The 41,426-nt window shown below is 62.9% G+C and carries 36 protein-coding genes, 2 tRNA genes and 2 pseudogenes (1 of these 40 cut by a window edge); 21 read left to right on the top strand and 19 right to left on the bottom strand.

The features are described 5' to 3' along the window. Positions 1 to 105: 105 nt before the first annotated feature. Both FJ492_RS14465 and FJ492_RS14460 read right to left on the bottom strand, forming a co-directional pair. Positions 106 to 181 (bottom strand) — tRNA-Phe (locus tag FJ492_RS14465). 173 nt (positions 182 to 354) lie between these two features. Beyond that, a complete protein-coding gene (locus tag FJ492_RS14460; protein WP_140713384.1) occupies positions 355 to 1,227 on the bottom strand; it encodes a helix-turn-helix domain-containing protein in 873 nt (290 codons plus the stop codon). Positions 1,228 to 1,331: 104 nt separating this feature from the next. On the opposite strand from FJ492_RS14460, the gene FJ492_RS14455 reads away from it, so the two are divergent. From FJ492_RS14455 to FJ492_RS14435, 5 genes are all read left to right on the top strand, one after another. After that, positions 1,332 to 2,603, top strand: coding sequence for an ABC transporter substrate-binding protein (locus FJ492_RS14455; RefSeq protein ID WP_140504757.1), 1,272 nt, complete (start codon positions 1,332 to 1,334; stop codon positions 2,601 to 2,603). Between the two features lie 94 nt (positions 2,604 to 2,697). Continuing rightward, complete coding sequence (locus FJ492_RS14450; RefSeq protein ID WP_140770528.1) at positions 2,698 to 3,558, top strand: sugar ABC transporter permease; 861 nt, start codon at positions 2,698 to 2,700, stop codon at positions 3,556 to 3,558. Further along, the gene (locus FJ492_RS14445) at positions 3,555 to 4,391 is read left to right on the top strand and encodes a carbohydrate ABC transporter permease (protein WP_027146569.1); all 837 of its coding nucleotides are present in this window, start codon (positions 3,555 to 3,557) and stop codon (positions 4,389 to 4,391) included. The genes FJ492_RS14450 and FJ492_RS14445 overlap by 4 nt, the downstream gene beginning before the upstream one ends. 8 nt (positions 4,392 to 4,399) lie before the next feature. After that, positions 4,400 to 5,479: a sn-glycerol-3-phosphate ABC transporter ATP-binding protein UgpC gene (ugpC, locus tag FJ492_RS14440; RefSeq protein ID WP_140770526.1), complete on the top strand. Its 1,080-nt coding sequence runs from the start codon at positions 4,400 to 4,402 to the stop codon at positions 5,477 to 5,479. A gap of 36 nt (positions 5,480 to 5,515) precedes the next feature. Next, positions 5,516 to 7,543, top strand: a complete 2,028-nt coding sequence (locus FJ492_RS14435; protein ID WP_140504753.1) for an aldo/keto reductase — start codon at positions 5,516 to 5,518, stop codon at positions 7,541 to 7,543. 22 nt (positions 7,544 to 7,565) lie between these two features. Here the strand turns inward: FJ492_RS14435 and FJ492_RS14430 are convergent, their stop codons facing one another. Continuing rightward, positions 7,566 to 8,621 carry an AraC family transcriptional regulator gene (locus FJ492_RS14430; protein ID WP_348640972.1) on the bottom strand — a complete coding sequence of 352 codons (1,056 nt, stop codon included), beginning with the start codon at positions 8,619 to 8,621 and terminating at the stop codon, positions 7,566 to 7,568. Positions 8,622 to 8,687: 66 nt separating this feature from the next. Here FJ492_RS14430 and FJ492_RS14425 point away from each other — a divergent pair, with 66 nt between their 5' ends. From FJ492_RS14425 to FJ492_RS14400, 6 genes are all read left to right on the top strand, one after another. After that, complete coding sequence (locus tag FJ492_RS14425; protein WP_140504749.1) at positions 8,688 to 10,154, top strand: alpha-glucosidase/alpha-galactosidase; 1,467 nt, start codon at positions 8,688 to 8,690, stop codon at positions 10,152 to 10,154. Positions 10,155 to 10,313: 159 nt separating this feature from the next. Then, positions 10,314 to 12,395: an ABC transporter substrate-binding protein gene (locus tag FJ492_RS14420; protein ID WP_140748183.1), complete on the top strand. Its 2,082-nt coding sequence runs from the start codon at positions 10,314 to 10,316 to the stop codon at positions 12,393 to 12,395. A gap of 113 nt (positions 12,396 to 12,508) precedes the next feature. Beyond that, positions 12,509 to 13,516: an ABC transporter permease gene (locus FJ492_RS14415; protein ID WP_140713390.1), complete on the top strand. Its 1,008-nt coding sequence runs from the start codon at positions 12,509 to 12,511 to the stop codon at positions 13,514 to 13,516. Next, entirely contained in the window at positions 13,517 to 14,653 is a 1,137-nt protein-coding gene (locus tag FJ492_RS14410) for an ABC transporter permease (protein WP_027146562.1), read from the top strand. Between the two features lie 10 nt (positions 14,654 to 14,663). Then, complete coding sequence (locus FJ492_RS14405; RefSeq protein ID WP_140713392.1) at positions 14,664 to 16,331, top strand: ABC transporter ATP-binding protein; 1,668 nt, start codon at positions 14,664 to 14,666, stop codon at positions 16,329 to 16,331. A 19-nt stretch (positions 16,332 to 16,350) separates the two neighbouring features. Further along, positions 16,351 to 17,721, top strand: a complete 1,371-nt coding sequence (locus FJ492_RS14400) for an alpha-glucosidase/alpha-galactosidase (protein ID WP_140770524.1) — start codon at positions 16,351 to 16,353, stop codon at positions 17,719 to 17,721. A 32-nt stretch (positions 17,722 to 17,753) separates the two neighbouring features. Here the strand turns inward: FJ492_RS14400 and yacG are convergent, their stop codons facing one another. The 9 genes from yacG to FJ492_RS14350 all read right to left on the bottom strand — a co-directional run bounded on the left by yacG (position 17,754) and on the right by FJ492_RS14350 (position 23,490). Further along, on the bottom strand, positions 17,754 to 17,951 hold the full coding sequence (yacG, locus tag FJ492_RS14395) for a DNA gyrase inhibitor YacG (RefSeq protein WP_140504739.1): 198 nt from the start codon (positions 17,949 to 17,951) through the stop codon (positions 17,754 to 17,756). Next, positions 17,948 to 18,574, bottom strand: a complete 627-nt coding sequence (locus FJ492_RS14390) for a Maf-like protein (protein WP_140504737.1) — start codon at positions 18,572 to 18,574, stop codon at positions 17,948 to 17,950. Before FJ492_RS14390 ends, yacG begins: the two co-directional genes overlap by 4 nt. Positions 18,575 to 18,592: 18 nt before the next feature. After that, positions 18,593 to 18,811 carry a translation initiation factor IF-1 gene (infA, locus tag FJ492_RS14385; RefSeq protein WP_006329283.1) on the bottom strand — a complete coding sequence of 73 codons (219 nt, stop codon included), beginning with the start codon at positions 18,809 to 18,811 and terminating at the stop codon, positions 18,593 to 18,595. Between the two features lie 197 nt (positions 18,812 to 19,008). Continuing rightward, a complete protein-coding gene (locus FJ492_RS14375; RefSeq protein WP_140770519.1) occupies positions 19,009 to 19,479 on the bottom strand; it encodes a low molecular weight phosphatase family protein in 471 nt (156 codons plus the stop codon). After that, positions 19,467 to 19,952 carry a UPF0262 family protein gene (locus FJ492_RS14370; RefSeq protein ID WP_140504731.1) on the bottom strand — a complete coding sequence of 162 codons (486 nt, stop codon included), beginning with the start codon at positions 19,950 to 19,952 and terminating at the stop codon, positions 19,467 to 19,469. Before FJ492_RS14370 ends, FJ492_RS14375 begins: the two co-directional genes overlap by 13 nt. Before the next feature lie 6 nt (positions 19,953 to 19,958). Continuing rightward, on the bottom strand, positions 19,959 to 21,251 hold the full coding sequence (hisD, locus tag FJ492_RS14365; protein WP_140770517.1) for a histidinol dehydrogenase: 1,293 nt from the start codon (positions 21,249 to 21,251) through the stop codon (positions 19,959 to 19,961). A 7-nt stretch (positions 21,252 to 21,258) separates the two neighbouring features. After that, positions 21,259 to 21,690: a DUF2948 family protein gene (locus FJ492_RS14360; protein ID WP_140504728.1), complete on the bottom strand. Its 432-nt coding sequence runs from the start codon at positions 21,688 to 21,690 to the stop codon at positions 21,259 to 21,261. A gap of 200 nt (positions 21,691 to 21,890) precedes the next feature. Next, entirely contained in the window at positions 21,891 to 23,183 is a 1,293-nt protein-coding gene (murA, locus tag FJ492_RS14355; RefSeq protein ID WP_027146553.1) for a UDP-N-acetylglucosamine 1-carboxyvinyltransferase, read from the bottom strand. Between the two features lie 130 nt (positions 23,184 to 23,313). Beyond that, on the bottom strand, positions 23,314 to 23,490 hold the full coding sequence (locus FJ492_RS14350; protein WP_140504726.1) for a hypothetical protein: 177 nt from the start codon (positions 23,488 to 23,490) through the stop codon (positions 23,314 to 23,316). 160 nt (positions 23,491 to 23,650) lie between these two features. On the opposite strand from FJ492_RS14350, the gene FJ492_RS14345 reads away from it, so the two are divergent. The 5 genes and pseudogenes from FJ492_RS14345 to FJ492_RS14325 form a co-directional block, all read left to right on the top strand. Then, a tRNA-Thr gene (locus FJ492_RS14345) sits at positions 23,651 to 23,725 on the top strand. A gap of 297 nt (positions 23,726 to 24,022) precedes the next feature. Further along, positions 24,023 to 25,417 (top strand): multicopper oxidase family protein, encoded by a 1,395-nt coding sequence (locus FJ492_RS14340; protein WP_140770515.1) that lies wholly within the window; start codon positions 24,023 to 24,025, stop codon positions 25,415 to 25,417. 168 nt (positions 25,418 to 25,585) lie between these two features. Next, a complete protein-coding gene (locus FJ492_RS14335) occupies positions 25,586 to 26,899 on the top strand; it encodes an NAD(P)H-dependent oxidoreductase (protein ID WP_140748204.1) in 1,314 nt (437 codons plus the stop codon). A gap of 170 nt (positions 26,900 to 27,069) precedes the next feature. Next, positions 27,070 to 27,204, top strand: coding sequence for a hypothetical protein (locus FJ492_RS29230; protein ID WP_246676026.1), 135 nt, complete (start codon positions 27,070 to 27,072; stop codon positions 27,202 to 27,204). Then, positions 27,204 to 27,479: pseudogene (locus tag FJ492_RS14325) on the top strand (type II toxin-antitoxin system VapC family toxin); the annotation flags it as partial. The gene FJ492_RS29230 and the pseudogene FJ492_RS14325, both read left to right, overlap by 1 nt. 131 nt (positions 27,480 to 27,610) lie before the next feature. Here the strand turns inward: FJ492_RS14325 and proC are convergent. Together proC and FJ492_RS29225 are read right to left on the bottom strand one after the other, a co-directional pair. Continuing rightward, positions 27,611 to 28,426: a pyrroline-5-carboxylate reductase gene (gene proC, locus FJ492_RS14320; protein ID WP_140770512.1), complete on the bottom strand. Its 816-nt coding sequence runs from the start codon at positions 28,424 to 28,426 to the stop codon at positions 27,611 to 27,613. A 94-nt stretch (positions 28,427 to 28,520) separates the two neighbouring features. Then, positions 28,521 to 28,658: pseudogene (locus FJ492_RS29225) on the bottom strand (O-antigen ligase family protein); the annotation flags it as partial. Positions 28,659 to 28,820: 162 nt separating this feature from the next. On the opposite strand from FJ492_RS29225, the gene FJ492_RS14310 reads away from it, so the two are divergent. The 4 genes from FJ492_RS14310 to FJ492_RS14295 all read left to right on the top strand — a co-directional run bounded on the left by FJ492_RS14310 (position 28,821) and on the right by FJ492_RS14295 (position 33,700). Further along, a complete protein-coding gene (locus tag FJ492_RS14310; RefSeq protein WP_140770509.1) occupies positions 28,821 to 29,831 on the top strand; it encodes a hypothetical protein in 1,011 nt (336 codons plus the stop codon). A gap of 182 nt (positions 29,832 to 30,013) precedes the next feature. Then, entirely contained in the window at positions 30,014 to 30,913 is a 900-nt protein-coding gene (gene folD / locus FJ492_RS14305; RefSeq protein ID WP_140770506.1) for a bifunctional methylenetetrahydrofolate dehydrogenase/methenyltetrahydrofolate cyclohydrolase FolD, read from the top strand. Between the two features lie 28 nt (positions 30,914 to 30,941). Beyond that, positions 30,942 to 31,940 (top strand): GlxA family transcriptional regulator, encoded by a 999-nt coding sequence (locus FJ492_RS14300; protein ID WP_140770554.1) that lies wholly within the window; start codon positions 30,942 to 30,944, stop codon positions 31,938 to 31,940. A gap of 107 nt (positions 31,941 to 32,047) precedes the next feature. Then, positions 32,048 to 33,700, top strand: coding sequence for a VWA domain-containing protein (locus tag FJ492_RS14295; RefSeq protein WP_140713408.1), 1,653 nt, complete (start codon positions 32,048 to 32,050; stop codon positions 33,698 to 33,700). Positions 33,701 to 33,769: 69 nt separating this feature from the next. Here the strand turns inward: FJ492_RS14295 and edd are convergent, their stop codons facing one another. The 3 genes from edd to zwf all read right to left on the bottom strand — a co-directional run bounded on the left by edd (position 33,770) and on the right by zwf (position 37,837). Then, positions 33,770 to 35,593 carry a phosphogluconate dehydratase gene (gene edd / locus FJ492_RS14290; RefSeq protein ID WP_140770503.1) on the bottom strand — a complete coding sequence of 608 codons (1,824 nt, stop codon included), beginning with the start codon at positions 35,591 to 35,593 and terminating at the stop codon, positions 33,770 to 33,772. Between the two features lie 73 nt (positions 35,594 to 35,666). Next, positions 35,667 to 36,383 carry a 6-phosphogluconolactonase gene (gene pgl, locus FJ492_RS14285; protein ID WP_140770500.1) on the bottom strand — a complete coding sequence of 239 codons (717 nt, stop codon included), beginning with the start codon at positions 36,381 to 36,383 and terminating at the stop codon, positions 35,667 to 35,669. Continuing rightward, on the bottom strand, positions 36,365 to 37,837 hold the full coding sequence (zwf, locus tag FJ492_RS14280; RefSeq protein ID WP_140713412.1) for a glucose-6-phosphate dehydrogenase: 1,473 nt from the start codon (positions 37,835 to 37,837) through the stop codon (positions 36,365 to 36,367). Before zwf ends, pgl begins: the two co-directional genes overlap by 19 nt. A gap of 411 nt (positions 37,838 to 38,248) precedes the next feature. Between zwf and FJ492_RS14275 the strand changes: the two genes are divergently transcribed. Next, positions 38,249 to 38,995: an SDR family oxidoreductase gene (locus FJ492_RS14275; protein ID WP_140504706.1), complete on the top strand. Its 747-nt coding sequence runs from the start codon at positions 38,249 to 38,251 to the stop codon at positions 38,993 to 38,995. A gap of 19 nt (positions 38,996 to 39,014) precedes the next feature. On the opposite strand, the gene FJ492_RS14270 is transcribed toward FJ492_RS14275, so the two are convergent. Together FJ492_RS14270 and FJ492_RS14265 are read right to left on the bottom strand one after the other, a co-directional pair. Further along, positions 39,015 to 39,899, bottom strand: a complete 885-nt coding sequence (locus FJ492_RS14270) for an SH3 domain-containing protein (RefSeq protein ID WP_140770498.1) — start codon at positions 39,897 to 39,899, stop codon at positions 39,015 to 39,017. Between the two features lie 384 nt (positions 39,900 to 40,283). Next, positions 40,284 to 41,426, bottom strand: partial view of an FAD-binding oxidoreductase gene (locus FJ492_RS14265; protein ID WP_140770495.1) — the 3' portion only. The gene runs 144 nt beyond the window's last position; only the last 1,143 of its 1,287 coding nucleotides appear in the window; its start codon lies off the right edge, out of view; its stop codon occupies positions 40,284 to 40,286.

Here is a 41,426-nt window from a genome sequence, read left to right as displayed (position 1 = left end):
AGACATGCAGGCTCGAACCACTCCAAAACCCCTTCGGGCCAAAAGTGTTACCCATGTCTCCGGTATAAACCGTAACCCATGTGTCCGGAACGGACCAAGAGGGGATGGTGCCCAGAGGCGGATTCGAACCACCGACACGCGGATTTTCAGTCCGCTGCTCTACCAACTGAGCTATCTGGGCCTGTTCCGGCTAACGAAAACTCGTGCTCCGGATTTTCATAAAGGCACCGTAGGCACCCCTTGAAAGCGCGTGGGTTATAGCATGGGAATCCGGCCTGTCCAGCGCCCAGATGTGGATTTCCTGTAGGAAAAGAAATGCCGCCCGATGGGCTGGTTTCCATGCCGTGCGCCCGCCTATCTGGCGCTTGCCAGTCCCTTGCGGAAGTCGGATGGCGTCATGCCGGCGAGCTTGCGGAAGGATTTGTTGAAGGCGCTGAGCGAGCCGAAGCCACTATCCATGGCCACGCGCAGCACATTGGCGTCCTGATGCATCAACAGCGCCTGCGCGTAGCTCAGCCGCAGAAGGTTGACATATTCGTTGAGCGTCATGCCGGTCGATTTCTTGAACAGGCTCATGGCGTATTTGGGGTGGATGTCGGCGGCCGCCGCTATGTTCACGCAATCGATGTCGTAGAGGAAATTCTCGGCGATGAAATCGCACATGCGCCCGACATTGCGCGACGACTGCTGATCGAAGGGGCTGCCCGCTTCCTGCCCGGCGGCGTTTCCCGGCACCAGCCGGTAGGGCTCGAACCGCACCCGCTCCAGCCGCAGCAGAAGTTCGTTGACGGCGTGCTCGGCCTTGGCCGGATCGCCTGAGCGGGCATAGCGGTTCCAGCGGGCGAAATTGTCGTTGTCGGATTGATCGGTGGCGCTGGTCACCAGCGTCGCGCCGGTCATCAGCCGATGGCGTATGTCCGCCGGTAGGTGCAGCCGAAAGAAATGCACCAGCGGCAGATGCGCGCCGGCATAGATGGCGTCGTCGCTCAAATCGTCCATCTGATGCGGCAGGCCGCCCCAGAACAGGCACATCTCGCCGGCCGAAAGCGATATTTCGTGCTCGTTCATGCGGTAGTGGACGGAGCCGCGGACGATGAAATTCACCTCGACCTGGGCATGCCAATGCGGTTTCAGCATCACCAGCGGGTTGGTGTGGAACATCTGCAGCGCCAGCGGAAAACCCTCAACGCTGCTGGCGCCGGGCTGGTAAAACGGCCTATCGGGCATCTTACTTTCCGCCAATTCCATATTCCCTCTGTCAGGGACAGGCCCTTACCGGTGCCTAGTCTAGCCACGCTCACAGAGAGAGCAAATGAAATGGGAGGATTTCAATGCGCATCACACTGTCCTGCGCCGCGCTAGCGCTTGCCCTGGGCTCCGCCCCGGCCTTCGCGCAATCCGGCGAAATCACGATCTGGAGCTGGAACATTGCCGCTTCATCCCTGAAGGCAACGGTTGCCGGCTTCAACAAGCTGCATCCCGACATCAAGGTCACGGTCCAGGATCTCGGCAACCAGCCGACCTATGACAAGTCGATCGCCGGATGCGCGGCCGGCGGCGTCGGGCTGCCCGATATCGTCACCATCGAGAATGGCGAGGCCGAGAATTACTGGAGCCAGTTCCCCGACTGTTTCGTCGACCTGCATACGCTGGGCTATACGGCGGAAGACCAGAAGAAATTCCCCGATTTCAAGCGCACCGAACTCGAAGTCGGCGACAAGGCCTATGCGATGCCGTGGGATTCCGGCCCGGTCGCTGCCTTCTATCGTCGCGACTTCTATGAGAAGGCCGGCGTCGATCCGGCATCGATCAAGACCTGGGACGATTTCATCGCCGCCGGCAAGAAGATCCAGGCCGCCAATCCGGGGGTCTCGATGACCAATGCCGATTTCAACGGCGACAGTGAATTCTTCCGCATGATCTCCAACGAACAGGGCTGCGCCTATTTCGCCGAGGACGGCCAGTCGATCACGGTCAATCAGCCCAAATGCGTCGACGCCATGACCAAGGTCAAGGAGATGAAGGACGCTGGCATCGTCTCGTCCGCCGACTGGGGCACCAAGATCACCAACAACACCGCCGGAGCCGTCGCCACCCAGGTCTATGGCGGCTGGTACGAGGGCACTATCCGCACCGAATCGGCGGGCGAAAATGGCAAATGGGGCGTCTACCTGATGCCGAGCCTGACCGCGGACGGCCCGCGCGCCGCCAATCTCGGCGGCTCCTCGCTCGCCATCACTTCGGCGTCGAAGAACAAGGAAGCGGCCTACGAGTATTTGAAATACACGCTCGGCACCAATGAAGGCCAGATCACCATGCTGAAGGAGTTCGGTCTTGTCCCCTCGCTGGTCTCGGCCCTGAACGATCCCTATGTCAGCCAGGGCCTGCCCTACTGGGGTGGCCAGGCGGTGTGGAAGGATATTCTGGGCACCTTGCCCAAGGTTGTTCCGAGCCGCGGCACGCAGTTCCAGAGCGATGCCGAGATCATCGTCCGCGCGGTGCAGACCAAATATCTCGCCGGCGGCTACCCCGACGCCAAGGCGGCACTCGACGACGCCGCTAGCCAGATCGCCTCGGCGACTGGGCTGCCTGTCAAGTCCTGACCTCCCAGGACGGGGTCCGGGATGGCAAAAGTGCCGTCCTGGACCCGCCACTTGCTCGCTTGTCTTCAACACCAGGGATGAAGGAGGAGAAAAGATGCGCAACCGCAATGCCACGGCCTATCGCTTCCTCACGCCCTATCTCCTGATCTTCGCCATCTTCTGGGTGTGGCCGATCATCTCCTCGTTCCTGATCTCGTTCCAGGCGACGCGTACCGTGCCGTGGCGCTTCGCACCGGGCTTCAACTGGGGCCGGCTGATCGGCGACCCTGCCTTCTTCAACGCGCTGAAGAACACGCTGCTCATCCTCGTCATCCAGGTTCCGGTGATGATCGCCCTGGCCATGGTGATGGCGGTGTTGCTGAATTCGCCGCTGCTCAAGGCGCGCGGCCTCTACCGCTTTGCCTTCTTCGCCCCGGTCGTCGTCGGCGAGGTCGCCTATTCCGCGGTGTTCCGGCTGATGTTCAGCCTCGATTTCGGCATCGTCAACAAGCTCTTGAACAGCATCGGCCTGCCGAAGGTCGACTGGTTCTCCAATGTCACGCCGGCCATGGCGCTGATCATGATCGCGGTCACCTGGCGCTGGGCCGGGTACAACGCCATTATCCTGCTGGCAGGCATGCAATCCATTCCCGATGATGTCTACGAGGCGGCGACGCTCGACCGGGTGAGCAAGCTCAAGCAATTCTTCTACATCACCCTGCCGCTGTTGAAGCCGGTCATCGTCTTCTGCGCCGTGCTGTCGATCATCGGCACCATGCAATTGTTCACCGAGCCGTTCCTGATCACCGAGCGCGGCGGGCCGGGCGGCGGCACAGAGACGCTCGGCCTGCTGCTTTACCGCCAGGGTTTCCGCTCGCTCAACTTCGGCTATGCCTCGGCCGTCGCCTACACCATGGCGGGGCTCGCCATCACGATCACGCTGGTGCAGCTTTGGCTGACGAGGGAACCGAAATGAGTTCGCTCTCGTCGGCAAGACTGAAACGAAGCATCGCACTGCACCTCTTCCTGACGCCGCTGGCGCTGATCTGGCTGTTTCCGCTGTGGATGATGGTGGTGTTCTCGACCATGCCCGACAACGGCATCTTCAGCCCCGGCATCGAACTGTTGCCGCACGGCAACTTCATCGACAATTTCAACAATCTGCAGCGCGACACCGACTTCGTCGGCGCCATCATCATCTCCGTTTGCGTGGCGGTGACCTACACCGTCCTGTCGGTGCTTTTGACCTCGATGGCCGGATGGGCGCTGGCCCGCTACCAGTTCTTCGGCAAAAGCGTCGTCGTCGCCATCATCCTGGGCACCATCACGCTGCCCTATGCGGTGGTGCTGATCCCGCAATTCATCATGGTGGCGCGCGATTTCAAGCTCGCCAACACGTGGGTGGCGCTGATCGTGCCGCCGCTGTTCAATTCGCTTGGCGTGCTGTTCATGCGCCAGAGCTTTTCCATGATGCCGGACGATCTGTTCGATGCCGCCCGCGTCGAGGGCGTCAAGGAGTGGCGCATCTTCGTCTTCATCGCCTTGCCGTTGGCGCGGCCGATGCTGGCCGCACTCTGCATCATCCTGTTTCTCGCCTCCTGGAACAATTATCTCTGGCCGCTTTTGATCAACAGCCAGCCGGGTTCGATGACGGCACCCGTGGCGCTCGGCACGCTGATCGGCCTGACCAAAGTGTCGTGGGGCGGCATCATGGCGGGTGCGGTGATGCTGACCGTGCCGATGCTCATCGTCTTCGTGCTCCTGCAGCGTCATTTCATCGCCGGCATCGCCGCCGGCGCGGTCAAATAAGGAGCAGAATGGCAACCGTCACTCTCACCAATGTCGCCAAGCGCTTCGGCGCGTTCGAGGTCGTCCACGGTGCCAACATCGACATCGCCGATGGCGAGTTCGTCGTCTTCGTCGGCCCGTCGGGCTGCGGCAAGTCCACGCTGCTCAGAATGATCGCCGGGCTGGAGGACATCAGCGGCGGCGAGATCGCGATCGGTGGCAAGGTGGTCAATGATGTCGAGCCCGCCGACCGCGGCATCGCCATGGTGTTCCAGTCCTACGCGCTTTATCCGCATATGAGTGTCGAACAGAACCTCTCCTTCGGGTTGCGCATGACCGGCAACCCCAAGGCCGACACCGAGCGGCGGGTGAAGCGCGCGGCCGAGATCCTGCGCATCAGCGAATTGATGGAGCGCCGCCCGAAGAAACTTTCCGGTGGCCAGCGCCAGCGTGTCGCCATCGGCCGCGCCATCGTGCGCGAGCCGCAAGTGTTCCTGTTCGACGAGCCGCTTTCCAATCTCGATGCCGAACTGCGCGTCCAGATGCGGGTCGAGATCTCAAGGCTGCATAAGGAACTCGGCGCCACCATGGTCTATGTCACCCATGACCAGACCGAGGCAATGACGCTCGCCGACCGGATCGTCGTGCTGCGCGCCGGCCATATCGAGCAGATCGGCAGGCCGCTCGAACTCTATGACAATCCCGACAATATTTTCGTGGCCGGCTTTGTCGGTTCACCGAAGATGAACTTCATCAAGGCCCACATTGTCGGCCGTGATGCAAAAGGCGTTGTGGTCGAATTGGCGGGCGAGGAGAAGGCCCGTGTCGTCCAGCCGTTGACAGGCGTCGCGCCCGAGCCGGGCAGCAAGGTCATCGTCGGCGTGCGGCCCGAACATTTCGGCATTGCCGGTGAAGGCGACGCTGACCTTACGGTCGCCATCGACGTGGTCGAGCACCTGGGCGGCACGAGTTTTCTCTACGCCAGGACGGCCCATGGCGACGACGTGGTGATCCAGCGCGACGCGGCAAAGGCCCCCGAGACATCAAATGTCACCGTTTCCATCCGCAAATCCTACCTGTTCGACGAAAAAGGGATGCGGCTGCGCTGACCGGCCGCCCCTTTCCCAGCCCGCAAGGAGAATGACATGACTGCATCAACGCCCATTCGCTGGGGCATTCTTGGGCCGGGCGGCATCGCCAAGGCCTTTGCCGGCGGCGTCGCCGGTTCGCGCACCGGTAAACTGGTTGCCATCGGCGCGCGCAATCCCGGCAAGCCGGGACTGGCCGAGAGCTTTCCCGGCGCCCGCATCCTCGACGGTTACGACGCTCTTCTTGCCGATCCGGAGATCGACGCGATCTATATCGCGGTCCCGCATCCAGGCCATGCGCAATGGGCGATCAGGGCGGCGGAAGCCGGAAAGCATGTGCTCTGCGAAAAGCCGCTCGGGCTGACGGCCTTCGAGGCCGACGCCATGATGCATGCGGCGCGCAAGGCCGGCACCTTCCTCGGCGAAGCCTTCATGTACCGGCTGCATCCGCAGATGCTGCAACTGGTGGACCTGATCAAGTCGGGCGTCATCGGCGAGATCAGGATGATCAAGTCGAGCTTTGGCTTCGCCATGCCTGATTTCATGCCGCGGCACCGGCTCTACGCCAACGATCTCGCCGGCGGCGGCATCCTCGATGTCGGCGGTTATCCCGTTTCGATGGTGCGGCTGATTGCTGGTACCGCCATCGGAGCGCCCTTCGCCGAACCAGACAAGGTCGCCGGCACCGCCCATCTTGGTCAATCCGGTGTCGACGAATGGGCCTCCGCTGTCCTGCATTTTCCCGGCGCTATCGTTGCCGAGGTTTCCTGCAGCATCTCGCTCAACCAGGACAATGTCCTGCGCATCTTCGGCACCAAGGGGCGTGTCGAGGTGCCCGACTTCTGGTTCGCCGGCGGCGACCGCGATGTCGGCCCAGGCCGGATCGACGTGATCGGTGCCGACGGCGCGCAAGAGACCATCAGCGTCAACGAGAAGCGCCATGTCTATTCCTTCGAGGTCGATGCCGCCGGCGAGGCGATCCGCGCCGGGCGTCAGGAATTCGCCTGGCCGGGCATGGGTTGGGCCGACAGCCTCGGCACCTTGCGCGTGCTTGACAGATGGCGCGCGGCGGTCGGGCTGGAATATGAGATCGAGAAGGCCTCGCTGCGCACCAACACCATCTCCGGGCGACCCCTGCGCCCGGGCGGCACCGCGATCGGCAAGCGCACCATTCCGGGCCTGGCGAAGCCGGCCTCCGTGGTGGCGCTCGGCTTCGAGGATTTCCGCACCTTCTCCTCCGGGTCGATCCTGCTCGACGCCTTTTTCGAGGCCGGCGGCAATCTCTTCGACACTGGCTATGTCTATGGCGGTGGCTACACCGAGACGCTGCTCGGCCAATGGCTGAGGAACCGTAGCGTGCGCGAGCAATCGGTTGTTATCGCCAAGGGAGCGCATTCGCCGCTCTGCTATCCCGACGTGATCGGCAAGCAGCTTGCCCAGTCGCTCGACCGCCTGCAGACTGACCATGTCGATATCTATTTCATGCATCGCGACAATCCGGACGTGCCGGTCGGCGAATTCGTCGATGCCATGGACCGCGAGGTCAAAGCCGGGCGCATTCGCGGCCCCTTCGGCGGCTCGAACTGGACGATGCAGCGCATGGACGAGGCGATTGCCTATGCCGAGCGAACCGGCAAGCAGAAGCCCGGTGTGCTCTCCAACAATTTTTCGCTGGCCGAAATGCTGGAGCCGATCTGGGCTGGTTGTGTCACCTCCTCCACCGATGACTGGAAGGCCTGGCTGACATCCAGGCAGATGCCGAACTTTGCCTGGTCGAGCCAGGGACGCGGCTTCTTCACCGACCGCGCCGGGCGCGACAGGCTGGACAGCGAGGAACTGGTGCGGGTCTGGTACTCGGAGCGCAATTTCGGTCGTCGCGACCGCGCGATCGAGCTCGCCGCCCGGCTGCGCAAAAGCCCGATCCACATTGCGCTGGCCTATGTGCTCAACCAGCCTTTCCCATCGATCCCCTTGATCGGGCCGCGTACGCTTGGTGAACTGGACGACAGTCTGCGGGCGCTGGACATCGCGCTCTCGCCCGCCGAACTCGAGTGGCTGGACGGCGGCAGCCTGCACGCGGCCTGACAAAACACGGCCCCAAGCGGCGTCAGGTCTCGTCGTCCGACAGTCTGACGCCGCGCCTGGCCGGGGTTCGCAAGCTGGCATACATGCCGGTCGTGCGGAATTGGCTGGGCGTCGTGCCGTAGAGTCGGCGGAAGACCTTCGAAAAATAATTCGCGTCCTCGAAACCGCACAGGATGGCGACCTCCTTTACCGGCAGGAAGTCCGCTTTCGTCAAAAGCTTCGCGGCCCGTTGCAGCCGCTGCTGCAGTACGAACTCGGCGGGCGGCAGGCCCTCGCTCTCGGCGAAACAGCGCGAGAAATGAGCCCGGCTGAGCCCGCTGATCTGGACGAGGTCCGCCACCGGCAGGGCTTTGTCGAGATTGGCGTTGATGTGATCGATGACTGGCTGCATGGCGCTCTGTTTTTCGGCAAAGGCATGCGAGCCGAACACATCGTCATAGAGCGCCATCGCCGCCTCGTAGGCGATCGCCGAAGCAGCACCTGGCGAAGCGGCCCCCTTGATGAGACGCAGGCTGCAATCGGCAAGATGATCGATCGTCGCCGGCTGCAGCCGAAAGACCGGTCCCGACACGTCGAGGATCGACTTGTGGATGCGCAACGCCTCCTCGCCGTTCATCGAGATCCAGAAATATTCCCAGCGCTCGTCCCTGGCCAGCCAGTAGCGGTGGTTGTGCGGCACCAGCACCAGCAGCGTGTCGTTCGTCTGCAGGCGGTAATCGCGGTTCTCGTAGCGCAGCCGGCCGGTGCCGCTGATCGTATGCTGCAGTACGGTGAATGGTGTCTGGCCGCGCTTTCGCCCGTCCCAGTCATAGGTCACGTCCTCGCGCACCTCATAGCCCGTGCTTGTCGGCATGGCATGCAGGCGCTGGCGGCCGCGCGGCAGCGAGACCGTCCGCATTGACTGTCCGTTGGCGATCAAATCCCGCAGCACAAAATTACCCCTGAAAGCATAATCCTTCTCTGGCCGCGCCCGCGAATATGCGCATAATCCCGCCTCGAAGAACGCGAATAACCCGCGATCGAGGAGCGGGCGGGAGGAGAGAAAGCCGGATTCCGGCCTGAATGGCTTGCACGCCAAGACGTGTGGCCGTCTTCCTCCCTTGCTGCTCCTTGCCTAGCATTCGAATAGATCGAGGTGAAGGTGATGAGTTTCAAAATCGCTATTATCGGCGCCGGCAGCGTCGGTTTCACCAAGAAGCTGTTCACCGATATTCTCTGCGTGCCTGAATTCAAGGACATCGAATTCGCGCTGACGGACCTCAGCGAGCACAATCTGGGGATGATCAAGGCGATCCTCGACAGGATCGTCGAGGCGAACGGATTGCCGACCAGGGTGACCGCGACAACCGACCGCCGCAAGGCAATCGAGGGCGCTCGCTATATCATCAGCTGCGTGCGGGTCGGCGGCCTCGAAGCCTATGCCGACGATATCCGCATTCCCTTGAAATACGGTATCGACCAGTGTGTCGGGGACACGATCTGCGCCGGCGGCATCCTCTACGGCCAGCGCAATATTCCGGTGATCCTCGATTTCTGCAAGGACATCCGCGAAGTCGCCGACACCAACGCCAAATTCCTCAACTACGCCAACCCGATGGCGATGAACACCTGGGCGGCGATCGAATACGGCAAGGTCGACACGGTCGGCCTCTGCCATGGTGTCCAGCACGGCGCCGAACAGATCGCCGCGGTGCTGGGCGCGAAATCGCCGCGGGAACTCGACTATGTCTGTTCCGGCATCAACCACCAGACCTGGTTCATTGATTTGCGGCTGAACGGCCGAAAGATCGACAAAGATGAGCTAGTCGCCGCCTTCGAGGCGCATCCGGTCTATTCCCAGCAGGAAAAGCTTCGCATCGATGTGCTCAAGCGTTTCGGCGTCTATTCGACTGAAAGCAACGGGCATCTTTCCGAATATCTGCCCTGGTACCGCAAGCGCCCCGACGAGATCACGCGCTGGATCGACATGTCGGACTGGATCCATGGCGAAACGGGCGGCTATCTCCGCTATTCCACGGAAACCCGCAATTGGTTCGAGACCGAATATCCGCAATTCCTCGAAGCGGCATCGAAGCCGATCGACGCCTCAAAGCGCTCCAACGAGCATGCCAGCCACATATTGGAGGCGCTGGAAACCAACCGCGTCTATCGCGGCCACTTCAACGTCAAGAATGACGGCGTGATCACCAATCTGCCGCGCGACGCCATCATCGAATCGCCCGGTTTCGTCGACCGTTTCGGCATCAACATGGCCGCCGGCATCACACTGCCGGAAGCCTGTGCCGTCACCTGCATGGCCTCTATCAACGTTCAGCGCATGTCGGTCCATGCCGCCATCTCTGGCGACATCGATCTTCTGAAGCTTGCCGTGCTGCACGACCCGCTGGTCGGCGCCGTGTCGACGCCGGAGGAGGTCTGGCAAATGGTGGACGAAATGGTCGTCGCCCAGGCGCAATGGTTGCCGCAATATGCCCACGCGGTTCCTGCGGCCAAAGAGCGGCTGTCGAAATCCACAGTCAAGACCCGGGAATGGGCGGGTGCCGCGCGGCGGAACGTGCGCTCGATCGAGGAGCTGCGGGCAGAAAAGGCCGCGCTGAAACAGGCCGTCTGAAAACCGGGCGCGGCGGCGGACCCTCGGGAGGCAGGTCCACCGCAGTCAGCCGCCCGGAGAAATCACGGGAGAAGTGTGAAGCGGTTCTCCGTCCGGAATTGCATAGAGACATAGACAAGACGAGCAGCAGCAAACGTCTGAACACGAGGGAGGACACTAATGAGGAACCTACGCAGTATTGGCATTGCCGCTGGACTGGCGCTGAGCGTCTCCGTTCCAGCGCTCAACGCTTTCGCTTCCGAACCGACCGTCCCGCCGGTGCCGGCGACGTTTCCGGCGGAGGGCAAGATCAAATACGTGGCGCGCGACTCCATCCTGGAGTTCAAGGCGCTGCCCGAGTATCACGAGCCCGGCTGGGTGACGGAAAAATACGTCAAGGCCGGCAAGCTGCCGCCGGTCAAGGAAAGGCTGCCGAAGGAGCCGCTTGTCTTCAAGACGGGCAACATGCCGAACGGCGTCGGCGTCTACGGCGATACGATGCGCCATGTCATCGGCGGCCGGCCGGAAGGCTGGAACTACGGCGCCGGCCAGACCCAAGGCTGGGGCGGCATCGACATCGGCCTTTCCGAGTGCCTGACGCGCACCGCGCCGCTGTTCCAGGTCGAGGCGAAGGATACCGAGCCGCTGCCCAACCTCGCCAAAAGCTGGGATTGGTCAGCTGATGGCCACAAGCTGACCATGCATCTCGTCGAAGGTGCCAAATGGTCCGACGGCGTGCCATTCAACGCCGACGATGTCATGTTCTACTGGGACGACGAGGTCTTGGATCCCAACGTCTCGCCGCTCAACGGCGCCACCCAGGAAACCTTCGGTGTCGGCACGACGCTCAAGAAGATCGACGACTACACCGTCGAGTGGACCTTCAAGGACGCCTTCCCGAAACAGCACCTCTACGCAATGGCCTATGGCACCTTCTGCCCCGGTCCCTCGCATATCTTGAAGCCGCAGCACCCGAAATATTCGAAGAACACCTACGACCAGTTCAAGAACGCCTTCCCGCCGGAGTATATGAACATGCCGGTCATGGGCGCCTGGGTGCCGGTCGAATATCGGGCCGACGACATCATCGTCATGCGCCGCAATCCCTATTATTGGAAGGTGGACGAGAAGGGCAACCAGCTGCCCTATCTCAACGAATTGCATTACAAGCTGTCGACCTGGGCCGACCGGGACGTTCAGGCGGTCGCCGGCGCAGGCGACTTCTCTAATCTCGAGCAGCCGGAAAACTTCGTTGCCTCTCTGAAGCGCGCGGCGGAAGCGAATGCGCCGGCGCGCCTTGCCTTCGGCCCGCGCCTCATCGGCTATAACCTGCGCATGAATTTTTCCGCCAATGGCTGGGGCAATCCGGACGAGCGCGGCCAGGCGATCCGCGAACTGAACCGCAACGAGGATTTCCGCAAGGCCGTCACCATGGCGCTTGATCGCAAGGCGCTGGGCGATTCCCTCGTCAAGGGGCCGTTCACCGCGATCTATCCTGGCGGCCTCTCCTCGGGCACCAGCTTCTACGACCGCAAATCCACCGTCTACTATCCTTTCGACCTCGAGGGCGCCAAAGCCGAACTCGCCAAGGCCGGACTGAAGGACACTGACGGCGATGGTTTCGTCAACTTCCCGGCCGGTACCGCCGGCGGCAAGAATGTCGAGATCGTGATGCTGGTCAACAACGACTACACCACCGACAAAAGCCTCGCCGAAGGCGTGGTTGCGCAGATGGAGAAGCTTGGTCTGCGGATCGTGCTCAACGGGCTCAACGGTACCCAGCGCGATGCCACGCAATATTCAGGCCGTTTCGACTGGCTGATCCGGCGCAATGAGCAGGAGCTGACCTCAGTGGTGCAGAACACCGTGCAGCTCGCTCCAGTCGGCCCCAAGACCAGCTGGGATCACCGCGCGCCGGAAAGCGGGGAGGTCGATCTGATGCCTTTCGAGAAGGATCTCGTCGACATCGTCAACAAGTTCGTCTCGTCGGCGGATAATAACCAGCGCGCCAGTCTGATGCGGGACTTCCAGAAAATCTCGACCGAACACGTCTACAATATCGGCCTGACGGAATATCCCGGCGCGCTGATCATCAACAAGCGCTTCTCGAACATTCCGCAAGGCACGCCGATCTTCATGTTCAACTGGGCTGAGGATTCCATCATCCGCGAACGGGTCTTCGTCGCGGCCGACAAGCAGGCCAAATACGAGTTGTTCCCGGAAGAGCTTCCCGGCAAGCCTGGAGACAAGGGTCCGATGTAAGTTTACCTCCCCTGACTGAGAGAGACCCGGCCGCGCCGCTGGCGCGGCCGGGACAAACCAACCCTCCGAGCGCCCCCAAGGAGCGTCCGGCGAGATGAGGAAGCGGACCGCCCATGCTGCGATTCCTGCTCACGCGTATAGCGTCGGCAATACCGGTTCTCGCTATTCTGAGCCTCGTCACCTTTGCCATCATCCAGGCGCCGCCTGGCGACTATGCCGATTACATCCGCTCGCAATTGATCAACCAGGGCGGAGCCTCCTTCGCCGAGGCTGATGCTCAGGCTCAGGCCTATCGCGTCGAGCACGGCCTCGATAAGCCGCTGCCCGTCCAGTATCTCAACTGGATCGGCGGCATCGTCACTCACGGTGATTTCGGCTACAGCCTCTATTACAACAAGCCGGTGGCCGACGTCGTCGGCGAGCGCCTGCCGCGCACGCTGCTTCTGGCTTTGGTCTGCCATCTGCTCGCCTCGGTGCTGGGCATCACCTTCGGCATCTGGGCGGCGACCCGGCAATACACCTGGATCGACTCGACCCTGTCGGCGATTTCGTTCCTCGGCATGACGGTGCCGCGCTTCCTGATGGCGCTGATCATCGTCTATCTCCTGGTCTTCCAGTTCAATGTCTCGGAGATCGGCTCATTCTTCTCGCCGCAATATGGCGGCGCGCCATGGTCGTGGGCGAAGTTCGTCGACCTGGTCAAGCATGTCTGGCCGGTGGTGGCGATCGCCACCTTCGGCGGCCTTGCCTACAATATGCGCGTCATGCGCGGCAATCTGCTCGATACGCTCAACGCGCAATATGTCGAGACGGCCAAGGCCAAGGGCTTGACCGGTAGCGCCGTCGTGATGCGCCACGCCGTACCGAATGCGCTGCATCCGCTGGTCATGTATCAGGGCGTGGTGCTACCCTATATGCTGACCGGCGAGATCGAGACGGCGATCATCTTCGCGCTGCCGACCGTCGGTCCGGCGATCGTCGGCTCGATGGCGGTCGGCGACGTCTATGTCACCGCCACCTTCATGATGGTGCTGTCGGCGACGCTGATCGTCGGCAACATCATCGCCGACATGCTGCTCGTCCTGCTCGATCCGCGCGTGCGCCAGTTCGGGGAGGGTTAGATGCTGGCACGAGATCCTTCACCACCGCCACTGCCGGCCGAGCGAGCCACAGTGGCGCCCGCACGCGGCAATGAGAGCTACATGGCGCTTGTCTGGCGCCGGCTGAAGCGCTCCTGGACCGGCATGGCCGGGCTTTGGCTGGTCGTGCTGCTCCTGGTCATGGCCGTATTCGCCGAATTCCTGGCGCCGATGGACCCGAAGGCGACCGATGTCGGCTTCGCCCCGCCGCAGCTGCCGTCCTTCCACGACAAGGATGGCAATTTCGTCGCGCGGCCGAGGGTCTATGCACTGTCCGATTCGGCCGACCTCGATCCGGTTACTTTCCAGCCCATCGTCGGCCCCGACTACGACCACCCGAGGCTGCTTGGCTTCTTCGTCGAAGGCGCACCGTACAAGCTCTTCGGACTGATACCGGCGAACCGGCATTTCTTCGCCTCGACGGATGGCCAGCCGGTGCATTTCCTCGGCACCGACAAATTCGGCCGCGACGTGCTGTCGCGCGCCATCCACGGCTCGCGCGTCTCACTGATGATCGCGCTGACGGTCGTCTTCATCATCACCGTCATCGGCACCACCGTCGGCATGGTCTCCGGCTATTTCGGCGGCCGGTTCGACGTCTGGATGCAGCGCTTCGTCGAACTGGTGCTCGCTTTCCCGCAACTGCCGCTCTACCTGGCGCTGACGACGTTGATCCCGGTCACCGCGCCGACCAATGTGTTCCTCGCCTTCGTCATCATTGTCATGTCGGCGCTGGGCTGGGCGCAGATGTCGCGCGAGGTGCGCGGCAAGACGCTGGCGCTGGCGCGCATAGAGTATGTGCGCGCCGCCATGGCGGTCGGCGCGACAGACCGGCGCATCATCCTGCAGCACATCTTTCCCAATGTGATGAGCCACGTGATTGTCGCCGTGACGCTGGCGATCCCGACGGTGGTGCTGCTCGAATCCTTCCTCGGGTTCCTCGGTTTTGCCGTCAAGCCGCCGCTGATCTCCTGGGGCCTGATGCTGCAGGACACCGCGACCTATTCGGTCATCGGCACTTATCCCTGGATCCTGTCGCCGGTCGGTTTCGTGCTCGTCACCGTCTTTGCCTTCAACGCGCTGGGCGACGGCCTGCGCGATGCCGTCGATCCGTATTGAGGGGACCGGGATGACCATTGTACTCGCCGAGCCCTTCGCACCAGCTTTCCGCCTTGACCATGATGGGCGCCAGGGAGAGCCCGTCATCGATGCCCGCAACATCGAGGTGGCCTTCAAGGTCGAACACGGTGTCGTCGAGGCGGTCAAGGACATCTCGTTTCAGCTCTATCGCGGCGAGACGATCGCGATCGTCGGCGAATCCGGTTCCGGCAAGTCGGTGACGGCGCGCACCGTCATGGGGCTGCTGTCGCGCCGCGCCACCGTGTCGCCGAAATCGAGCATCTGTTACGACGGGCGGGACATCCTGAAATTTTCCGAAAGCGCCCGGCGCAAGCTGCGCGGCAACCGCATCTCGATGATCTTCCAGGAGCCGATGAGCTCGCTCAATCCGATCTATACGGTCGGCAGCCAGATCGTCGAAGCAATCCGGGTGCATCGCAAGGTGAGCCGCAAGCAAGCCTGGGCGCGGGCGCTAGAGCTGCTGCGGCATGTGCAGATCCCCGAACCCGAAGCGCGGCTCAAACAATATCCGCACCAGCTCTCGGGCGGGCAGCGGCAGCGCGTGATGATCGCCATGGCGCTCGCCAACGATCCCGACGTGCTGATCGCCGATGAGCCGACGACCGCGCTTGATGTCACGGTCCAGGCGCAGATCCTCAACCTGATCCGCAATCTGCAGAAAGAGCTGCGGATGGCGGTGATCCTGATCACCCACGATCTCACCGTGGTGCGCAAGTTTTCGGACTACGTCTATGTGATGCAGCATGGCGAAATGTGCGAGCACAACGTCACCGAACGGCTCTTCGCCGCTCCGCGGCATCCCTACACCCAGCGGCTGCTTGCCTCCGAGCCACGCGGCCGGCCGCAACCGCTGCCCGAGGGCAGCGGCACCATCCTCGAGGCGAACGGCGTGCGCGTCTGCTTCATGCTGCGCCATGGAACGTTCCTGAAGCCGGACTGGCGCGAACTGGTTGCCGTCGACGACCTCGACCTCAAGCTTTGCCGCCACGAGACGCTGGGACTGGTCGGCGAATCCGGTTCTGGCAAGACCACATTCGGCCAGGCGCTGCTGAGGTTGGCCGACGCCAAACGCGGCGAGATCCGCTTCGATGGCCAGCCTATCCATGGCCTGTCGCGAGGCGAGATGCGGCCGCTGCGTTCGCGCATGCAGATCGTCTTCCAGGATCCGTTCTCCTCGCTCAACCCGCGTATGACGATCGGCCAGATCATCGAGGAAGGGCTGATCGTCAACAGCATCGGCGCGACACGGCGCGAGCGGGTCGAGCGGGTGCGCGAGGCACTGGTCAGTGCCGGCATGCCGGGCGATATCCTGTCGCGGTTTCCGCATGAGTTCTCCGGTGGCCAGCGCCAGCGTATCGCGATTGCGCGGGCCATCGCACTCGAACCCGAATTCATCCTGCTCGACGAGCCGACATCGGCGCTCGACCTCTCCGTCCAGGCGCAGATCATCGACCTGCTGCGCAAGCTGCAGGACGAGCGTGGTCTGAGCTATCTCTTCATCTCGCACGACCTCAAGGTGGTGCGCGCGCTGTGCCACCGCGTCATCGTCATGCAGCACGGCAAGATCGTCGAGCAGGGCCCTGTCGACGAGGTCCTCACCAATCCCAAGACCGCCTACACCGAACGGCTCGTCAGGGCCGCTTTCGACGTGGCCTGAACACATGCCGGAGGTTACATTGGCAAGACATCCCAGGATCACTTTCATCGGCGCCGGTTCGACGGTGTTCATGAAGAACATCGTCGGCGACGTGCTGCAGCGCCCGGCACTTTCGGGCGCCACGATCGCGCTGATGGACATCAATCCGCAGCGGCTGGAAGAAAGCGCCGTCGTCGTCAACAAGCTGATCGCCACACTCGGCGTCAAGGCGAAGGCCGAGACCTACACGGACCAGCGCAAGGCGCTGGCGGGCGCCGATTTCGTCGTCGTCGCCTTCCAGATCGGCGGCTATGAGCCCTGCACCGTCACGGATTTCGAGGTGCCGAAGAGATACGGACTGCGGCAGACGATCGCCGATACGCTCGGTGTCGGCGGCATCATGCGGGGCCTGAGGACCGTGCCGCATCTGTGGAAGATCTGCGAGGACATGCTTGCAGTCTGCCCGCAGGCGATCATGCTGCAATACGTCAACCCGATGGCGATCAACACCTGGGCGATCTCAGAGAAATATCCCGAGATCAGGCAGGTCGGGCTGTGCCACTCGGTGCAAGGCACGGCGATGGAACTGGCGCACGACCTCGACCTTCCTTACGACGAGATTCGTTACCGCTCGGCTGGTATCAACCACATGGCCTTCTACCTGAAGTTCGAGCATCGCCAGCCGGACGGATCCTACCGCGACCTCTATCCCGATCTCGTGCGCGCCTATCGCGAAGGCCGCGCGCCGAAGCCCGGCTGGAACCCGCGCTGCCCCAACAAGGTGCGATACGAGATGCTGACGCGGCTGGGCTATTTCGTCACCGAAAGCTCGGAGCATTTTGCCGAATACACGCCCTATTTCATCAAGGACGGCCGCCCCGATTTGATCGAGAAATACGGCATTCCGCTCGATGAATACCCCAAGCGCTGCATCGAGCAGATCGAGCGCTGGAAGGACCAGGCGCAGGCGTATAGCTCGGCCCAACGTATCGAGGTCGAGGAGTCCAAGGAGTATGCCTCCTCGATCATGAATTCGGTCTGGACCGGTGAGCCGTCGGTGATCTACGGCAATGTCCGCAACAATGGCTGCATCACCTCGCTGCCCCGCGATTGCGCGGCCGAAGTGCCGTGCCTGGTCGATGCGTCCGGCATCCAGCCGACCTATATAGGCGACCTGCCGCCGCAATTGACGGCGCTGATCCGTACCAACATCAACGTGCAGGAACTGACGGTGCGGGCGCTGATGACGAAAAACCGCGAGCACATCTATCACGCGGCGATGATGGACCCGCACACGGCGGCCGAACTCGACCTCGACCAGATCTGGTCATTGGTCGACGATCTCCTGGCCGCCCACGGCGACTGGCTTCCGGCCTGGGCGCGTGGTGATCGCAAGAACCAGGCCGCCTGACCGGCGGCCCTGGCTTCATTTCGGCCCTGGCTTCATTTCGGCTCGTCGGCGTCCGGTTCTTCCTCGTCGTCGCGAGCGGAGATGACATAGGCGCCCTTCAGCCAGCGGTTGAGGTCGATGTCCTTGCAGCGCGTCGAGCAGAACGGATAGGTCTCGCGCGCCGACGGCTTGCCGCATTCGGGGCAAGGGCGCTTGGGCCGCAGTGGCGTGACTTTGTCGTCCGCGCTCATGGTCGCGCGGACAACCAGTTTTGATGGGTCTTGAAACCTTCGCCCGACAGCAGCGCCGCCGTCTCATAGAGCGGCAGGCCGACAATATTGGTGTAGGAGCCGACGAGCTTGACGACGAAGGAGCCGGCGAGACCCTGGACGGCATAGCCGCCGGCCTTGCCCCGCCATTCGCCCGAGGCGACATAGGCGTCGATTTCCTCGCGTGGCAGCCGCTTGAAACGCACCCGCGTCTCGACCAGCCGCTGGCGCATTTTGCCCCCCGGCGTGATCAGGCAGATGCCGGAATAGACCCGGTGCGAACGGCCGGACAACAGCCCGAGGCAGTTGGCGGCGTCATCCAGTGTCTCGGCCTTGGGCAGGATGCGTCGCCCGACGGCGACCACCGTGTCGGCCGCCAGCACAAAGCTTGGCGCATAGTCGGTCTCGGCCTTCAGCGATGCGAACGCCTTCTCGGCCTTTTCCTTCGACAGCCGTTTGGCCAGCGAGCGCGGATGCTCGGCACGCAGCGGCGTTTCGTCGATATCGGCTGGCAGGATGCGGTCCGGCTCGATGCCGGCCTGCTGCAAGAGTTCGATGCGACGCGGCGAACCCGAGGCAAGCACCAGCTTATGCAAAATGCTCATCGCGCTCGGGTCTTGATCTTACTTGAAACGGTAGGTGATGCGGCCCTTGGTCAGGTCGTATGGCGTCATCTCGACCAGAACCTTGTCGCCGGTCAGCACGCGGATGCGGTTCTTGCGCATGCGGCCGGCCGTATGGGCGATAATCTCGTGTTCGTTTTCGAGCTTTACCCTGAACATCGCGTTGGGCAACAATTCCGTGACGATACCCGGAAACTCGAGGACTTCTTCCTTCGGCATTCGATACCTTTGCTTGGATGACAGTTCCGGCGCCTAGAGCATGATGCCGAAAAGTGTGAAGCGGTTTTCCGACGACATCACGCTCTACTTCTTTGACCTAGAGTCGGATGATTTCAGGTCGGACAGACCTGAAATCATCCGACTCCAGCCGGAATTTCGGCGGAACCTATATGATAATCGTGCGCTTGTGAACACGCTTAATCCGTCGCGTTTTTTGCTTCGGGAAGCAAAAAACGTCGGCTTATGCGTAACTTCAGCCGCTCGCGCACGTCGCGGTAGCTTGCCATGATCTGTTCACGCGTGCCATCGGCACCGGTCGGGTCCGGCGTCGGCCAGTATTCCACCTCGACGGCAAGCGAGCGGGTGAGTTCGAGTGCCGCATGGTGCGCCTCCGGCGCCAGTGTCACGATCAGGTCGAAATAGTCGTCCTCGAGATCGTCCAGCGTCCGTGGATGGCGTTCGCCCAGCGCCAGACCGTCTTCGGCAAGCACGGCATCGACGAACGGGTCGCGCTCGCCGGCGCGCACACCCGCCGAGGCGACGAAAATGGTAGCGGGAAGCATCCGGCGCGCCAGCTGCTCGGCCATTGGCGAGCGCACGGCATTCATGCCGCACAGGAACAGGACCGAGCGGGGCAGGGCGCCGGCGACCAGGATCAGCCCCGCCAGTGCAGCACGCAGACCAGCGTGAACAGCCGTCGCGCCGTGTCGAAGTCGATGTCGATCTTGCCGGAGAGCCGATCCATCAGCGTCTGCGAGCCCTCATTGTGCAGGCCACGGCGGCCCATGTCGATCGCCTCGATGTGGCTCGGCGTCGAGGAGCGGATGGCGTCGTAGTAGCTCTCGCAGATCATATAGTAGTCCTTGACGATGCGCCTGAGCGGCGTTAGCGACAGGATGTGGGTGACGACGGCGGCGCCGTCCTCGCGCGCCACGGCAAAGACCAGGCGGGACTCGGCCAGCGACAGCTTCAGCCGGTAAGGACCTGTACCGCTGTCGTTGACAGGCTTAAAACTGTTCTCCTCGATCAGGTCGAAGATCGCCACCGCCCGTTCATGCTCGACATCGGGCGTCGAACGGCCGATCGATTCATCGAGTTCGACATCGATCAGTTTTGCGCGGGTTTGATCGTGGCCCGTCATGCCGGCCTACATGTTCAGACGTATGGCGACAGAGCGGCCATGCGCGTCGAGCCCTTCCGCCTGAGCGAGTGCGATCGCCGCCGGTGCCAGCATGCGCAACTGCTCCGGCCCGAGCTTCAGGACCGAGGTGCGCTTGACGAAGTCGAGCACGGAAAGGCCCGACGAGAAGCGCGCCGAGCGCGCCGTCGGCAGCACATGGTTGGAGCCGCCGATATAGTCGCCGATGACCTCGGGCGTGTGGCGGCCGAGAAAAACCGCGCCGGCGTTGCGCATCCTTGCGAGGAAGCCCTCGGCATCGTCGATGGCCAGTTCGACATGTTCGGCGGCGATACGGTCGACCAGCGGCAGCGACGCCTCGATCGTTTCGACCTCGATCACCGCGCCGAAATCGCGCCAGCTCGCCGCCGCCGTTTCCGCGCGCGACAGGCTCTGCAACTGGCGTTCGACCGCTTGTTCAACCGCTTTGCCGAAAGCCGGGTTGTCGGTGATCAGGATCGACTGCGACGACACGTCATGCTCGGCCTGGGCAAGCAGGTCCGCCGCGATCCACTCCGGATCATTGCCGCCGTCGGCCACTACAAGCACCTCCGACGGCCCGGCGATCATGTCGATGCCGACAGTGCCGAACACCCGCCGCTTGGCCGCGGCGACATAGGCATTGCCGGGGCCGACGATCTTTGCCACCGGCTTGATCGTCTGCGTGCCATAGGCAAGCGCCGCGATCGCCTGCGCGCCGCCGACGCGGTAGATTTCGGAGACGCCTGATATATCCGCCGCCACCAGCACCAGCGGGTTGACGATGCCGCGCGGTGCCGGGACGACCATGACGATGCGCTCGACGCCGGCTACCTTGGCCGGCACGGCGTTCATAAGCACCGAGCTCGGATAGCTTGCCGTGCCGCCCGGCACATAGAGCCCGACCGCCTCGATCGCGGTCCAGCGCGAGCCGAGCTCGACGCCGGCGGCATCCGTGTAGCGTTCGTCCTGCGGCTTTTGCCGCTGGTGGTGGGACCGGATGCGGTCACGCGCGAATTTCAGCGCCTCGACCGTGGCCGGATCGGCCTCGGCATAGGCGCCGGCGATGTGTTCCGCCGAGACGGCAACGCCGAGCTCGGCGAGGTCGCCTCCGCCGAATTTCTTCGTGTAGTCGATCAGTGCCGCGTCGCCCTCGGCACGCACGCGCGCGATGATGTCGCGCACCACGGCGTCGACATCGGCCGATACCTCGCGCTTGGTCAGGAGAAACGCGGCGAAACGCTGCTCGAAATCGGCGTCGGACTGGCGAAGCGTGATGGCCATCGTATGCTCAAGCCCTGTGTATAGGGCGCGACGTGGCTTCCCACGCGCCGCCAATATCGGCAAGGCGGGCCTCGATGCATTCGACATCGAGCATGATCGTGCCGCCGCCCGAAAAGATCAGTTCGACGATGCCCGCGGGCTTGCTGATCTCGATGAAGCTGATCGCCAGCAGGGAGAGAATTTCGGCCGGCTTGTCGCGCGCGATGCCGTTGGTCTTGGCGCCCAGCACCCGGTCGAAATGCAGCACGGCCTGCCGTCGCTCATTATGTTGGCGAAACAGGCCGGATTTGGCTTCCCACACGAAACGGTTCATGGTCAGCACGAAACGCTTGGCTTTGGGCAGGAATTCGAGGTCCGAGACCTTCATCACGGCGTCCTGGAGATGGGCCGAGACGATGCTCAGATCCTGGTCGTCGAGCGCGATGAGTTTTAAGACCATGCGGATTTCATACCTAGAGGTTGGCAACCAGCCTTTCTGTTAGGCGGTCTTTCCGATCGGTGCAACCGCGCCAAGAATGCTGCCAGAGGCAATTGCCTCAGGTTTTGCGCACCCCTCATCGGCCCTGCCGGCACTTCTCCCCCGCATAGTGGCGGGAGAAGGACGCTTCGCAGATGATTTCGCCAAGCGACCGTGGATCGTTAAGCCGAAATACGCTCGATCACCGCGCCGCAATTGGAAAGCTTTTCCTCCAGCCGCTCGAAACCGCGGTCGAGATGATAGACGCGATTGACCGTGGTCTCGCCTTCGGCCGCCAGGCCAGCGATGACCAGCGAGACGGAAGCGCGAAGATCGGTCGCCATGACCGGCGCGCCTTTCAGCTTCGCCACGCCGTCGACGATCGCCGTCTGGCCCGAAAGCGTGATGTGGGCGCCGAGCCGAGCCAGTTCCTGGACGTGCATGAAGCGGTTTTCGAAGATCGTCTCGGTGATGCGCGACTTGCCCTTGGCCATGGTCATCAGGCCCATGAACTGCGCCTGCAGGTCGGTCGGGAAGGCCGGGAAGGGCGCCGTCGTCACATCGACCGGCGAAATGCCGGCGCCATTGCGCCTCACGCGGATGCCGGAATTGGTCTGCGTGATCTCCGCGCCCGTCTGGGAAATCACGTCGAGCGCCGTCTGCAGCAGCTCCGGCCGCGCGCCTTCGAGCACAACGTCGCCGCCGGTCATCGCCACAGCCATGGCATAGGTGCCGGTCTCGATGCGGTCGGGGATGACGCGCACGCGCGCGCCCGACAGCGCTTCAACGCCGTCGATGGTGATGGTCGGCGTGCCGGCGCCGGAAATCCTGGCGCCCATGGCGTTGAGGCATTCGGCGAGGTTGACGATCTCGGGCTCGCAAGCGGCGTTTTCGAGCACCGTCTCGCCCTTGGCGAGCGATGCCGCCATCATCAGCACATGGGTGGCGCCGACCGAGACCTTGGGAAAGGCGTAACGGTTGCCGACGAGGCGGCCATTCCGGGTCTTGGCGATGACATAGCCGGTATCGACATCGATATCGGCGCCCAGCGCCTGCAGGCCTTCGAGGAACAGATCGACCGGACGCGTGCCGATGGCGCAGCCGCCGGGCAGCGAGACCTTGGCCTCGCCCATCCGGGCCAGCAGCGGCCCGATCACCCAGAACGAGGCGCGCATCTTGGACACCAGCTCGTAAGGGGCGGTGGTATCGACGATGTTGCGGGCGGAGAAGTTGATGGTGCGCGAATAGCCCTCATTCTGCTTCTCGCGGCGGCCATTGACCGAATAGTCGACGCCGTGATTGCCGAGGATGCGGATCAGTTGCTCGACATCGGCCAGATGCGGCACGTTTTCGAGTGTCAGCGTATCGTCGGTCAGAAGCGAGGCGATCATCAGCGGCAGAGCGGCGTTTTTGGCGCCCGAGATCGGAATGCTTCCGGCAAGCTTGTTGCCGCCGACAATTCTGATGCGATCCATTAGAGAATGTCCCTCTCAGCCAGAAAAGGCCGGTTCAATCGTTTGAGTGTATCGGCCCCTCTAGACCATTGACCAATGTGGTTCAAGAAATAGGATTCGCCCACCCCGGCCCAAGAGTGGCCGATTTGAGTTAATCTTTCTTCATTTCCTTGGCCGCGCCGAGCCCGTCGGGCCGTTGGTCGGCCTCACCTGTGCGGCGCGAGCGCGACTGCGCCTTGCGTTTCTGCAGATTGGCGCGCAACTGCTCGGCGAGCCGGCTCTTGCGGGTTGTTTCGCTGCTTTTCGGTGGATTTGTCTTGTCGTTCATCATCCCGCCCCGGTTGGCGACCAGCCAACCCGCCATTCAGGGATAGCCAACATTGTGGCGCCGCCATGTCATGGAAAGCTATCCGGCAAAGGCTTTCACAGAAGCGTTGTTCTTGGCCTTGCGCTTGCCGGTTCGATATGGCAGAAGCCCGCCATCGGCGGCTGCGGTAGCTCAGTGGTAGAGCACTCCCTTGGTAAGGGAGAGGTCGAGAGTTCAATCCTCTCTCGCAGCACCAGATTTTCCCGAATCGACCACTCGTTGCGCTGGCGCTTCGAGGCTATTCGTCGCTAGCAGGCGAATGAAGGCATGCGCCGGAATCCGTGGATTGCCCATGGCGTTTGTTTCTTTTGCCTTACCGGGATGATCAGCCTACGCCATCGACCAGCCGCCATCGTGAATTCCAGCATGCCCTGCCGGCCGAGTTGACGCCGGCATGTCCTGCGCTCGGCAGGTTTCATTGGCAAGGAGGGACCGTTCCCTGCTATTGCCCCAGGGATTCCGGGGCAACCGTCTGCCCCCCATGGAGCGTCAGATGGCCGTACTCACACGCCGCTCACTTCTGAAAACGGCAGCGTTTGCTGGCGCGAGCGGGCTCGGGCTTGCTGCCATGGGCAGGATTGGCGGCCGGGCGGCGTCCGCGCCTGAGCCGATGGTGCTGCGGACGGCGAAAACCCAGGCGAAGCTGATGGATGTCGGCCAGACCAACAATGTGCTGACTTACGGCAACGCCGGAATGCCGCCGGTGCTCAGGATGAAGAAAGGCGAACCCTTCGCCGCGCGCCTCGTCAACGCCATCGACGATCCGACGACCATCCACTGGCACGGCATTCGCCTGCCGAACAAGATGGATGGCGTGCCCTTCCTGGTGCAGCCTTACGTCTACACCGGCGACCATTTCGACTATGCCTTCACGCCGCCCGACGCCGGCACCTTCTGGTATCATCCGCATTGCAACACGCTGGAGCAGATGGGGCACGGCCTGACCGGTGTGATCGTGGTCGAAAACCCGAACGATCCGAAATTCGACGCCGAATTTGTCCTCAACCTGCGCGACTGGCGCCTTGGCGACGACGCTCAGTTCATCGACCAGTTCCGACCGCGCGATGCGGCCAGGACCGGCACTTACGGCACGGTGCGCACGGCGAACTGGCTCGACCAGCCACAATATGACGCGCCGGCCGGCGGGTTGGTGCGGCTGCGCGTTGCAATCACCGATGTCACCCGAATCTACGCCTTTCGCGTCGACGGCGCCGAAGCTGATGTCATCGCGCTGGACGGCAACCCGGTGCCGCGGCGTTTTGCACCCGACGCCCTATTGATCGGACCTGGTCAGCGTCTGGAACTCGCTGTCCGGATGCCCGACAACGAGGGCGCGCTTGTGACCTTGCGGGACGTCAGGGGCACCAAGCCGAAAGCCTTGGCGACGCTGCGCGCGGTTGGAGCTTCCCTCAAACGCGACAGCCGCGATCTCGCACCGCTGGAGGCCAATCCGGTGGCCGAGGTCGATCTCACCATTGCCCAGCATATTTCGCTGACGCTCAGCGCGACGGCGGAGAACGTTCCGAGCGACAGCATCTGCGGCTCGCTCGGCTACAGTTTCTGGGCCATCAACAAAGTGCCGTGGCCGGGCGATACGCCCGATCCGACCGCGCCCTTGGCCGAACTGAAGCTCGGCAAAAGCTACATCATCGACATGGAAAACCTGACGCCGCAATCGCATCCGATGCATTTGCACGGCATGAGCTTCAAGGTTTTGTCATCCTCGACACGGCCGGTGCAGCCGTTGATTTCGGACACCTATCTCATCCAACCCAATGAGAAGGTGAGCCTGGGCTTGGCCGCCGACAATCCCGGCGACTGGCTGCTGCATTGCCATATCATCGAGCACCAGAAATCGGGCATGACGAGCTACGTCAGGGTGGTTTGAAGCCGTCACGACAATGTCAATTCGCAACCCTGGGCCAATAATTCGCGGCGAATGCGGATTTTCCCCGCGATTCCCTTGGAAATCGGCGGTCGCGAGTGGTTTCGTTGGCACAGGGGACCAGTCCCTGCTAATTCGGCCCCAAATCAAGAAGCTGTGGACATTCCCTGCATGACCAATGTCGCTTTGACGGGACTTGCCCGCGATCTCGCCAGACGCGCCGCCGAGGGCCGCCCCGTGCGCATCGGCGTCATCGGCTCGGGCGAAATGGGCACCGATCTGGTCACGCAAGGCATGCTGATGCCGGGCATTTCGGTCTGTGCCGTCTCGACCCGGCGCCCGCACACCGCGCGTGACGCCATCCGCATCGCCTATGGCGACGAGGCGATGGCGGTCGAAGCCGACACTGCATCGAAAGTCACAGACGCCATCGAAGGCGGCAGGATCGCCATCACCTCGAACGAGATGCTGGTGACCAATCCACTGATCGACGTGGTCATCGACGCCACGGGAAAACCCGGCGTTGCCGCCGATTTCGACCTGATGGCGATGGAGCATGGCAAGCATCTGGTGATGATGAATGTCGAGGCCGACGTCACCATCGGCTGCTATCTCAAGCAGCAGGCCGACCGGCTTGGCGTCGTCTATTCGGTCGGCGCCGGCGACGAGCCGTCAAGCTGCATGGAACTGATCGAGTTCGCGTCCGCACTCGGCCTGACCATCGTCTCGGCCGGCAAGGGCAAGAACAACCCGCTCAACCATGATGCCGTGCCCGACGACTATCGCGACGAGGCGGCCCGCCGCAACATGAACCCGCGCATGCTGGTCGAGTTCGTCGATGGCTCCAAGACCATGGTCGAGATGTGCGCCATCGCCAATGCGACCGGACTGGTGCCCGACGTGCCTGGCATGCACGGCCCCAAGGCCGACCGCGACGACCTCGTCAAGGTGCTGATCCCGCGCGAGGACGGTGGCCTCCTGCTGAAAAAGGGCGTTGTCGATTACACGATCGGCAAGGGTGTGGCGCCTGGTGTCTTCGTCATCGTCGAGGCGAAGCATCCGCGCATCATCGAGCGCATGGATGACCTGCATATCGGCCATGGCCCCTATTACAGCCTGTTTCGACCATATCACCTGACCTCGTTGGAAGTGCCGCTGACAGCGGCCCGCATCGTGCTGTTCGGCAAGCCCGACATGGTGCCGCTGCCGAGGCCGGTCGCCGAGGTCTGCGCCGTCGCCAAGCGCGATCTCGCCGCTGGCGAGACCCTCGATGCGATCGGCGAAACCTGCTATCGCTCCTGGACCATGACCGTCGGCGAAGCCCGCGCCCAACACGCCGTCCCGGTCGGCCTGCTCGAGGGCGGCAAGGTGCTGAAACCGGTCAGGAAAGGCGAGTTGCTGACCGCCGACAATGCAGCGCCCGACCAGACGACCAGGTTGTTTGGGCTGCGCCGGCTGCAAGATGAGATGCTGTACGAAAAATAGGTCGTTGTGGCGCCGTCATGACAAATGGACTACATTGTAGTGGCAAATGTCGCTGAGGATCGGCCAACGAATCTCCAGATTAGGGACCCGCGCGCACGTGAACTGGCGCAGCGGCTCCCAAACGCAAGATTTCGATCACCGAAGCGGTTATCGAAGCGCTTGAATCTGAATTGAAACGGGAAAGCGGACACTTTCCCCTGGCGAAACGGCTGGCTGCCATAGCTGATGAACTTAAAGCCAAAGCCGGCCCCGGCGGCCGACCTGTGAGCAAGGATGAAATCGACGACATGTGGGGACATCCCTGATGTTCGTCGACACCTCCGTAATCGTCGCAATTCTTTCGGGAGAAGGGGATGCCGGCGAGTGGAGCGATCGGATCGCGGCTGCACCTCACAAGATTACGTCCGCGCTGGTTGTGCTCGAAGCGTCGATGCGGCTTTCTACGATGCTTGCTGTCGAACCGGTGGTCGCGGAAATGGCGATTGAGGCGCTTCTGCGCGAGGCCGAAATCGAAATTGTGCCGATCGACGCCGGCGATGCCAAATTGGCGATCCGGACGTTTTCGGACTATGGAAAGGGACGTGGGCATCCCGCGCAGCTCAATCTTGCCGATTGCCTATCCTACGCCTGCGCAAAAGAGCCACCGCTCGGCGTTGCTCTACAAGGGCAACGACTTTTCGCACACGGATCTCGCCTAGCGAGATGTTCGCTCTACTTGCCCAGTTCGATCGACCTTAGTCGCGCCGCTTCCACCGCTTGCGTGAGCAGATTGGTCAGCCGGTCCTCGCCCATCAGCACGCCAAGCGCGGCCGCCGTCGTGCCGTTGGGGCTGGTCACCTGCTGGCGCAGCACACCCGGATCCTCGCGGCTTTCGGCGGCGAGCGATGCGGCGCCGTAGACGGTCTGCATGGCAAGCAGCTTGGCGGTTGCCGTCGGGAGCCCGGCCTTCTCGGCGGCAACGGTCAGTGCCTCGATGAAATGGAAGATGTAGGCCGGACCCGATCCGGACACGGCGGTCACCGCATCCATCAGGCTCTCGTCATCGATGGTGGTCACTTTGCCGCTGGCCGACAAGAGGTCGGCGACGAAACGCTTGATGTCTCCGGAAACCAGGGGATTGGAAAACACCACCATCATGCCCTTGCCGATGGCAGCCGGCGTGTTGGGCATGCAGCGCGCGATCGGCGCACGGTTGCCCAGGACCTGCTCGAAGGTAGCGACGGGCGTGCCGGCGGCGATGCTTACAAAAGTGGTGCGGCCGTCGCCGAAGCGCTTGTAGGCGGCGGTGACGTCACGGATCACCTGCGGCTTCACGGCGACGACGACGAGTTCAGGCACGGCATCCGCCGGAATACCTCCGGCTTCCGCCGCCGTGCCGCAGCCCAGAGTCGCCGCGCGCTGGCGCAGGTCTCCATTGGGCTCGACCACGAAAACCGCCGAGGGTGCAAGCTTGCCGGACTTCAGCCAGCCCGAGAGCATGGCATAACCCATATTGCCGCAGCCGGCGAGAACAAGCCTGATCGTCATCGAGAGCCCTCCTAGGAAAGGCCATGACATAGACGCTCGCGGATCGGTGGGGAAGCCCTCTCAGGACCGCTGGACGGGCATGCGCACCTCGATCGGCGTTGAGTGCGGTGAACAGCATCATGAAGCAATCGCCGAGATAGATGTTCTCCTTGCGCAGCGGAATGCGCATGTAGTCGCGCAACTGTGCGATGAGATAGGTCGCCACGCAAAGGGCAGGGATGCCCATCAGCACGATTCTGAAGCTTTCAGGTGTGTTGAAGTTACCGCAACCATGGCGTGAATTCCTGCCATCATCCTCCGCAAATTAACCTTTTGTTTCCCATGCCTGTTTAACGTGGCTTAATGAATGGCCGACCGCCGCCGCCAAGCGACTAAAGAGTAAAGCTCCACGACAATGGTCGACAGGAAAAACCGTGAGGACTGGAAGCGCGAGCGCTCCTTGCTGGCGCTTGGCGAGGCCTTGCGTGGCGAGGACGACGCGTCGCTGGTGTCGATAGGAGACCGCGCGGACCCCTCATGGCGCGAGGATGCCGCCACCCGACATCGCCTGGCCCGTTCCCGGCGCGAGACGAAGGCGAGCCCGCCGCAGTTTGTCGCCGGTGAGGCTTCGCGGTTCCCCCCTGACGAGGAGCAGCCGTTTGAAGCCGACGACGCCTGGCGTTCGCGGGGACAGATCGGCACCAGCGATTTGCCGCCCGATATGCCGCGCGCAAGGCTGGCGCCGCAAGAACCTCCAGCGGCGGGTCGCGCTCATGATGCAACCGGATCCCGCGCAACGGGCAGAGCCGGCCCGTCCTCCAATGGCGGTACGGACGAAAGCCCCGGGAGGATCGGCGCACTCATATCGAAATTGCGCAAGGCCATGTCCCGCAAGCCGTCGGCCGAAGCCGACGACCTGTCCAGCGAGTTCGGCCTACCCGCCTTCGCCGACAACGGACGGCCGGCCAACGTTCCGATATTCCCTGCGTATCCGAAGCTTGGTTTCGGACCTCGGCAGGCGGCCGGCCTGGATTATTCGCAGGCGCCTTTCCAGCCAGGCCCCGAGGCCGGGTATGGGCGGCAAATGGCGTCGCCCCCGCGCTCGCCCCTGATGCCGCAATGGGGACTGCATCCAGCTCCGCCCTTGCCATCCTCCCCCTATGCGCAGCCGATGGGCTATCCTCCGGCGCAGCCCTGGTCGCAGGCGGGTCATACGCAAGCCACGGCGGGACCCTATGCGGCGCAGATGCCGTACCCGCCGCCGCCCGCTCCGACGCAGCCACCAGCCGCCCCGCATGCGAGGCCGATCCCGGTCAAGGAGGGTGGCGAACAACCATCGGTCGAAGAGATTCGCGCCAGCCTGCGCGAATTCCACGAAGCGGTCCGCGAACTCACGGAAAGCCGCACCCGTCGCCGCTACTTCTGAGCCACCAGATAGGTTGCGGAGGCCGAACAAAACCGTGCCGGTTTCGCGTAAACGGCATGGGAAGGCGCTTTGACGGGATTGCGAGCTTGTATTTTCGTGACAATGCCGCGCTGCAGATTGCCTGCGCCGCTGCATTGTGTTCTCGAAAGCGGCGTTGGGCGGAACGACATTGAGGGTGGTCCATGGCCGAAGTGATTGACGGAAAGAGCGTTGCCGAAGACGTGGTGCGATCGGTCAAGGCGCTGACCGCCGAGCTGGTTGTCAAGGGCAAGGCCAAGCCAGGTCTGGCCGTGGTCATCGTCGGCGAGGATCCGGCGAGCCAGGTCTATGTCGCTTCCAAATCCCGCACCGCCAAGGAATGCGGCTTTCACTCGCTTCAGCACACGCTGCCGGCCGAGACGTCAGAGGCGGCACTGCTCAAGCTCATCGCCGGGCTTAACGCCGACCCGGCCATCAACGGTATCCTGGTCCAGCTTCCGCTGCCCGCCCATGTCGATGCCGGCAAGATCATCCAGGCCATCGCGCCGCAGAAAGATGTCGACGGCTTCCATTTCATCAATGTCGGCAAGCTCGGCACCGGCGAACTCGACACGGCGTTCGTTCCCTGCACGCCCGCCGGCTCTATGCTCCTGATCGAGCGCGTGCGCGGCAAGGACCTGTCCGGCCTCAACGCGGTCGTCGTCGGCCGCTCCAACATCGTCGGCAAGCCAATGGCCAATCTGCTGCTTGCCGCCAACTGCACCGTCACCATCGCCCACAGCCGCACCAAGGACCTGCCGGAGCTTGCCCGCACGGCCGACATCCTTGTCGCCGCCGTTGGCCGGCCGGAAATGATCAGGGGTGATTGGGTCAAGCCTGGCGCCACCGTCATTGATGTCGGCATCAACCGCATTCCCGCGCCCGAGAAGGGCGAAGGTAAGTCGCGTCTCGTCGGCGATGTCGCCTATGCCGAAGCGGCCAAGGCGGCGGGCGCGATTACCCCGGTGCCCGGCGGTGTCGGGCCGATGACCATTGCCATGCTGATGGCCAATACGTTAGCTTCGGCCTACCTTGCGGCCGGATTGAAGCGGCCTTCCTTTTGAGCCCGGGTTGACCCTGAAAGCCGCAGCTTTGCCGAATCCCACTATTTCCCCGGAACGGCCGGTCACGAATGATGCCGTTCAAGGAGGCCGGCAGTTCGCTTTCCTGCTGGTCGACAAGTTCTCCATGTTCTCACTGGCCGCCGCGATCGACACGTTCCGGTCGGCAAACCGCCTGCTCGGTCGCGATTTCTACGGTTGGACGACGGTGTCCGCCGATGGCGATCCGGTGATGGCCTCCAACGGCCTGCCGCTCAAGATCGACTACGCCGTCGCCGATCTGCCGCCGGTCGACATACTCTTCGTCTCGGTCGGCCTGACGACGGAATTTCCGGGCAAGAGCAAGGTTCTGGCGGCCTTGCGCAGCTGGGGCCGGCGCGGCAACGCGCTGGGTGCTTTGTCGGTCGGATCCTACCTACTGGCCGAGGCCGGCCAGCTCGAAGGCTATCGCTGCACCATCCATTGGGAAAACCGCGCCGGCTTCGTCGAGCGCTTTCCCGACATCAACTGCACGGGCAATGTCTTCGAGATCGACCGCAAGCGCTACACCTGCGCCGGCGGCACCACCTCGATCGATCTGATGCTGGAGATCGTGCGCGGCGATTTCGGCTCCAACCTCGCCAATGGCGTCGCCAACCAGTTTCAGCACGAGCGCATCCGCTCCGCCGGAGACCGCCAGCGCGTCGGGCCGGAGCGTGACCTGACGGGCAAGTCGGAGAAGCTCAGGCGCATCGTCGAACTGATGGCCGACCATCTCGACGAGCCGCTGTCGGCGGTACAGCTCGCCAAGTCGGCGGGCCTTTCGGTGCGCCAGGTGGAGCGGCTGTTCCTGCGCCATCTCAACGTCACGCCCGGGCGCTACTATATGCGGCTTCGGCTGGAGCGGGCCCGCGAATTGCTGCGTCAGACCAACATGCCGATCCTCGACGTGGCGATCGCGACCGGCTTCACCTCGCATTCCTATTTTGCCCAGAGCTATCGGCTGCAATTTGGCCGCCCGCCCTCGGAAGAGCGCCGCACCACATACTGAATTAAGTACGCAGAGCTATGCAAGCTTCGTTACAGCGGTGGCTTGTGTCCCGGCACGCGCTCAAATAGCTTCAGCCGGCGGACGGGGTGGCTATTCAGGAGATTTCGATGGCGATACTTGCGCGGAGCTTCGCTGCGGCGATCCTCCTTTTGTCGACGACGACATTCGGCTTTGCCGCCAACAAGGTCATCATCATCCTCGACGCGTCGGGATCGATGTGGGCGCAGATCGATGGCAAGCCCAAGCTCGAAATCGCCCGCGAATCGCTGAGGACCGTGCTTCAATCGGTTCCCGCCGCCGACGAGATCGGCTTCATGGCCTATGGCCATCGTGAGAAAGGCAGCTGCGACGACATCCAGCTTATCGTGCCGCCTCAGGCGGGCTCGGCAAGCGCCATCTCGGCGGCCGCCGACAGTATGAAGTTCCTCGGCAAGACGCCGCTGACGGCAGCCGTCAAGAAGGCGGCCGAAGCGCTGAGATACACCGAGGACAAGGCGACCGTCGTCCTCATCACCGATGGGCTCGAAACCTGCGGCGGCGATCCTTGTGCGCTTGGCAAGGAACTCGAAGCCTCCGGCGTCGATTTCACCGCCGATGTCGTCGGCTTCGGCCTGACCGCCGACGAAGGCAAGCAGATCGCCTGCCTCGCCGACAACACCGGCGGCAAATACATTCAGGCATCCGACGAGAAGGCGCTGCAGGAAGCGCTGGTCGAGACTGTGGCGGCCCCGGCACCAGCGCTCGAGCCAGCACCGGCACCAGCGCCTGAGCCGGCGAAGTCCGAGTTCAATTTCATGCCGACCGTTGTGCTGGCCGAGGGCGGCGATCCCGTCACCGACGGCAATGCCTGGGAAGTCTATAAGGCCAAATCGGACGGCACGCGCGGCGACAACATCACCACCGAATACGGCGACTACAAAGCCAATCTGGAACCGGGCGACTACATCATCGTCGCGCGCGACGGCGAAGCCAAGGTCGAGCGGAAGGTCAGGATCGAGGCAGGCCAAGTCTACAAGCCGCTGTTCACCTTGAATGCCGGCACGCTTATCCTGCATCCGCGTCCCAGCCAAGGTGCGGATGTCGTGAGCGGGGCGGCTGTCGTGATCGCCTATCCGGGCGTCGGCAACCCCCCGACCTATTATGGAGACACGAAAGTCGTGTTGCCGGCCGGCGACGAGAAAGTGACCGTCACGATCGGACAGGGCGTGGTCACGGAAACGATTCCGCTCGCTGCCGGCACGGTGATCGACAAGGACATTATCGTCGGCGTCGGCCATGTCCTTGCCAACGCATATTATGCGGCCGGAGGCGACAAGGCCGATGGTTCAGGCATCGGCTTCAAGGTGCTCAAGGCCAAGAAGAAGATCGATGGCACCCGCGACGAGGTCACGTATGCCTATGGCCCCGACAGCAAGTTCGACCTGCCGCCGGATGACTATGTGTTGATCGCGACGGTTGACCTCGCGGTCGTGGAACAGCCTTTCAGCGTCAAGGCCGGCGAGTTCCAGGACCTCAAGGTCGCCATGGATGCCGGCGTGCTGGCTATTACGGCCCCCGGCACCTCCAAGATCGAGATTTTCGAGACGAAGAAGGACATCAATGGCAATCGCAAGTCGATCGGCTACGCCTATGACGAGAAGTATCAGGCCGCGATAGCGGCGGGCGACTACGCGGTGGTCTCGGAGAAGCCGGACAACAGCAAGAAGGAAGGCACCGTGACCGTGAAGGCTGGCGAGCGGGTTGAATTGACGGTGCAATAAGCGTCGCGATTTCGACCAGCAAAAAGGGGCGGCCACGAGCCGCCCCTTTTTCATGCCGTAGAGAATGCGTCAGGCGGTTCCGAACGCACCGGCGCCGTGGTCGGCACGCCCTACCAATTGGCGGAAACCGGCGAACAGCTCGCGGCCGAAGCCGAACTCGTTGCCGATCAGGTCGGCTTCGGCCGTGCGGCGCAGCGCGAGCTCGGTCCCTGGCACCAGCACCTCCAGCGTGCCGGCATCGGCGTCGAGGCGGATGACGTCGCCGTCAAGGATCCGCGCGATCGGTCCCTCCTCGACCGCTTCCGGCGTCACATGGATCGCCGCCGGCACCTTGCCTGAGGCGCCCGACATGCGTCCGTCCGTGACCAGCGCGACACGCTGGCCGCGATCCTGCAGGATGCCAAGCACGGTGGTCAATTTGTGCAGTTCCGGCATGCCGTTGGCCTTCGGCCCCTGGAAGCGGATGACGGCGATGAAATCACCGGTGAGCGTGCCGGCCTTGAAGGCGTCGTTCAGCCCCTGCTGGCTGTCGAACACCTTGGCCGGCGCCTCGATGACGCGCCGCTCCGGCTTGACGGCCGAAGTCTTGATGACGGCATGGCCAAGGTTGCCTGAAAGCACCTTGAGGCCGCCGGTCGGCTGGAATGCCTTGTTGAACGGCGCCAGCACCTTTTCGTCGCCGCTTATGCGCGGCGAAGCCTCGCGCACCACGCCGCCGTCGGCGCCGAGCTTTGCCTCGACAGCATAAGGCCGCAGGCCTTCGCCCCACACCGTCTGCACATCCTCGTGCAGGACACCTTCGTCGAGCAGTTCGCGGATCAGGAAGCCGAGCCCGCCCGCCGCGTGGAAATGGTTCACGTCGGCAAGGCCGTTCGGATAGACGCGCGCGAGCAGCGGCACAGCTTCCGAGAGATCGGAAATGTCCTGCCAGGTCAACGCGATGCCGGCGGCGGCCGCCATGGCGATCAGGTGGATGGTATGGTTGGTCGAGCCGCCGGTGGCGTGCAGGCCGACGACGCCGTTGACGAACGAGCGTTCGTCGATCATCCGGCCGACAGGCGTATAGGCGTTGCCGAGTGCGGTGATCGCCAGCGCCCGCTTCGTCGCTTCGCGGGTCAAGGCATCGCGCAGCGGCGTGCCTGGATTGACGAAGGACGCGCCCGGCGTGTGCAGGCCCATGATCTCCATCAGCATCTGGTTGGAGTTCGCCGTACCGTAGAAGGTGCAGGTGCCCGGCCCATGGTAAGACTTGGACTCGGCTTCCAAGAGTTCGGCGCGACCTGCCTTGCCCTCGGCATAGAGCTGGCGAACCTTGGCCTTCTCGTCATTGGGCAGGCCTGTCGTCATCGGCCCGGCCGGGATGAACACCGCCGGCAGATGGCCGAAGGTGAGTGCGGCGATCACCAGTCCCGGCACGATCTTGTCGCAGACACCCAGATAGACGGCGGCGTCGAACATGTTGTGCGACAGGCCGATCGCGGCTGCCATGGCGATCACGTCGCGCGAAAACAGCGACAGCTCCATGCCGGGCTGGCCTTGTGTCACGCCATCGCACATCGCCGGCACGCCGCCTGCGACCTGGGCGATGCCTCCGGCCTCGTGCGCGGCCTGCTTGATCAGGGCGGGGAAGGTCTCGAAGGGCTGATGCGCCGACAGCATGTCGTTATAGGAGGTGATGATGCCGAGATTGGGCACCTTGTCGGCGCCGAGCGCCAGCTTTTCCGAGGGGCTGCACACCGCGAAGCCGTGGGCAAGATTGCCGCAGGACAGCACCGACCGGTTGGCGGTCTGGTTCGACGCTTCGGCGATACGGCTCAGGTAGCGCTCTCGGCCCGGTTTGGAGCGCTGGCGTATCCGCTCGGTGATGGCTTCGATATCGCGTCTTGCGGTCATGGCATCAGGTCCTTTCAGCCGAGGTCCCGGAAACATCCTCCCGCCGTTGCCGGGACCATTTGTAAACTTGAAATCAGGGCGCCCAGAAAACCTCCACGGGTTTGGGCGATGCGTCGAGCACGGCGCGGATCGGCTTGCGTGGTCCGGGCGCGACAGCGTTGTCGAAGGCGATGCGCTTGTCCTCGCCCTCTATGTGCAAGGCGAGGAAATCCGCATCGATGATGCGGGCGAGCGTCAGGGTCAGTCGCGGCTCTCCGGCGCTTTTGGCGTGGACTGGCAGGATCATCCTGTCGGAGGCCGGGTCGAGCAGCTTCGGCAGATCGTCGGCGTCAGGAAAGAACGAGGCGGTGTGGCCGTCTGGTCCCATGCCGAGCACCACGACGTCGAGCGGCCAGGGCAGGGATCGCAGTACCGCATCGTCGGATGTCGCGGCATCCTCGATGCCGGCCGCCTCGTGATAGAGCGGAACGAAACGGGCGGCCTTGGCCGCGTTCTGTAGCAGGATCGCGGCAACCAGCCCGGCATTGGATCGCGGCGAGGAGGCCGGCACAAAGCGTTCGTCGACCAGCGTCACGATCACCTTGTCCCAGGCGATCGGCGCCGCGGAGAGATCGGCAAAGAACTTTGCCGGCGTCGTGCCGCCGGAGACAGCCAGCAACGCCGTGCCGCGCCGGTCGATCGCCCTCGTTAAGCGATCGGCCACCTTTGCAGCCAGCGCCGAGGCCAGCTGCGGACGGTCGGCAAAGGCATTCCAGTTATAGCTGGCGCTGTTCAATTGCTCTCGTGCCATGTCCGCCCGTCGCGTTCGATAAGCGCTATCGAGGCCGACGGCCCCCATGTGCCTGCCGTATAGCCCTGTGCTTCCTGCTTGGCGCCTTCCCAGGCATTCTGGATCGGGTCGATCCACTTCCAGGCGGCTTCCACCTCGTCGCGACGCATGAACAGGGTCTGGTTGCCACGGATGACATCCATGATCAGCCGTTCATAGGCGTCGGGCGCGCGGCCGTCGAAAGACTGCGCGAAACTCATGTCGAGCGAGATCTGGCGCAGCCGCATGCCGCCCGGGCCTGGATCCTTGATCATGATGAACTGCTTGACGCCTTCGTCCGGCTGCAGCCGGATGACCAACTGGTTGGCGAAGATCGGCCCCGCGCCGCTGTCGCCGAAGATCGAATGCGGGATCGGCTTGAACTCGATGACGATTTCCGAAACCCGGGTCGCCAGCCGCTTTCCAGTCCTGAGATAAAACGGAACACCTGCCCAGCGCCAGGTACCAATCTCGGCCTTGATGGCAACGAAGGTCTCGGTGTTGCTGTCCTTGCCGAGTTCCTCGACATAACCTTTCACCGGGCCGCCGGCCGACGCGCCGGCGCGATACTGGCCACGCACGGTGTGCTTCGGCGCTTCGTTGCCGTTGATGCGCTTCAGCGCCCGCAGCACCTTCAGCTTCTCGTCGCGCACGGCGTCGGCGTCCATCGACGAAGGCGCTTCCATGGCGACCAGGCAAAGCAGCTGCAGCATGTGGTTCTGCACCATGTCGCGCAGCGCGCCGGCCTTGTCGTAATAGGTGACGCGATCTTCCAGGCCGACGGTCTCGGCGACGGTGATCTGCACGTGGTCAATATGGGCGGAGTTCCACAGCGGCTCGTAGAGCGCATTGGCAAAGCGCAGCGCCATCAGGTTCTGCACCGTCTCCTTGCCGAGATAATGGTCGATGCGGAAAATCTGGCTCTCGTGGAAGTCGTCGCCGACTAGGTCGTTGAGCGCCTGCGCCGAGGCGAGGTCGCGGCCGATCGGCTTCTCCAGCACGATGCGCGAATTCGGCGTGATCAGATTGTGCTCTTTGAGCTTGTGCGAGATATCGCCGAACAGCGCCGGCGCCACGGCCAGGTAGAAGGCGCGGATGTGGTCGCTTTCGCCAATTGCCTTCTTCAACTTGTCGAAGCCGGCGCCGCTCGTCGCATCGGCTGGGACGTAGGAAAGCCGCGCCAGGAAGGTCTTCAACTCCTTGGCATCGATGTCGGCCGGTTTGACATGGTCCGAAATCGCCTGCCTGGCGAAGGCCTGGAACTCCTCGTCGCTCATTTTCGAGCGCGACGTGCCGATGATGCGCGTCGGCTCGGAGAATTGATGGTCGCGCTGGCGATAGTAGAGCGACGGCAGCAGCTTGCGCTCCGACAAGTCGCCGGTGCCGCCGAAGATGATGAAGTCGAAAGGGTCGACGGGGATGATCTGGCTGGTCATGGTCTGTCCGCTTTGACGCCGGTCGCGAGTACGCAGCTGATATATTCTAATCGATTTAAATTTTCCAGTGCCATGCTGTCACATCGAGGACCAATCGCTGGATATTGATTGGGTCCACCTGTGCGCTTGACACTGGCGCTACCTGGAGGCTTGTCGGTGAACGAAGACTCCAGAAGCTTTCGCAGTTGCAGCATAGAACGTGAATGTGACGAAAGCTAATGCGTGTCGCCCGGAAGTGTCCTCGGTTGCGGGATAACGACACGCATAAAATCAGAAGCTTACAGCAGGTCGGCGAATCCTATTCGGCGCGACATGCTGTAAGGAGAAATCGGCGCTGTATCCGTCGCGGCACCGGCCGGACTGTCAGCCCTCTCGTGCAGCTGCGCGATGAACCCAAGGAGCGGTAAACGCATGCGTCTGGAAAACAAGGTCGCCATTATCACCGGTGCGGCATCAGGCTTCGGCGAAGGCATGGCCAAGCGCTTCGCGCAAGAGGGCGCCAGGGTCGTTGTCGCCGATCTCAACGCCAAGGGGGCGGAACGCGTCGCAGGCGAGATCGGCGACGCGGCGATCTGGACGCAGACCGATGTTTCGCTGCGCTCCGAGTTCGACGAGATGGTCTATGCGGCCAAAAGCGCCTTCGGCCGCATCGACATCATGGTCAACAATGCCGGGTTCACCCATCGTAATGGCGACATGCTCAAGGTCGACGAGGAAACCTTCGACCTGATCACATCAGTCAACATGAAGGCGATCTATCACGCTGCGCTTGCCGTCGTGCCGATCATGGAGCGGCAGGGCGGCGGCGTCATCCTGACCACGGCGTCCACCGCTGGCCTGCGGCCTCGGCCCGGCCTCACCTGGTACAATGCCTCGAAGGGCTGGGCGATCACCGCCACCAAGTCGATGGCGGTGGAACTCGCGCCCAGGAACATCCGCGTCAACTGCCTCTGCCCGGTCGCCGGCGAGACCGGCATGCTGGAGAAATTCATGGGCGCCGACACGCCCGAGATCCGCGAGACATTCCGCGCCTCGGTCCCGCTCGGGCGGCTGTCGACCCCGCTCGATATCGCCAATGCGGCGCTATGGCTGGCTTCGGACGAGGCCGCATTCATCACCGGCGTGGCGCTGGAGGTCGATGGCGGCCGCTGCATCTGAATGCGGCGATGTTCGGATATTACGCGCCGGGCTTGACGTAGCTCTTGTACACCCAGCCGTGCTTGCCGTTGTAGACGATCTCGCACCACTTCTTGCAGCCTATCAGTTGCACTGAAGTCCGGGCAGGAACCGAGCCGACGGGGGTTGCGCCCTTCTTTGGGGCACTGCGCATGGTCACAGTCCTGAGAATGCGGCCGCTGCCCGCTGCCGCCACCTTGCGCGGCTTCGCTTTGGCTGCGTTGTCCTCGTCTTGTGCATTTGCGGGTTTTTGGTCCGCCACTTGCGGCTGCGTCTCCGGAATGGCGGCGGTCTGCGCGCCATCGGGATTGCTGCTGTTCGCAGGTGGGCTCGGCGCGGCAACTTTGGCAAGCTCGTCGGTGGCATCGGTATCAGTAGACGATTGGGCGAATGCTGCCGCTGTTTTGCCAGGCGTCGGCTCAGGCTGCTTGGCTACCTGGCTGGGGGCAGCCGTTTGATCGGGATCTGCTGCCGCGGCAGCAGCCTTCTGCTGTGCCCCGGTCCAGCGAGGATCGTTGGCCGCAAGCGCTTGTATGTTGCCCGCCGCCGCTACCATGGTCGGTGGGACCTGGCTGGACTTGCGCTCTACCCGTGGTGTCACGGCAGCCGCTGTCACCGTAGTTCCCGAAGGGGAAACTTTCGTCGTCTTCACCGGAATGCTCGGAATGCTCTGCTCGGGGCTGGCGACCGCTTGCCTCTCGCTGGTCGGCAATGCCAGCCAGAGTGCCACCGCGGCAACGCCAAGCAGAGCGGCGGTACCGACCGCGGCAATGACCAGGTGCGAGTTCGAACGGACTCCCTGCCAGAATGACGGGCGCATGTCATAGCCGAACTGCATGGCAAAGCGCCGACGTTCCGGAGCACCGAAACTGAAGGGCTCTCTCACTCTCGCCACCTCCATAAGCGGGCCGGTGTTCTTTCGATCAGATATCGCAAATCATGCGTTCGATCAGCATCGGTCCCAAAACGCGGACAGGCCCGCAACAATCCCCGAACAATCGCCCAGACGCGGACCTTTCGCCCGCGATTGTGGCATCAGTACGCCATTATCAAGGATTCTGCGCCTTCGCCGGCAATTCCGCAATGTGTCGCCCGGGCAACAAATGTTACATGGATATTACAATACTACATGAGATCGTGATCGCATGGGATAAGGACCATCCAATCCTGCCTAAAGCACGTCGCGTGGAAACGGACTTATACAACGCGTTTTTAGATCTTGTTTTGATGCGCGTCGTTCTTCCCAGGCAAATCACTTTTGCACGACGCATTAGATCCTGTCCCGCAGCGCAAACCAGTTGAGCGCGAGGAAAAGCAGCGGCGCCCGAAACCGGCGACCGCCAGGAAATGGCGGAATTTTCAATTCCTCGATCAGCTTCAGCCGGTCGCGGTTGCCGGTGACGGTTTCGGCATAGAGTTTGCCGAAGAAGTTGGACAGCATGACGCCGTGACCCGAATAGCCGCCGGCCGAGATCACATTCGGCATCACTTCACGCACGAACGGCTTTCTTGGCACCGTGATCCCAACATAACCGCCCCAGCCGTGGGTGATCTCGACATCGCTCAGCGCCGGATAGAGTTCCGCGATCTGCCGGCGAATATGGATGTGGATATCCTTCGGATCGTTGACGCCATAGATCTCGCGTCCGCCGAACAACAGCCGGCCATCCCTGGATTTGCGGAAATAGCGCACGACGAAACGGGAATCATCGACCGATTCGCCCCCCGGCAACACTTTCGATTCCGACCCCAGCGGCATTGTCGCGCCGATGAAGGATCCGATCGGCATGATGTGCGCGGCACTCACCGGCTCGAGCGTTCCGCCATAGGCATTGACCGCGATCAGGCATTTCTGAGCCGAGATCGTCCCTCTCGGCGTGGAAACCCTGACCTTGCCCCCCGCGGATATGATGCCGGTCGATGGCGTTCCTTCGAACAGGTGCGCGCCGGCTTGTGCCGCCACCCGCGCGGTGCCGATCACCAGCTTCATCGGATGGATATGGCCGGTGCCGGTGTCGCGCGTGCCGCCGAAATAAGCGCTCGAGCCCAGCCGCTCCGCCGTCTCCTTCGCATCCATGAAGGAGATATGCGGGTAGGAGAAACGGCCGGCCATGATCTCGGCATGGGCCTTGTAGTCGTCGATATAGCGCGGCTTGTGCGCAACCGAAAGCTGGCCCGGCATGTAGTCGATATCGATCTGGTGGATGGCCGCGAAGTCAAGCAGGTGGGCTTTGGCCTCTTCGGCAAGGTCGAACAGCGCCTTGGCGCGGGAAAGGCCATATTCGGCCTCCAGATCCTCGGCCCAGGCGCGCTGGCCGGTGCCAAGCTGGCCGCCATTGCGTCCCGAAGCGCCATCGCCGAAGCGATGCGCCTCGATCAGCACCACGTCGGCTCCAGCCTTGGCCAGATAAAC

The organism is Mesorhizobium sp. B2-5-4, from assembly GCF_006441095.1.
Taxonomy (GTDB): domain Bacteria; phylum Pseudomonadota; class Alphaproteobacteria; order Rhizobiales; family Rhizobiaceae; genus Mesorhizobium; species Mesorhizobium salmacidum.
This window is presented reverse-complemented; position numbering and strand designations above follow the sequence as displayed.

Coding starts and splice junctions, on each gene's coding strand:
- FJ492_RS14335 (WP_140748204.1), top strand. CDS start 25,586: ATGACCAATGTCGCTTTGACGGGACTTGCCCGCGATCTCGCCAGACGC.
- FJ492_RS14390 (WP_140504737.1), bottom strand. CDS start 18,574: ATGAGCATTTTGCATAAGCTGGTGCTTGCCTCGGGTTCGCCGCGTCGC.
- FJ492_RS14295 (WP_140713408.1), top strand. CDS start 32,048: ATGGCGATACTTGCGCGGAGCTTCGCTGCGGCGATCCTCCTTTTGTCG.
- ugpC (WP_140770526.1), top strand. CDS start 4,400: ATGGCAACCGTCACTCTCACCAATGTCGCCAAGCGCTTCGGCGCGTTC.
- folD (WP_140770506.1), top strand. CDS start 30,014: ATGGCCGAAGTGATTGACGGAAAGAGCGTTGCCGAAGACGTGGTGCGA.
- FJ492_RS14405 (WP_140713392.1), top strand. CDS start 14,664: ATGACCATTGTACTCGCCGAGCCCTTCGCACCAGCTTTCCGCCTTGAC.
- FJ492_RS14420 (WP_140748183.1), top strand. CDS start 10,314: ATGAGGAACCTACGCAGTATTGGCATTGCCGCTGGACTGGCGCTGAGC.
- FJ492_RS14350 (WP_140504726.1), bottom strand. CDS start 23,490: ATGAACGACAAGACAAATCCACCGAAAAGCAGCGAAACAACCCGCAAG.
- yacG (WP_140504739.1), bottom strand. CDS start 17,951: ATGAGCGCGGACGACAAAGTCACGCCACTGCGGCCCAAGCGCCCTTGC.
- infA (WP_006329283.1), bottom strand. CDS start 18,811: ATGCCGAAGGAAGAAGTCCTCGAGTTTCCGGGTATCGTCACGGAATTG.
- FJ492_RS14360 (WP_140504728.1), bottom strand. CDS start 21,690: ATGGTCTTAAAACTCATCGCGCTCGACGACCAGGATCTGAGCATCGTC.
- FJ492_RS14455 (WP_140504757.1), top strand. CDS start 1,332: ATGCGCATCACACTGTCCTGCGCCGCGCTAGCGCTTGCCCTGGGCTCC.
- zwf (WP_140713412.1), bottom strand. CDS start 37,837: ATGACCAGCCAGATCATCCCCGTCGACCCTTTCGACTTCATCATCTTC.
- FJ492_RS14310 (WP_140770509.1), top strand. CDS start 28,821: ATGGTCGACAGGAAAAACCGTGAGGACTGGAAGCGCGAGCGCTCCTTG.
- proC (WP_140770512.1), bottom strand. CDS start 28,426: ATGACGATCAGGCTTGTTCTCGCCGGCTGCGGCAATATGGGTTATGCC.
- FJ492_RS14275 (WP_140504706.1), top strand. CDS start 38,249: ATGCGTCTGGAAAACAAGGTCGCCATTATCACCGGTGCGGCATCAGGC.
- edd (WP_140770503.1), bottom strand. CDS start 35,593: ATGACCGCAAGACGCGATATCGAAGCCATCACCGAGCGGATACGCCAG.
- FJ492_RS14425 (WP_140504749.1), top strand. CDS start 8,688: ATGAGTTTCAAAATCGCTATTATCGGCGCCGGCAGCGTCGGTTTCACC.
- FJ492_RS14415 (WP_140713390.1), top strand. CDS start 12,509: ATGCTGCGATTCCTGCTCACGCGTATAGCGTCGGCAATACCGGTTCTC.
- FJ492_RS14435 (WP_140504753.1), top strand. CDS start 5,516: ATGACTGCATCAACGCCCATTCGCTGGGGCATTCTTGGGCCGGGCGGC.
- FJ492_RS14370 (WP_140504731.1), bottom strand. CDS start 19,952: ATGACGGGCCACGATCAAACCCGCGCAAAACTGATCGATGTCGAACTC.
- pgl (WP_140770500.1), bottom strand. CDS start 36,383: ATGGCACGAGAGCAATTGAACAGCGCCAGCTATAACTGGAATGCCTTT.
- FJ492_RS14340 (WP_140770515.1), top strand. CDS start 24,023: ATGGCCGTACTCACACGCCGCTCACTTCTGAAAACGGCAGCGTTTGCT.
- murA (WP_027146553.1), bottom strand. CDS start 23,183: ATGGATCGCATCAGAATTGTCGGCGGCAACAAGCTTGCCGGAAGCATT.
- FJ492_RS14445 (WP_027146569.1), top strand. CDS start 3,555: ATGAGTTCGCTCTCGTCGGCAAGACTGAAACGAAGCATCGCACTGCAC.
- FJ492_RS14410 (WP_027146562.1), top strand. CDS start 13,517: ATGCTGGCACGAGATCCTTCACCACCGCCACTGCCGGCCGAGCGAGCC.
- FJ492_RS14450 (WP_140770528.1), top strand. CDS start 2,698: ATGCGCAACCGCAATGCCACGGCCTATCGCTTCCTCACGCCCTATCTC.
- FJ492_RS14460 (WP_140713384.1), bottom strand. CDS start 1,227: ATGCCCGATAGGCCGTTTTACCAGCCCGGCGCCAGCAGCGTTGAGGGT.
- hisD (WP_140770517.1), bottom strand. CDS start 21,251: ATGGCCATCACGCTTCGCCAGTCCGACGCCGATTTCGAGCAGCGTTTC.